The organism is Rossellomorea oryzaecorticis (genome assembly GCF_038405515.1).
In the GTDB taxonomy this organism is placed as follows: domain Bacteria; phylum Bacillota; class Bacilli; order Bacillales; family Bacillaceae_B; genus Rossellomorea; species Rossellomorea oryzaecorticis_A.
In genome coordinates this window covers 1-57,671 of the sequence record NZ_JBBYAF010000018.1, presented here as the reverse complement: position 1 = coordinate 57,671, position 57,671 = coordinate 1, and the positions used below count along the sequence as shown (strand labels likewise).

Sequence of the window (57,671 nt, the reverse complement as noted above, 5' to 3'; positions counted from 1 at the left end):
AAGAGGAGCAGGTGTTTTAAGTGAACGGTGAATTTTTCTTCCCCATACAATTATCTATACTGGTTGCTTGCATGGCGGCAGCTGTTTCATTAATACTTTCTGTTTTGGCAGCCTATCGAACTGTCATGACAGACGGCAGGGGCAGCAGTATTTTGGAGACTGTGTACCTTTTGCCGCTTGTTCTTCCTCCTTCTGTACTTGGTTTTTTGTTACTGTTTATTTTCGGGATGAATAGCCCAGTGGGACGGACGGTCGAACTGCTTTTCGGACAAACCATCCTTTTTTCTAAGTCGGCAGCAGTCATAGCGGCCGTGATAGTGGCGTTTCCGCTTATGTATCAGTCTGTGAAAACAGGGTTTGCAGAAGTGAATGGTGACATTGTCGGTGCATCAAAAGTAGATGGTGCCTCCAATTGGAAAGCATTTTATCACGTAGTTCTTCCGCTGGCCAAAAAATCAATCGTCATGGGGGTCATTCTCGGCTTTACAAGAGCATTGGGGGAGTTCGGGGCCACTCTCATGTTTGCTGGGAATATACCTGGAAAAACGCAGACGATCTCGACGGCCATTTATGTGGCCCTCGAATCAGGGGAAAGTCATTTAGCATGGAAGTATGCGGGAGTAAGCATCAGTTTATCTTTTCTATTATTGTTTCTGATGAAAGGGCTGGATGGACGCAGGGATTGATAGGTCAAAAAACCCCAAAGGAGTTTGAAACAACCTGTGGGGTTTTTTAGATACATCAGGACTCTCTTATGAAGTCACCGCTTTTTCCGCCGGATTTCTCAAGAAGATAGGTTTCACCGATAACCATTCCTTTATCGACAGCTTTGCACATATCGTAGATCGTCAAGGCGGTTACGGACGCAGCCGTTAGAGCTTCCATTTCTACACCTGTACTGCCTTTTGTTTTTACTTCGGTGGTGATCACCAGCTCGCAGTGGGGATTTTTTTCTTTCCAGTCAAAGGAGATATCCACACCGCTGATTGGAATGGGATGGCACATCGGAATGATGGAGGAAGTCTGTTTAGCCCCCATAATGCCAGCAACCTGTGCGACTGCGAGTACATCTCCTTTGGTAAAATCATTGTTTACGATTTTGTCGTAAATCTCTTTCGTTACTGTAATGCTTGATCGTGCTTTTGCATAACGGCTGCTTTCATTTTTAGCGGTGATATCCACCATCTTGGCGCGGCCCTGTCCATTGAAATGTGTAAATTCACTCATATTTGACACCTCTTAAATTTAAATTGATTCTATTTATTCGTTATCGTACCATACATGTTTTTGAAAGGAGTTAACGTACATGAAAGTCATTCAAGTTGTCGGATTTAAAAACAGCGGAAAGACTACTGTTTCTTCAAATGTGATTTCCTATGCGGCAAGTAAAGGAATAAAGACCGGATCGGTAAAGCATCATAGCCACGGAGCCCCGGATGTTGTAGAGGGGACGGATAGTGACCGGCATCTAAGAGCCGGCGCCACTCTTGCCGGAGTGGAAGGGGGCGGTATTTTCAACGTCTCCCTTCAGCTGGAAGATTATGATTTCCATGATATTCTTCGAATCTACGAATTAATCAAGATTGAATTGCTGGTGGTTGAAGGATACAAAGAAAAAGATTATCCCAAAATTGTTTGTATAAGAAATCAAGAAGACTTGTCCCTTCTTGATTCTCTTAAAAACGTCCAAGCGGTCTTTTTACATTCACATCTTTCCTTGCCGCCCGGCTATCACCTTCCCGCCTTTACTGCTGAAAAAATGGATGCTTTCGAACAATGGATCGATTCGTTCATCAAGCCTTGATCATGTAAAGAGAAGCTGTTCCCTGTTGATAGGAAACAGCTTCAATGAAGCTAGTTGATTTTTCTTTTGCTTTCCGAAATATCGCTAAACTGTCCGACATAATATTTTACATCGCCGGCATCGTTACACACTTCTGAAATGGTCAGCCACTCTAAATAGACATCTCCATTTTTTCGTTTATTCCAGATTTCACCTTGCCAATACCCCTGATCTTTTAATTCATTCCACAGAGCTGAGTAAAAATGCTGACCATGCCGTCCGGATTGAAGAATACTTGGTTTTTGTCCAACGGCTTCTTCTTTTTCATAGCCGGTTACTTTAGTGAAAGCCTGATTTACCCTTTCGATGATCCCTTCTTCGTTTGTGACCATCATTCCCTGTGCTGTGTTCTCAAGCACTTTATTTTCCAGCTTTAATTTTTCACGGAATGTCATCCATAATACAATGACAAAACTGAGGAGCGCGAATTCGGATAAAGCCATGAATCCGATTGCATAGTGCCCCGTCAAACTGAAGACGGTTGTTAAAACTAATGGAGGGAAGAAGCCTCCCAGACCTCCCATGGCTGCCACAAGACCATTTACGATACCCGCCTGTTTTGTGAAATAGAGCGGAACAAGTTTGAAAATCGTCCCGTTCCCGATACCCGCGCAGGCCGCGACTGTCAATACACCAGTGGTATATAACTCAATCGTAGGGGAGAAAGATAATAATACCCCTGAAAATGTTAATCCACCGAATACAAACAACAGGATGAAATATGGATTGAATTTATCAGACAGCCATCCCCCGATCGGGCGCATAAATGTTGATAAAGCGATGAAACCCGCCGTCCGTAACCCGGCGTCAACCGGTGTTAAATTAAATTCATTCACCAAGAAGTTTGGTAAATAAATGGTGAACGCGACAAAAGAGCCAAAGGTGATGAAGTAAAATAGACATAATGCCCATAACGTTGAATTACGGTATACTTCCTTTACCTGTTTAACGATAGAAACATTCATTTTCTTTTCTTTGCGGTCACCAAACACAAAGTTTAAAATGGCAAAGGCAAGCAGTAGGACAAGATAGAAGCGGACCGTTGTCACCCATCCAAATGAGCCGGCTAGGACAGGGGCGGCAAATGCGGTAACCGCAGTACCGATATTACCTGATCCATAGATTCCGTTAATGAATCCATGCTTGCTTGAAGGATAATATTTAGGAAGAGAGGTTACACCGATTGAAAAAGTGGCTCCTCCGATCCCGATCAACAGACCTCCAATGACTAAATCCGCCAGTGAGTCAGCTTGACTGATGTAGAATACAGGGAATAATAACGCGATAAAGCTTATCGTGAAAATTAATCTGGCACCGAAACGATTTGTGTAATATCCGATCGGGATGCGAAGCACACTTCCCAAAATGACCGGAATCGCCGTAACTAAGGCAACTTCTCCATTCGTTAAATCAATATCCTGACGAATATTCGGCATAAGTGAAGAAATGAGCACCCATACCATAAACCCGGCGATGAGACTTGATGTTTGAAGAGGGAGCTGGATTATTGTACTCTTCATTGGATGATTCTCCTTTCATTCCTAAAAAAATGAAAATCTATATCCATATCCTAACAACGGTATACATAAAAGGTTGTGAAGTTCATCACACGAATCAAAGAAACTTCACTGGAGATATTCCTCAGCTCATTAATTTCACAATTTCTTCATAAGAGTTTTTCAAATTTTTATGAAAAGATCGTAATAAATTTCTTTGCAGCAATGGATGCTGGTTCGATATACTGTTGATTAATAGAAGGGGGACTTCCAAATATATTGTGTTTTCCCTAACCTCAAGACTAATTGATTCCCCATTCTTATGATAATGAAGAAAGACACTCGGCATAAACATATCATTTGTTGTTAAGGACCCTATTTTATATTGAGAATCCAGGGATTCTTTTATATGAACGTGAAGAGTGCCGGATAATATAATGATCATCGTGTTTTCCTTCTGTAAGTGGATAATGTCACCCTCTTCTTGTTTTATGATGCTTGAAGCATCCACTATCCTTTTGAGTTGATCTTTATGAATGTCTTGAAACAAGCTGAGGCTTTTCAGGTAAAGCAGATAATCCTGCTTATTCATTCTTTCTCCTCCTTCTTCCATCCTTCGATGCATTTTCATCATTATAAAAGAATATCTGAAAAATAACTGTGACACTTTTCACAGTTACTGGAATATAAAAAGGCGGCCTCAACTTTACGTTGAGGCCGCCTCGCATTCTCTTAATCTATATTGCAAATATCAATCGGACAGTTTTCACAACCGATTTCTTTTCTAAGATATTCTAAATCCAGGATGATGATCTTTCCTTCAGAGGTATAATCGATGATATTTTTTTTCTTTAATTCACTCAGCATGCGATTCACACTTTCTCTGGTCGCGGCACAAAATTTGGCCAATTCCTGATTGGTGAGGTGAATATCGAGAAGGATCCCTTTTTCATTTTTAATACCATAAGAGTTTGATATACGGATAATGGTGGAATAAAGAGCGCCTTTTTTTCCGTTCATGACTAAATCCCGGATTTTTGATTGGTTTTTTCTAAGGTGATTTGAAATCCATTTCATAAATTCGAAGGTCAGGGGTGCATCGTTTATTAGATTTTTTTCCAAGGTGTGTCTTTGAATTACGTGAACTTCTCCTTCTTCTAGTGCGTATGCGCTTAACATGTATGTGGCATCATCCGAGAAAAGGGTCAATTCTCCAATAAAGTCATCCTTTTTACATATTCGCATGTTCAATTCTTTGCCTTCAAGACTCAGCTTGCTTATTTGAAAAATCCCGGATTTAATCAGATATAATTCATCTGCTTCTTCCCCTTCTTGAAACAAGAAAGTGCCTTTCTTGATTTTTCGTGGAGTTCCGATTGATTGTAATAAAGAAGCCAAATCCTCAGAAACAGTGGAAAGGTCGCTTTTTCTTTTTTTATTCAATTCCATTAAGGTATCACCACTCCTAAATTTGAGTACCAATAACTCTACGTAATAACATGTATTCTACATGTAACTTTTATCACTGTTTCATTTAAAGTAACATGTTATGCTTACGTTTACAACTATATTCTGGAAAGGAAGATATATACTTTATGAGCCTTAAGAACGTGATGGGTGTGATTCTGGCAGGAGGCAAGTCAAGAAGATTTGGTTCAAATAAAGGATTTGCCCTTTATAAAGGAATTCCTTTTTATGAATGGTCAATTAGAGCGATGAAGAAAGCTGTAGAGAGCTGTGTTCTGGTCACAAGCCGGGAACTGGAGAGTGAGTATAAAGCGATAGCAGGAATGCCTGTCATCGTGGATGATTCTTCATTCAAAGAAAGTGGTCCGCTCGGAGGAGTGTATACCGCTATGTCAGAAATGGCACCGGCTGAATGGTATGTTCTGCTGCCGATTGATGTTCCGTATATCAATTCCTCGATTATTGAGCAGATCATTGAGGTTGATGGAAAAGGATTCAAAGCGATCATTCCCATCATTGAGGGAAAGAAACAGTTTTTGATCGCAGCGTATCATTATTCTCTCAAAGATATGATATACGAGCAATTGCGATCAGGAAACTACAGGATGCAGTCTTTAGTGGAGTCAATAGACGTTCTTTATATAAAGGAAAAAGAGATGGGGAAAAATGCGAATGTATCCTTTAGAAATGTGAATACCGTCCAGGATTTGGGAATGTTTGAAAGTGAGGACTGTGACAAACATCATAATGAACACTGATCCTTCATGATAAGATGAAAATAAATTGGTACAAAAAGTAAGGAGGGCGAGAAAATGAAGAATGTTCTCGATACCCGAAAACGACCGTTACGTGACTTAAGAATTTCAGTAACGGATCGATGTAATTTCAGATGCAGTTACTGCATGCCTAAAGAGATTTTCGGGGCTGATTATCCCTTTATGAAACAAGATGAAATTCTTTCCTTCGAGGAAATTGTCCGCTTGGCGGAATTGTTTGCACAATATGGAGTGGAGAAGATTCGTTTAACAGGAGGGGAACCGCTGCTGAGAAGAGATCTTCCGGTTCTGGTTCAACGTCTTTCGGCGATTGATGGAATTAAATACGTCACGTTAACAACAAATGGAGTATTCCTGGCCAAGCATGCGAAAGCGCTGAAGGATGCGGGCATATGCCGGGTAAATGTCAGTCTTGATTCTCTTGACGATGAAGTATTCAAAAATATTAATAATATGAATACGAGTGTCTCAACTGTATTAAAGGGAATCTTCTCAGCAAGAGATGCGGGGCTTGAAGTCAAGGTGAATATGGTTGTCAAGAAAGGGTTGAATGATCAGGAAGTATTGCCGATGGTTCGTTTCTTCAAGGAAGAAAACATTACACTGCGTTTTATTGAATATATGGATGTTGGCTGTACGAATGGCTGGAATTTCAAAGACGTCATCTCCAAAAAACAGCTGTATGATATGATTCAGGAGCATTATCAGCTCGAACCTGTTAAGCAGGACTTCTTTGGAGAAGTGGCTAAGAGATATCGCCACAAAGGAACCGATACAGAGGTAGGGTTCATCTCTTCAGTCACGGAAACCTTCTGCGGTTCATGTACGAGGGCGCGATTATCCACAGATGGAAAGCTTTATACCTGTCTGTTTGCATCAGAAGGATACGACTTAAGAAATATGCTGCGTTCTGGTGCATCTGATGAAGAGGTTGCTTCGACGATTCAGTCGTTGTGGGAAAAGCGCGATGACCGCTACTCTGAAGTCCGCACCGAAGAAAGCCAGAAGAATCGTAAAATCGAGATGTCCTATATTGGTGGATGAGATAGATAAATATGTTAGTAGATAGAATGTTGATAAATGCTGAACCCATGCGATATAGGGTTCGGCATTTTTTGTTGGGATCAATGAATACAGAAGAACGATATTGTACTAAAAGGAACTGCCCAAAGTCTACTAACCAGCTCCGCAAAAACATATACATATCAAAGACAGCTAACTAAAGGACGGGAGGAATGCGTATGAAAAGGGAAATTGAAGAAACAGCCAATAAAATGGTGGAAGAGCTTCGCGGGAGACAGAATCCTGACGGGAGCTGGTCGTTTTGTTTTGAAAACAGTCTGATGACAGATGCCTATATGATCATCTTGATCCGCTCGTTATTTTTGAAGGAAGATGAGCTTGTCTATCAATTGGTCAAAAGGCTTTTGAACATGCAGACGGCTGAAGGGGCCTGGAAGGTATTCGAGGATGAGGAAGAAGGGAATCTATCGGCTACGATCGAGGCTTATTTTGCGTTGAGATTCAGCGGACTTCTTGATGAAAAAGACACGCGTATGAAAAAAGCGGAACAATTCATTAAGGATAATGGGGGATTGGAGGAGGCTCATACTCTAACCAAGCTGATGCTTGCGATACATGGCCAGTATGAATGGAGGTATCTAATGCCAATTCCGATTGAAGTTCTGCTTATACCAGGGACCTTTCCAATCAGCTTTTGGGATTTCAGCAGCTACGCACGGGGGCATATTATTCCGTTTCTATTGGTAAGGGATGGGCGGTACCATATGAAGACCCCGAGAACGCCAAACATCACGCATCTTTTTCTTCATGCACGACGTGAGCAGGACAGTGAGAGCCGAATTTTTCTTCTGGAAAAATTAAAGGAAGGCGTCAAAGGGCTCGCGGGTCTGCCGGATGCCCTTCGTTCACAGGCGCGGCAATTTGCACATGATTATATGCTGAAGCGGATCGAAGCGGATGGAACGTACTTGAGTTACTTCAGCACTACTTTCTTTATGATTTATGCGTTGAAATCTTTTGGCTATCGGGAAGATTCGTCCGTGATAAGAAATGCACTAAACGGCTTGAAGGCAATGATCTGGCAAACCGATAACGGACCCCATGTTCAAAATTCCCCTTCCCTCGTCTGGGACACTGCACTGATCTGCGACGCCCTTCAAGAGTCGGGTCTTTCCATTGATGATGAGACGATCACACGGTCCATCGGGTATTTAATAAAACAGCAGCATTATAAATTTGGGGATTGGGCCATTGACATTCCCACTGTTTCTCCAGGGGGATGGGGTTTTTCTGAAAGTAATTCAATTCACCCTGACGTGGATGATACGACAGCTTCCTTGCGTGCCATCACCTATTCTGCGAGTGAACAGCCCCATATCCGGCAAGCGTGGGAAAGGGGTGTCGAATGGGTACTTGGTATGCAGAACCGGGATGGGGGCTGGCCGGCTTTTGAAAAGAATAAGACCAAAGGGATTCTTGCTTCATTCCCGTTAGACGGGGCAGAAGCGGCAGCGATCGATCCTTCTACGGCAGACCTGACAGGAAGGACGCTTGAATTTCTGGGCAGCAGGGCAGGGCTGACAAAGGATCATCCGAAAATGAGAAGGGGCATTGGATGGTTAAGGCTGAGTCAGGATGAGAACGGCTCATGGGCCGGCAGGTGGGGGATTCATTATATTTATGGAACATGGGCGGCTGTCACCGGGATGAGGGCTGCGGGGGTTCCGTCAGCGGATAAAAGTATAGAAAGGGCAAGGAAGTGGCTCGAAGATATTCAAAGGAGCGACGGGGGATGGGGAGAGTCGTGTTACAGCGATCAAAAAAACAAATACATTCCACTTTCCTTCAGTACAGCCTCGCAGACTGCGTGGGCACTCGATGCGCTCATCAGTATTTCAGACCGGCCCACTCATGCTATTGAAAAAGGGATGAGAAGGCTCATGGACCTCATTAACGATGAACAGCTTGCCCCTGCAGATTCCTATCCGACAGGTGCAGGTCTTAAAGGGAAATTCTATATTCACTACCACAGCTACAAATGGATATGGCCGCTTCTGACGTTTAGCCATTACCTGAACAAGTACAAATGAGGGAGATAGCAGGTCCTCTCTCCCTGCACTAGCGCTTCACCTCGCTAAAAGCCCGTCCCTCGCTGCACTACCGTACTAAAAGCCCGTCCCTCATCACAGCAGTGCGGTAAAGAGTTAGAATATTCTTTACTTATAAGGCATATCATTTTAAACTGTGGGTGGAAGTAATTTTTTCCAAGAGGCTCTATGATTAAATTAAATGCAGTATTAATTAGTTCCAGCTTTTGATTGGAGTACAAGACGAAGACTCCTGCGGGAGAAGCGAGACAGGTGAGACTTGTCCAGCTCCAAGGCTTAGAGGCACATGTCATTAGTCAACTCGTCCAAGAAGGCAAAGAACGCCTTCGTGGCCGATTCGCCTTATGCCACCCGCCTCTGACCAAAGCCTATCCGCTTTTCTAACCCACAGGAGCATAGCGACGAGGAGGCTTACCGGCCGCCCGCGGAAAGCGAAGTCTTGAACGGAAATCAAAAGCGGCAATAAAAGAGCCTTCCAAAATAAAAAAGGAGGAGATCAGAGATGATTAAAATTTTAGACGGAGTTACGAATGCAGTAAAAAAGTGTGAGGTTCGACATATTAAAACGTAGCGTAGGAGGAAGTTATGAAGACAACGTTGGAGAAAGTTAGAATAGTAGAATATCATGAAGGTCTTGCAAAGGGGATCGCGAAAATGTGGAACGAAAGCCGGGAAAGCTGGGGCGGTGATTGCACTGTAACGACAGAGCAGGACGTCATGGATAAAGAGGCGAACTCTACGAATCTGCATTTATATCTGGCATTACTCGGGGATAAGGTGGTCGGATACTGCGGTTTGTCACAATACCGTGAAGATGAAGGGGCGCTGTACATCCCGCTCTTGAATGTTCATCCGGACTATCACGGATTGAAGATCGGGAAGCAGCTCGTCCTTAAAGCCCTTGAAAAAACAATCGAATTAAAGTGGCCCCGGCTAGACTTGTTTACGTGGCCGGGCAACACCAAAGCCGTTCCGCTCTATAAGAAATGCGGGTTCTTTTGGGAAGAACGGGATGATACGACTCATTTAATGAATTTCATCCCATCTGTATTGCAAATCGACTGGCTGAAGCCGTTCTTTGATAAGCATGACTGGTATAGTACGAGTCAGCGTGTCATTGAGGTGAAACCGGATGGTATCAAGGAGAACGATCATACTTATTATGAATATAAATGGGAAGCCGGGGATGAGTTTGTCCGTGTTCAATTTGAACGGACAGGTCGTGGGATCCGCCTGATTGAAACCCAGGATCTTTTGGTGGAAATGAAGCTTTCGGGCTTTAAGCTGCTGGAAAAAGAAGAGCATCCAGTATCCTATCATGTTGTAAATAAAACGAATAAACCGGTTGAGGTATCTCTCTGGGGGATGTCCACAGAAATCGTGAATCATAGTTTCATAGGGAAAGAATCGGTGGAAAACGAGTGGGTCGGTGAATATCCTGCTGTCCTCACTCTGCCCGACCGCGAGCCAAGTCCATGGAAAACACACCCGGTGGTGACGGCGAACATAGAAGTCGACGGTAATCTATTTCCTTTGAAAATGGGTGTCTTCCCTAAACAGGCGGGCAAACTGAATTTACGCACGGTGAAAAAGTATTGGCGTCCGAATCAGAAAGCGGTTCTTTATGTCGATATCGAAAGCCAGCTTGAAGAAGGTGCCTTATGGACGGTCAAACTGCCGCAAAGTGAGATTCTGAAGTGGGAACAACAAGAAGTTACAGCTGAATTAAAAGAAAAAAGCAGGGTTTCCATACCTATGAAGGCCGAACTTCTTAAGAATGGTTTCTATTCAGAGAAGGTTTCGGTCGAAGTCAAGAAGCAGGACGGGGATTGCTTCGAATTCCAATCAAAGCTGACACTCGCATTCCCGGGACTCGGTGCACGGTTCGGAGGGGAAACCGACGAGCACTGGGCAGCGTTTAACGGTCCTTATTTTGTCGAAATCGAAAAGAGGAATCATTTCGTCAAAATCGGTTCTCTGCATTCCAAACAAAACCCGATGACTCTTTTCACACCTAAACTGGGTAAGCCGTTCAGCGAAGAGTTTTCTAAGAAAGAAGCAACTTCGGTGGAGTACATTGAAACTCCCGAGGCCATTGTCGTGAAGACCACTTTGGAGTCAGAAGCTTTTTCCTCGGTGATTCTGAATACGTACATGAAGATATACGGATCGGGAATCGTGGAAATCAAGCATGAAGTCGTAAATAAATCCGATGAATCGAAAGAGCAGCTCTATCTTATCCAGCCGCTGCCGATCGAGTTCAAGCGGATGGCCGTCCCGCAAAAACAGGGAGTGGTCACAGGCGATGAGGCAATGATGCCATTCATGGATTATATCCGGGATAAGGAAATCTCTGAACGCTGGCTGTTCACCTCTGCAGCGAATGGTGAAACCAAGGGTCTTGCGTGGCCGGAAGAAGCGCTGGGGAGAAAAAATGATTGGCATTTTGCGATTGAGTATAAAGTCGACCATGTCCCTTCTCAGAAGGAAGTATGCCTGGGGCCGATTCAAATCGGAATCAATGCGTCCCCATCCTGGAAAGAGTGGAGAGCATTCGTGCTCGGGGATGATACAGGTAGCATGGAAGAATGCCCGCTTTATTCTCTTGAAGCTACTGAAGGGAACCTTATTTCCAAAGCTCGCGAAAAGGTGAATTATTCATTCCGTTCAATGCTTACACCTTATCTCGAAGGAAAATTGTTCCTTGACGGTGAAGGGGATAGTGTGGAACAAACGGTAACGAAAAAGGATGAAGTCACAGAAGTGAATGTGGAACTTCGCCACCTTACACCGGGAGTGAAGCGTTTAAAAGGAAAATTCCAATCCCGTGGTCAGCTGGCACTCCTCGAAACCGCCGCCCTGGTAACAGGCGATAAAGAAATCGGGATTGTCGAGAATGATGATGGCTGGACCGTAAACAATGGCGTGCTTGCCTTCAAAGCGGCAGCCGGGTACTATCCTGGAATCTATTCATTGATGTATAGAAATAAAGAATTCCTTCACCATCAGTATCCGGAACCGGGACCGAAAGCCTGGTGGAATCCGTGGGGAGGAGGGGTGCGTTATACCTTCATGAATGTAAGTCCCTATTCGATGCTGAAGGAACCGACAACCGTGGAACCTGTCACAAAGCAGGATGAGCACGGAAACAGCTGGAGCGGGCTTTCCGTGACAACGGTGTTCAAAGAGCATGAAATGATGAAGGGGGTCACCCTCCGTCAATACGCCCTGACGCTTCCAGAGGTGCCTGTTCTCGCTTTCTATTGTGAGATCGAACAGGATTCCGGACGTACGTTTGCGGCAGAGTCAGTGGATCTGGAGGCATTTTTCAAGCCGGCTGAAGCTTTATCCTCGTGCTATGTGAAACTGCCGTCCCAAGGGAAATTCGATACGTATTATGCAGGGGTGGAAGAATTTGTCCTGGGCGACAGCCCATTCATTCATGCTGGTTCTGATGAACGGAAAGAAATCGCGATGCTGGTCCATCCGGATACTGCGAAAATGACCGAAGCATATATCAACCAGGAAGTGCTCGTAGCCGCATCCTCAATGGAGTGGTCAGCAGCTTCAGGGGCCTGTGTAAAAGTCAAACCGACTGTGATGGTATTGGGTGAGGAAGACCTGTCCGGATCGTATAAGCAATTTAGAAAAATATCGTTCAAGTAATTGAGTTTGTCCGTTTCGGATAACGAAGCGGGCATTCTTACTTTTATCAGTTCTAAAATAGAGGTAAGGTGCGGCATTCAGACTGCTGCGCTTATTTATAGACAAGTGGAGGAAACAGGCATGTCGTTTAGTCATTACGGAAAGCTTTGCACCGAAGTGTATGATCTGACAAAAGAAGTCGGACAATCATTCAGTGGGGATATTGAGTTTTATCAAGGAAAGTTGAAGGGATGCAAAGGCAGGATCCTGGAAGCGATGGTCGGCTCCGGGAGGGTCATTATCCCGCTGCTGGAAAGTGGTCTTAAGGTGGATGGAGTTGATGATGCACCGGATATGCTGGCATCATGCAGACATCGTTTGGAAGAGAGGGGGCTTCAGACGAAGATTTACGAATCCAACTTACAAAATCTTGATCTGCCTCATCAATATGAAGCAATCATCATCCCGGGCGGTTCCTTTTTATTAATCGATGATCGGGGCGAATCCATTCAGGCTTTAAGGAAGATCCATGATCACCTCGAGAAGGGTGGAAGACTAATCATGGATGTGTTTCTGCCTGACGCTCAATTTGAGACCGGCAAGGTGAATACATCTGTCTTCCCTCTTCCGGGCGGTGACATCATTACCATGGAGAGCAAGCTCATTGAAGCGGATTTCTTTCATCAGCGTAAAGTGACTCACCTGAAATATGAAAAGTGGAGAAACGGAAGTCTCATAGAAACCGAACTTCAACGTTTTGCCCTGCGCTGGTACGGTGTCGAAGAGCTCAAGCTGATTCTGAAGGAAATCGGCTTTTCTAAAATAAACATCTGCGCAGACTTCCAGGAAGACAAGGAGCCGACAAGAAGTAATGAGAAGATTGTTTGTATCGCTGTAAAATAATAGGAATGATTAAACAGTGCGTAGAAGTTAAATGACCGTGCTGCTTTTCGATTTGCAGAAGGCGTATAAACGGCTCCAGACCATTTCATTTGAAAAATAGAAAGCCTGCTTCCGGCTGCCGGGAGCAGGCTTTCCCGCTATTAAGGACGTTTTTAATAATCAGAAGCATTGATAACAATACTTAAAAGCGTTGGAGGGGCGGGACTTGCTTTTCAGCTTGTTCTCAACAGAGAGTTTTTTGTTACTGATTTTTCTTTTTTCTTAATGAAATTAATGCATGTCGTAAATAGCCCCAGTACGATAAGTGTCAGTACAATGCCGAGCAGCCCTGTTTTGTAAAGAAAGGCGAATGTCGAGGCCGCTGTGACAGCAAGTAAAAGAGATACTGCTGCCGAATACGCACCTAAGCTGTTGATTGAACCCTTCCATTCCACCTTGCCGGCATTTTCGATTAAGCTGATAGAAACGATTGTCAGGATATTAATGATCATCCCGATCCACACAGGGTGTATGTTCTGATAGAAATCATTAATCGCCCAGCCTCCCAGGTGATACCAGAGCAGCCCTGAAGATGAACCTGTAAAAAGAGAAATGAGGGCAGCCCGTTTTGTCACGACCGGCCAGAACAAAGCAGCTACAACCGGGGCGAAGGTTGCCGAGTTCCGAGTGACCCACGCAAGCACATTCCACCAGGCGGATTGTTCAGAACGAATTAAGGCGAAACTAATCATCAGTACAGTCAATAACACAAGGGACCACTTTGTATACCGGACCAGCTGCAGCTCTGTAGCTTTAGGATTGATGGCTTTTCCGGTATCTCTCCCAAGACTCGTGGCACCTGAGAATTGACATGGAGCACCCCAGCTTAGGGCAGCAGCCCAGAACCCGAGGAAGAATAATCCGACAAGAGGAGCTGGAAGAGTCTCCATCAGGTAAAGCGGGATCGCGACCAAGCCTTGGGATTGACCCGGAACCACCTGTTGAGCTGCCAGTCCGAATAACACAGCACCTATGATGAGCGGGATGCCCAAAACAGCACCATATAATAATCCTTTTCGGCCCTCCTCAGGAGTTTTACAGGATAACGCCATCTGAAAGGCAGCCTGAGCCAAGATCACATTGAATAAGAAGGTGCCGAACCAAGCAAGTATGGTTTGTATTCCTGCCCCATTCCAAGAAGCATACTGCGGTTTTTCTTTAAATAATGAAGCAATTCCTTCCACTCCGGGGTTGATAAAGAATGCATACGTTCCAATTGCCAGCATGATAAAAAATACGATCACATTACTCAATTGTGTGAAGCCGATCGACCACATTCCCCCAAACTGAAGATAAACGAGGAGAAGGACAGCCGTAATCGTAACGGACCAAATCAATGAGATTCCGGTGAATACTGACATTGCAGATGCAAAAGCAAGTGCTGTGGCGACCGACCACATCGGGAACGTAAACGCCGTAATAGCGCCGGCAATTCCTCTGACCTTTTCACCATAACGGTCTCCTAGCAGTCCTGAAATCGTCACAAGGGCTTTTTTTCTAAATGGGGTAATCAGTACCAGAGCAATGATCAACACGTGAATGGTCTCGGCAACCCCGTACCAAATCGCTGATATACCCGTCAAATAGCTCAGTTCGAGTATCGCAATATAGGAAGACCCGGAGAATAATCCAGTAATGCAAACGGCAACGAAAAAGGAATTGAATCCCCGTCCGCCGACAAAAAAACCATTCCCATCAGCAGCCTTCTTTCTTGAAAACTGACTTACAAAAATAAGAAAGACTGTGTAAAAAAGTGCAAAACCGATAAACCAATAACCAACTTCAGTCATCTTTAACATCCCCTTTTATTGTTTTTATAACGATCTGTTTAGTCAGGAATAAAAGAGGAATTCAATAGAAAAACCTCTCCCAGAGGAAGAGGCATCATCTCTCCCTCATCTTCCAGACTGTGTGTCTGTTGGAATTAGCACCTTACTACTTTCAATTAAGAAAATAACAGGTTGCCGCAGGATCACAGGACCAATTTCCTCCCCTGGCTCTCGATAAGGATTGTGTTCGTTTTAAGTTATGTATTACTGTAACGCATTAATGTGATATCGTCAAATGATTTTGAAAATTAAGATAAAAGCACTAGAAATAGTCTATTTTATTAAATTTCTCAAGGAAGTGGTCTGTTTAGCATATAGATAAATGAGCAAGGACAGGAAAACCGCCACGGTGAATCCGTGACGGTTTATCTTAGCTTGCTTTTCGTTTGGAATAAGCCTGCATTTGGCTTGGCATATATTCATTAAAGTAATGATTCGTTTCTTTTACAATCACTTTATAAAGCAGGAGCAATGCAATCAAGTTAGGAATCATCATGAGTGCATTTGACATATCAGCAAAGGCCCATACAAGTTCAAGGTTCGCAACAGCACCCATTCCGGTTGCCGCGACATAAATCAGTCGGTACGAAGCAATATAGCGGTAGCCGGTCAGGTACTCGAAGCATTTCTCCCCGTACATATACCAGCCAACAATTGTCGAGAATCCGAAGAAAATGACGGAGAATGAAACGATGTATTCTCCTGCAACCCCGAGTGCATGTCCAAATGCGGCACTCGTCAACGCACCGCCGTCAAGGTTAGCGGCATGCTGGACGCCTGAAATCGATCCGCCGGTCGGATCCCAGAAACCGGTGATGATCAATACCAGTCCTGTCATCGTACATACGATGATTGTGACGATGAATGTTCCCGTCATCGCAACCAGAGCCTGTTTTACAGGGTGATCGGTCTTTGCATTTCCGGCAATCAGCGCAGCTGTACCAAGCCCGGCTTCATTTGAGAAAATTCCGCGTGATACACCGCTGCGGATCGCTTCACTAATGACGATTCCGGCGAATCCGCCTGCTGCCGCCACAGGATTGAATGCATAGTGGAAAATCAGCTTGAAGGCTGGAATGATCAAGTCATAATTAAGTCCGATGATCAAAAGTGATCCGCCGATATACAGAAAGGCCATGATCGGCACAAAGAACGAAGCCACCGTACTGATACGCTGAATACCGCCGAAAATGATCAGTGCAGTCAAAACGGCAAGGACAATTCCTGTCACCCAATTATTGATATCGAAGCTCGTCGTCATGACATCTGCAATCGTATTCGACTGCACGCTGTTCCCGATTCCAAGTGCGGCGAATGCCCCGAATAGAGCAAATGCAACAGCGAGCCATTTCCATTTGCTGCCGAGTCCTTTTTCAACGTAATACATCGGTCCGCCTGAGTACTCACCGTTTTTATTCTTCACACGATATTTCATTGCAAGCAATGCTTCTGCATATTTCGTCGCCATCCCCAAGAGGCCGACGATCCACATCCAGAAGATGGCACCTGGTCCGCCGATGGTCAAAGCCGTCGCCACACCGGCGATATTCCCGTTTCCGATTGTTGCGGATAGAGCGGTCATCAACGTTTTAAAGTTGCTGATATCTCCTTCTGACTCTGAAGATTCCGATTTCGGTTCTTTTGTGAATGCAAGCTTAAAAGCATAAAATAATTTCTTGAATTGCAATCCTTTAAGCATAATAGTTAAAAATAAACCTGTCCCGAATAACAGTACTAAACTTGGTGTCCCCCAAAGAAATGAATTGATCTTGTTTAGCACATCTAACATAAAATCCCCCTCATGATGTAAGCGTTTTCTGGTTGTGACCTCTACTATTATATATAGTACCACCCCCAGCCTGTCCAGTAATATGTGAATGTTTGCCAGAGAATGAGTTTTTCGTACTACGCTTTAGTGGAGTGAGGGACGGGCATTTGAGGTGTGGAAATCCTTATGATAGCAGGTGTTATTATCTGCCTTTTTTCGACAAACTCCGCAACTGTTATGTTATACTGACAACTATAAGAATAGTAAACTTACATAATAAAGGAGTAATAGCATGAGTTGGTATTTGAAAGTAATAAAGAACTATGTCAATTTTCGTGACAGAGCAAGACGGAAAGAGTACTGGATGTTCACGCTGGTGAATGCGCTTATTGCACTCGGGATCTTTGTGATTGAAATGCTCGCCGGGATAGATGGATGGTTATATGGACTTTATTCACTATTTGTCTTCCTGCCGTCATTTGCCGTTGCCATCCGGCGCCTGCATGACACTGGAAGAAGCGGCTGGTGGATTCTGATTTCCCTCATCCCGATCGTCGGTGCGATTGTAATCTTAGTATTCATGTGCCTGGAAGGCGAAAGCCAATCCAACAAATGGGGCCAGAACCCTAAATTTGGCGGAGGCTATCTATAATATGAACCACTATTACACCCGGCGTGCCTTTTAAGGCAGGAAGCCGGGTGTTCTTTTATGCTTTAACGCATCGAGGGACGGGCCTTTAGCTGCATAAAGTATAATCCCAGCAATTCCCACACATACTAGAAGTGGGTGATATGATGCGAGCGAAAAGTGATGAAACCGAAAAGTACAGTGATGCGATAGATAAGATGCAAGAAGGTTTAGAGGCGATGATCGAGCTATATAATGATATGGAAGAAGATGCCCCTTTCATTGATCTGGAGGAGGGTGTTCTTGAGGATCTTGAAAAAGCAAAGCGTATTTACGGTGATGAATATGTGAGTAAGAAGGTTAACACGATCCTGAAAGAGGTGTTGACCTGGCTTGATTTAGAGGGAGATAAGAAGAAGTAGGCTGAGGCATAGTTGAAAGATAGGAAGAACCCCTGACACAATGAATGTGTCAGGGGTTTGCCGTTTCCGAGATCCTTGACGGAAAGAAGGATATGCTCCTTATAATCCAACCGAAATATACTTAACCTCCAGATACTCCTCGATGCCATGATGTCCGCCTTCACGTCCGAGTCCGCTCTGCTTGAATCCGCCGAACGGGGCTTGAGGAGTGGAAGGGACACCGTCATTCAGGCCGACGATTCCGTACTCAAGCTGTTCACAGATCTGGATGCCATTCGTGATATTTTCCGTGAATACATAAGCGGCAAGTCCATAGATAGAGTCGTTTGCTCGTTCAATCGCTTCTTCCTGTGTCTTGAACGTCGAAATGGGTGCAAGCGGTCCGAATGTTTCATCGGTCATGCACAGCATATCCTCACTCACATCGGTAAGTACGGTGGGCTCAAAGAATAACCCGCTTCCGGCTTTTCCACCTGTGGCCACTTTCGCTCCTTTACTAACCGCATCGTCGATGTGCTTCTGGACTTTTTCGACTGCATCTTCATCGATGAGGGGTCCGATGTCCACACCTTCTTCAAGGCCGTTCCCGACTTTCAGTTCTTTTACTTTTTCCACTAATGTGTGAGTGAACTCCTCGGCTATATCCTCATGGACATATACACGATTCGAGCACACGCATGTCTGACCTGCGTTACGGAATTTAGAGGAAATGACCCCCTCAACTGCTTTATTGATGTCACAGTCGTTCATCACGATGGAAGGGGCGTGTCCGCCGAGCTCCAGGGAAATTTTCTTGATGGTATCCGCAGACCCTTTCATCAGCTGTCTGCCCACTTCGGTCGAGCCGGTGAACGTCAGCTTGCGCACGCGTGTGTCTTCAAGCCATGCTTCACCGATTGCTTTCGAATCCCCCGTTACGACGTTGATGACACCTTTGGGAATGCCTGCTTTTTCAGCGAGTGCCGCCATTTTCAACGCGGTCAATGGTGTAAGGTTTGCCGGCTTGATGACGACGGTACAGCCGGTCGCCAGTGCCGGGGCCACTTTTCTGGTGATCATTGCGGCAGGGAAATTCCACGGTGTGATGACAGCGACAACACCTACCGGCTGCTTGGAGACAAATAGACGTTTGTTCCGCTGCGTGGCAGGGATCTGTTCACCGTATACACGTTTTCCTTCTTCCGCGTACCAGGAGATAAAGCCGTTTGCATACTGAATTTCTCCAATCGCCTCTTTCAAAGGCTTACCCTGTTCCATAGTCATTGTACGGGCAAGGTCTTCTTTATGTTCATTGATCAAATCGTACCATTTGCGGATGAGCTCGCTTCTTTCGTAAACAGACTGCTGTGACCAGTCACGGAACGCCTGATATGCCGCGTCCACCGCACTGACTGCTTCACTTTTACCGCCTTTGGAAATCGTTGCAACCACCTCTGAAGTAGCAGGGTTCGTTACATCCACCTTTGGTAAATCGCTGCCGATTTCTTCACCGTTAATGAGCATATTGTAGTGTTGCATGTTCATCCTCCTCTTCAATTGTTAAGAAATTCGCTTTATTTCATCTTCTTCTAAATCTTTAGTGAATATTTTATCATTTTCTCCCTTGAAAAACTTCTTTCCATAGATGAGTACACATAGAATGATTCCCACTGCAAAGCCCCAAGTTGCTCCTTTAGTGGCTAACACTGCCCCGATGATACCTGCAATTCCGAGATCTCTATGACTGCGGGCTTCAAGAATACCTACCCGGACGCTGACGTAGCCTTGAATTAATAGGGTAAGGGCCAGTGCAATTCCAAGTATCGGTTCTACTAAACTTACAATCGGAAGCAATAGAAGACCGGTGTTGGTCCCCCATCTGAAAGAGCCTGATCCCCCAAAGAGAGAATGCATCGCTTTTTTTCCTTCTTTGAACCGTTCAATTACGACTACCTGCATGGCTGCCCACAGGGGACCTGCCATCGTAACATCAGGACCAAGGATACTCATGATTGTATTCCGTCCCCCGAAAATCATATGAGCGCGGTTTGGGTTATAGTCGATTTTTTCATCCCGGCGTACATCATCCGCTTCATCAATCAACGCCTTACTTTGAAGGACGTCACCGAATAAAACGATGTATGCAGCAAGCACTGTCGGCAGAGCGGTCACAAATAACTTGGCAGAAGGGAAACCTACCCCAAATACTGTATATTCACTCCAAAGAGTACCGAAATCGGGATTGATCAGACCCCATTCAATCGTCGGCCAAGGTGCTTCACCGAACAAAGGAGCAATGATTACCGCTAAAATAATGATTGGGAAAATGCCGAGTTTCCCGATGAGTCCCCATAGAGCGCTTTTGTTCTTTAGTTGGTTAAAATGCTGCGAGAAAATGATGTAAAATGCAATTCCTACAGCTATCGAGATTGTCCAAGGGAAACTTTCGAAACGGCCCCCAACCTGGAAAACCGAAATGACCGCAGCGAACCCTGCACCCAGTATGACGCCGGATTTAATCGCCGGCGGAACAAACGATACCACTTTCTTTGCAAGTCCCGTCACCCCTAAGAAAATAGAGAAGAGACCGAGTGTGAGCTGGAAGGCGACCAGGGCGTGGACCCGTTCTTCGCCTTCTGGGAACGTTGATACATAAGCCATGATTAACGGAATGGCCGGTGTGATCCACCCCGGGACAACCGGATCGCCGAGTAAATGATGCGTCAAGTACAGCAGACCATTCAATAACACGACAGCCAAAGCAACTTCAAATGGCATCCCGAGTAGTTCGATCATTAATGGAATTGCAGCTAAGTCCACTGCACACATGAGCAGACCCTGGACATAATCCGGCCACTCAAATTTGTAATGGATAAATGGAAGTCTTAATTTGAATGGTCCCATTGGAATGTAAGGTGATTCCTCACCATGTTTACGATTTTTCCACATATTATATACCCCTTTTCCACAGTAGATATGACGCTTTTCTAAGTTTTTTCATCCCATCCTTCGAATAATGTAACTTAGTAAGCAGCCTGATAAATCTGCTCGATTTCTTTTTGAGTGAGTTTACGAGGGTTATTGTTTAAGAGACGTTCAATCTTGCTTGCATCTTCAGCCATCTCCGGAATATCGCTTTCAGGAATGGAGAAGGCCCGTAATCCGGATGGAATATTAACCAGTCTGCACAACTGTTTCATTGCATGAACGGTTTGATCGGCAGCATCAGCGTCAGATAAATGACTAACTTTTTCACCTAAAGCAGATCCAATATCCCGGAAACGCTCCATGCAGGATATCTTGTTCCATTCCATTACGTAAGGAAGGAGCAGGGCATTGCTTACTCCATGTGGAATATGGTAACGTCCTCCGAGTGGATAGGCGAGGGCATGTACAGCACCCACTCCGGCGTTTCCGAAAGCCATCCCTGCCATCAAGCTTGCGGTTGCCATGTTTTCACGTGCTTCCAAATGGGACGGATTGGCGTATGCTTTTGGCAGATTTTCAGCGATCATTTTAATTGCATATATCGCCAGGGCATCAGTAATAGGCGATGCGTGCACTGAAATATAGGCTTCGATTGCATGAACAAGGGCATCAACACCGCTCGCGGCCGTAACTGAAGGCGGCATCGTCAAGGTCATCTCAGGAGCCACAATCGCAACATCCGGAAGCAGGTAATCACTGACGATCCCTTTTTTCAGCTGAGCTTCCTTATCAGAAAGAATGGAGATATTCGTTACCTCAGACCCCGTCCCCGCTGTAGTGGGAAGAGCGATGATCGGCACGCCTTTCTTCGGTACGAGGTCTGTCCCTACTAAATCCGTAAGCTTTCCTTCAAAACCTGCAAAAGCAGATACACTTTTGGCGATATCGATAGCGCTTCCTCCGCCAATGGCAATCAGTCCATCGTGAGCCCCTTCCTGAAACATGTTCGTACAATCATGTACTACTGAAAAGTCCGGTTCAGGCTTAACTCCTGTGAATATTCCACAGGTAAGCCCTTTCAAGAATGGGGTGACCTGATCGACGACGCCCGCTGTCTGTAAAATCTCGTCTGTCACAATTAGGGGGTTTTTCACCTCAAGACGCTGAATTTCATTAGGTAGTGCTTCTAGGGCACCTGTCCCGGTAATGAGTTTGTTTGCAATTTTAAATGTGGATATTGTCATGATGATCTGCTCCTTTCTTATTAGTAAACTCTGAGATATCTTTTTGGAAAATACTCTTTGTAAAAGGTAATGCAAGTTTTGTGCCAACTTTCAGAAAAGTTAAACTAGCAGGTTTTGTATGAGGAATGATAAAGAATAATGATTGGAAAACCAATCAAAAAAGGAGATTTGATTATAATCATAATCAAATCTCCCATTTTTTCATTTTCTGTACGATAGTTGATTGGCTGACTTGTAAAGCCTCGGCTGCTTTACGAGTGGTTTTATATTTCTTCAATGCCCTGGTGATTAAATTTTTTTCTAAGCTGTCTACCGCTTCTTTTAATGGTATGATCTCCATTTCATGTGAGATGTCCTTTTGCTTGTTGCTTGTCTCTGAGAGTTCATAAGGCAAATCCTCTGAAGCTATGGTTTCTATAGGGGATGTGACAACCAAACGTTCAATGCAATTTTTTAATTCCCGAATATTGCCTGGCCATTTATATTCATGAAGGATATTTAAAGCTTCAATACTTAACGTCTTACTCAAACCATACTCTTTATTAAATTCCTCAAGAAATTGCTCTGCCAGTGGGATGATTTCTTCCTGTCGATCACGTAAGGAAGGTATTTCAATTGGCACCACGTTCAATCGATAGTAAAGATCTTCCCGAAACCCTCCATTCTTTACGAGCGCTTTAATGTCCTTGTGTGAGGCGGCAATGATTCTTATATCTATTTGTTTCAGTTTTGATGCCCCGATCGGGATAAAGGCCTGGTCCTCGATGACCTTGAGTAATTTCACTTGAAGCTCCAAAGGCAAATCCCCTATTTCATCAAGGAATAAAGTACCGTTATCAGCGATTTCCAGCAGCCCTTTTTTTCCTTTTGCCAGAGCCCCTGTGAATGCCCCGGGTTCGTACCCGAATAATTCTGCTTCAATTAAACTTGAAGGAAGGGCACTGCAGTTCAGCTCCAGGAAGCTTCCTGCGGTACGGTTTGAGTGCTCGTGAATATACTTTGCGACCATTGTTTTACCTACACCGGTTTCACCTTGAAGGAGTACCTTTGCGTCCGTTTTCGCCACTCGGTCGATGATTTCGAAAGTCTTCTTCATTTTTTCACTATGATGGAATGATGATTGTGTCGAGTCGTTCATGAAGGTTGCTTTTGTGCTCTGTCTGAGATTCTTTAATTCTTGCAGCTCTTCAATCCGGAGCTTGAGTTTCAACAGTTCAGTGATGTCCCTTACGCTGTTGATGACATAAAGAATCTCCTTTTTTTCATTAAAAATAGGGGTTCCCGATACAATGATCTTCCGCCCGTTATGAATGGTCTGCATCAGTGTAACGGGCTTTTTTTCTTTGATTACTTGGATGGAAGCAGATTTCGAAATATAGCCTTCCTTAATGATTTCCTCCATATGATAACCAATCAGCTGCTGGGGTTTCAGGTCTGTAATCCGCTCATACGCCTTATTTATTTTCACCGTAATCCCATATCCGTCTGTAATAAATACACCATCGTAGAGGGAATCGATAATGTCCGTGAAAATATCATTCTCCAGCAGTTCGCTATATTCATTCTTGATTCTTATCCGCCTATGAGGGGGATGCTGACCGGTTGAAAGCTTATGTATGATTTCACCTACAGACTGATGCAATTGAACCTCCTGGAAGAGTTCCTTCATATCATCCAGTGTCAAAATGCCAATCGTATTACCTTCCTCATCCTGTACCTCCAAATACTCCTCTTCCGAACTAGAAAACAATTCCACCGCGCGTTCTAAATCATCTGAAACTCCAATCCGCACAACTCCCACCTCCAGCTGGTAACCGTAATCATTTATTTTATACTATCACACTTTAAAGCACCGAGGGACGGGCGTTTAGCGGATTAAAGCGGTGAGGGACGGGCCTTTAGTATGCTAAAGGCCCGTCCCTCTAAATCAATCCCCGCTGTTGGAAGCAGCGGTTGCCCCGGCGATTGCTGCAACAGAGGCCGACTGCTGTGCCTGAATAAGCACTTCGATAGTGGTTGACAGGTTCGTTTGCAGGAGGGAGGAGTTCTCAATTTGGTCGCTTAGGTGAAGAGTGACGGCCATCATGAAATTCATATCCTTCTGCCAACGGATATCATTGTTCAATGTATCGTGGATCTTCTTCACCGAAACGATGTGGTCTTTTCCGTTCGTGAGAAAAGCAAGCATGGCGATGTGTGGGTAAAACATCGACTTCGACCGGATTCCTTCTTCTTTTAATCTATCGGAAATTTCAGTGCACCGGGTCACCAATTCATCTGGATTGACGTCTTCGACAAGCGATAGAATGTGGCTCATCGTCTGAAGGTCATTCCCTTTGTAGAATCCGTACTGATTCAATCTCTCGTAGAAAAATTCAATATGATCAATCAGCTTATCCACGTCGTGCGTTCGTTGGGCAAGCAGTATTGCAAGCGGATAATCACTTTGCCCGGTCAAGAAAAAGTGCTTCTTTCTCATTTTCTTATACACTTCCATTGCACGGGGGGCGGCTGCTTCGCTGTTGCCGTCTTCATTGATCAACACCATTGCGGATATATACGTATAGGCTCCCATTGAGAAACCTTCATCCACTAACGCTTTGTAGGTCTGAATGAAGTCAGTGACTTTCTCTTCAGGATGTTGAAAGCGGGTGTATAGCATAGCCGCGAATATATAACGCTGATGAGAATGGAGAGTGGTGAAAAATCCGACTTCCTTTTTGATATGGTCTGCCACTTCCTCAAGACGGTCTTCGTCAAAGTCCATATTGTTCATTACATAAAGTGAGGCAATCATCATGAGGGAGCGGGTATCAGTCACCTTCCAGCGCAGTCTCTTCTTTAAATCTGCATAAATGTCTTTATATGTCTCGATCTTATTCACATTATCACGTCCTATTGAGAAGTTATTTAGTATGCATACGAATGAAAATATGGAAAAGTTTCGCTAAATATGAGAATGTTTAAATGTGGAAAACGTTATGGCGGAATGAAAGGCTTAACGGGGTATCTGAGGACTACTATGATGAGTTTATCCTCGACACGGCTAAGAGAATTCTTACTGAAAATAATAATGAGTTCATCAAAGCCGGCAGAGTAATCGGCGAGGTGTTGGGGCATATCGATCAGACAGTAGGAGACGATTTCTTGGAATGGCGATTGCGCATGCTGATTGGAACAGGTGTCTTGGAAGCGAAAGGAACATTCACCTCAATTCGTGATTATCGTGTTCGGTTAGCCGGCAATCGGAAGTGAAATCACCCAAAAAGAAATAAAGATCATGAAAAAAGAAGCTTCGGGAACATCTCCCAAGCTTCTTTCTATACTCACTTCAGCTTTTTGGAATAAATGATCGGGGCTTCCATCGTATCACCATCTTGCGCCACCAATTCAATCAATCCGACTTCCTCGATCCTCCCTTTAGTAAGACCGATTCTTTCCACGCAATAATGGAAGGCTTTTGATAACTGATCTGGTTCTAGTTTGTTGGCAAGTGTGCTGTGAGGAATCCACTGTCCTGGCTCATACAATTTATTTGCCTCCGTATTAAATGTACCAAAGTGTTTATGATGATGCGTATGAAAGTCCAGCAGCTCCTCCGTGACGGTGGGTGACAGGAACAGTGTATTGTAATTCAAGAATGAGCCTATATGATTGAATGTAATATCAAAGCTTTGTTTATCCTCATAAAAAGTCTCCATCTGCCGGATATAGTTTTCCTTGTCGAGCTCCTTATAACTCGCGAGTGTAAGGTGAGGTCTGCCGTCCTGAACCTCATCGATGTAATAAGAAATCGATTCTTCACGTAGTTCTTCCCATATATTATTAATTAAGTTTTCTGTTTCGTTATCAAACAGAGCAATAACCCAGAACATGTTGTAACCACCTTGTCTTCGTATTGCTGAATAGACTCATCAGCTATGTATCTATTTACAAGTTACCCTGAAAAGGAAAGGATAAATCGTAATCATGTTATTTACGTCCAGGAGGGAATAAAGTTTCACTGAATCATCTTGACTAACCAAAAGGTCACATGTTACTATTTAGCCACATATAACACGTGACCTTTTGTTCACATAAGAGAGGATTTACTATTATGAATGAAGAGGAACTTTCAAGGCTGTTTAAAGCACTCGGTCATCCTATCAGAAGAACCATATTGGATATTCTTAAACAATCACCTAAAACCACTGGTGAATTGAACGAACATTTCCCGGAGGTTACACGATATGCCATCATGAAGCACTTGAACATCCTTGAAGAAGGAAAATTGGTGCTGATCAGAAGGGAAGGGAAATACAGAAAAAACTATTTGAATGCCGTTCCGCTTCAGGAAATGCATCACCGCTGGGTGGGAAAATATATGGAAGCAAGCGCAAGCTCATTGCTGAATTTGCGTTCGATTGCAGAGAATAGAAAAGGAGAGGAAGACATGAATACAGAACAAAGCCGTGCTTTCAAAATCGAACAGGAAATAATGATCAAAGCCACACGGGAAGAAGTATTTCACGCATTGACCTCACATGCAGAGGAATGGTGGGAATTCAGGCTCGCTCCAGAAGGTGAGAAATCACAGTTTACCTTTGAGCCGGTTCCAGGAGGCCAATTTATCGAAAAATGGGGAGACAATCAGGGAGCCGTATGGGGAAATGTTTATTATGTCAATGTGCCCAAAGAAATCAGGATTCACGGCCATTTAGGCATGCAGGGAGCTGTCAACAGTTCGTATACCTATCACCTGGAAGAGAAGGAAGGGGGAACGTTGCTTCGGTTATCTCATTCAGCTTCAGGGATCATTCAGGAAGACTGGGAAGAGAAACACGCAGAAGGATGGAAGCACCTCCTCGGCACCCGCTTAAAAAATTACGCAGAGAAAAAGTAACGATATCCGGAGGAAACATATATGGTAGATATTAAAACAGAGATCATTATTCACAGTCCGATTGAAAAGGTGTCCTCGTATGCTTCAGATCCTGATCATGCACCCGAATGGTACGTCAACATCGATTCAGCCGAGTGGCTGACGGACAAACCTTTATCAATTGATTCTCAAATCGCTTTTAAAGCAACGTTTTTGGGAAGAGAGCTGGCTTATGTTTATAAAATTGAAGAGTATCGCCCAGGGGAAAAATTGATCATGAAAACAGCCAATGGTCCATTTCCCATGAAAACTACCTATACGTGGGAAAAGCTTGAGCCAAATCGTACGAAGATGACATTAAGAAACCAAGGAGAACCCAGTGGTTTCTCAAAAATCTTCTCCCCATTCATGTCCCCGCTCATGAAAAAGGCAAATCAGAAAGACTTAAAGAAGATCAAAGATATACTCGAAAACTAGTATATCAAATAGCCCCCCTTTTTCTATTAGAAAAAGGGGGTTTTTACATATTCAGCAGATAGAAAACAGGAAAGATTGTCCCAAGCCCCACAATACTATAAAATCATACATAGGAACGTTGATGAGGTGAGAATTGTTGAATTATAAACGTATTAAACCGCGCAAGATTTATGAGGAAGTGGCCGAGGCCCTGATCGATATGATCAAGTCGGGACAATTGAAGAGCGGGGACAAGCTTGAATCCGTTCAGCAGCTTGCTGAAAACTTTCAAGTCGGGCGTTCCGCTGTTCGTGAAGCGTTGAGTGCGCTTCGTGCGATGGGGTTGGTGGAGATGCACCAGGGTGAAGGGACGTATGTCCGTGAATTTGATAGCAAAATGCTGTCACTTCCCGTTTATATAGCTGTATTGATGAAGAAAGAAGATGTAAAGAATCTTCTGGAAGTACGACGGATCCTTGAAGTGGGAGCAGTCCAGGCGGCTGCCGCAAGAAGGACGGATGAGCAGCTTGCAGAGATTAAAGAGGCGCTTGATCAAATGGAAACTGCTAATGACCAGGAGCTCGGGGAGGAAGCAGATTTCCGTTTTCATATGGCAATCGCGAAGGCTTCTAAGAATGAACTGTTGATCGGGCTGATGAACAATGTTTCCGAAATGATGGTCACGACGATGCGTGAAACACGCAGATTGTGGCTCTACTCAGAGAAGTCGACACTTGACCGGCTTTGGAAAGAGCATCAGCAAATCTATCAGGCCATCGAGGCGCAGGACGGCAGCGAAGCACAGAATCTGATGCTCGACCACCTGCAGAGCGTGGAAGAAGTCCTCATGAAATATTTTGATGAAATGAACGAATAACCTTGAAGGCCCGTCCCGCACCGCTTTAAAGCAGTGCGGGACGGGCCTTTTTTTATGGATGAGACACTATTTTTATAAAATTTAAAAAAATCATTGTTATATGAAAGCGTTTTAATTATACTGTTATTTATGATACAGGTCATCTGATGACCTGTTAACGTGATTTCTTAAAAGATTTGAAGGGAGATGGAGAGTATGAGTATTGGTACGCTTGCATGGATTGCCACTTTACCGATTGTATCAGTATTTTTGTTCTTGGTTATTTTAAGATGGCCGGCCAAAAAGGCGATGCCGGTCTCGTTATTGATTACGATTGTGATGGCGATGTTTGTATGGAAGGTGCCGGGTAATCAAGTAGCGGCAGCCAGTGTGAAGGGGATTGTTACCGCTCTTGAAGTCGGCGTGATTGTATTTGGAGCGATTCTATTACTAAACACGCTGAAAGAAAGCGGAGCGATCTTCACGATCCGTAAGGGGTTTACAAATATTTCACCGGACCGGCGCGTGCAGACGATCATTGTTTGCTGGCTGTTTGGATCATTCCTTGAAGGAGCTGCAGGATGGGGAGCGCCTGCAACCATCGTCGGACCACTTTTGGTGGCAATCGGGTTTCCCGCAATGGGGGCTGTCATGGTCGCGCTTATTCTCCAATCTACACCTGTATCCTACGGGGCGGTGGGAACGCCGATCCTGATAGGGGTGAATTCAGGTTTAAAAGATTCACCTCTTGTTCAGAAATACATAACTGAGCAAGGTACGACGTTTGAAGCTTACATAAACGGGATCGGGGGCCAGGTTGCACTCATTCACGGAGTCATCGGCATCTTCATTCCGCTATTTATGGTGACGATGCTGACGTATTTCTTTGGTAAAAATAAATCGATCTCCGAAGGGCTGGCAATATGGAAGTTTGCTATTTTTGCAGGACTGTCGTTCACGGTCCCTTACGCATTGGTGGCCAATCTGCTCGGACCGGAATTCCCATCCCTCCTCGGCGGATTGATCGGACTTGCCATCGTGGTTCCTGCTGCGAAAAAAGGGCTGTTCATCCCTAAGAAGTCATGGGATTTCGATAAAGAATCTAATTGGGATCCGGCTTGGACAGGTACGCTGCAGGTTGATGATGACGATAAGCCGAAGCAGAATGTTTCTTTTATGAAAGCGTGGCTGCCTTATTTATTGGTAGCCGTATTGTTAGTGGCAACACGTGTAAGCTATCTGCCATATTCAGCATGGCTGCAATCGTGGGTCATTAATCTGGAAACTCTATTCGGCACAGAAATCACGGTAGCTTCAAAACCTTTAAATCTGCCGGGAACCATCTTTATCCTTGTATCACTGCTTTCCGTTTTCATCTATAAAATGAACATGAAAGAATATTCCCGGGCAGTGAAGGATTCAGCGAAAACGATCGTCAGTGCAATGGCAGCATTGATCTTTGCCGTACCAATGGTGCAGGTATTCATCAATTCCGGCATCAATGCAGCAGATTACACGAGCATGCCGCTTGCGCTGGCGGAAGGGATTTCGAACGTATTCGGAAGTTATTGGCCGCTTGCCGCACCAACCATCGGGGCAATCGGAGCTTTTGCAGCGGGCAGCAACACGGTCAGCAATATGATGTTCTCCCTGTTCCAATTTGGCGTGGCGGATAATATTCTTGCAGCCCCGGCTACCATTGTCGCTCTGCAGGCAGTCGGAGGCGCAGCAGGGAACATGATCTGTGTCCATAACGTAGTGGCAGCCTCATCTTCTGCAGGTCTGATCGGAAAGGAAGGGAATCTGATCAGGAAAACTCTGATCCCGATGACGTTCTATGTCATTTTTGCCGGAGCAATTGGATATGTCGCCATTAACGGCCTCGGACTGAATATCGGAACGGTCATCCTTGCCATTGTGGCCGGATTCATCATCACCCTCATTATCAAAGGTGAAAGAAAGAACAGAAGTGATGATAAAAAGTTAAGAAAAACCGCATAAGTGTAAAGCCCGTCCCCGCTGTTTAAAACACATCTAGGGACGGGCTTTTGATTAAATGAAATGTAGTCATCTGATGACCTGTTGACTATTGGTGCGGTAAGCTTTACACTAATACTTAATAGAATAGACAGAAAAGTTTCAAACATGAAAATATAGTATTCTACTATAAAAGAAGAACTCATCAATTCCTTGTTAAGTCAAGCTGGAATCAAGCGGAGCTTCTTCAGAAAGAAATGGGGAACAATCATGAAAGTTTCATTATTTGTAACATGTTTAATCGACATTTTTCAGACGGACGTCGGCAGGGACACTGTTGAATTATTGGAGAGGCTGGGGTGCGAGGTCGATTTTCCCGAGAAGCAGACGTGCTGCGGACAGCCTGCTTATAACAGCGGACATGTAGGGAAAGCCAAGGAATCAATGAAGCATATGATCAGCGTCTTTGAGAAATCGGATTATGTCGTCACTCCATCGGGGTCCTGCGGTGCGATGTTCAGGGAGTATCCGCATGTGTTCAAAGGAGATCCACAATGGGAAGAGCGGGCAAAATCGCTTGCTGAAAAAACGTATGAACTGACTCAATTCATCGTTGAAGTCCTGGGAGTAGAGGATGTCGGCGCAAGAATGGACGGAAATGCCACTTATCATACATCCTGTCATATGACCCGGCTGCTCGGCGTGACGGAAGCACCTATGAAGCTATTGAATAATGTTGACGGTTTAAAAATGAATCCGCTTCCACATAACTATAACTGCTGCGGATTTGGAGGGACGTTCTCGGTGAAAATGTCTCCGATTTCGGAGCAGATGGTAGATGAAAAGGTTACTAGTGTGGAGGAAACAGGAGCAAACATTCTAATCGGAGCGGATTGCGGCTGCTTGATGAACATCGGCGGCCGGATCGACCGTAAAGGCAAGCCAATCAAGGTGATGCACATTGCATCGGTATTGAACAGCCAATAGGAAAAAGCGAAGGGGGAAACAAAATGGCTATGAAAATCGGGGATAAGCCCTTCAATGACAGAGTTTCGAGCGGGATAGCCGATACATTCATGCGGGGTGCAGTGTCTTCCGCGCAGGGACGGTTCCGGAGCGGGCGTCTTAATGCGGCAGAGGAACTCGGCAACTGGGAAGATTGGCGAAAACTAGGAGAAGAAATCAGGTCCCATACGATCGAGAATCTCGATTACTATCTCGAGCTTTTGAGTGAGAACGTGGCAAAGCGCGGAGGACATGTTTTTTTCGCAGAGACAGCTGAAGAAGCAAATGAATATATCACGGAAGTCGTTAAGAAAAAAGAAGGCAAGAAAGTGGTCAAATCGAAATCGATGGTCACCGAAGAAATCAACATGAATGAAGCACTTGAGAAAGCGGGCTGCGACGTCATCGAAACAGACCTTGGCGAATGGATCCTGCAAGTGGATGATCATGACCCGCCTTCCCATATCGTAACGCCTGCCCTTCATAAAAACAAAGAGCAGATCAGGGACGTATTCAGGAATAAAATGGGGTACGACAAAACAGAAAAACCGGAAGAACTTGCACTGTTTGCCCGTGAAAAGTTGAGAGAAGAATTTTTGCAGGCCGATATCGGCATCACCGGCTGTAATTTTGCCATTGCAGAGTCAGGCACGATCTCCCTTGTGACGAATGAAGGAAATGCGCGAATGGTGACGACTGTCCCTAAAACGCAGATCACTGTCATGGGGATGGAACGGATTGTTCCAACCTGGGAAGAAATGGAGGTGCTTGTGAGCCTCCTGACAAGAGCGGCAGTCGGTCAGAAACTGACGAGTTATATCACTGCCCTGACAGGACCTAAGCAGGAAGGGGAAGTGGATGGTCCTGAAGAGTTCCATCTGGTGATTGTCGATAATGGACGTTCGAAAATCCTCGGTACGGCCTTCCAGTCGATCCTTCATTGTATCCGCTGTGCGGCTTGTATCAATGTGTGTCCGGTATACCGGCATGTAGGCGGCCATTCATACGGATCGATTTATCCGGGGCCGGTCGGAGCGGTATTATCGCCGCTGCTTGGCGGATATGAGGAATACAAAGAGCTTCCTTATGCTTCTACTCTATGCGCAGCCTGTACAGAAGCATGCCCGGTGAAAATCCCTCTTCATGAGCATCTGCTTCGCCACCGCCAGGAAATCGTCGAGCGTGAAGGCAAGGCGCCTGTATTTGAAAATCTGTCGATGAAAGCGTTCAGTATGGGAACCGCTTCTCCATCCATGTATAACATCGGTTCGAAGCTCGCTCCTGCGTCGCTGGCTGCTTTTACTAAGGACGGAAGTATTTCAAAAGGACCAGGACCGCTTAAGAACTGGACCGATATCCGTGAGTTCCCGGCTCCTAAAAAAGAACGGTTCAGGGACTGGTATAAGAAGAGAAGCAAAGAAGGTGGACAATAATGGCGACCGGACAAATTCATAATCGAAGTTCTTTTTTAGATAATCTGACAAAAAATCTGGGACGGGAGCGGCCCTCGGAAGTTGTAAAACCTCGTTGGCAGCAAAACCCGCAATGGGAAGTGTATAAGGGATATTCCCAGGATAAACTGGTCGGGGTATTGAAGAAGCAATGCGAGCTGATTCATACGGAAGTGCATGAGACCGTGACGGCCGAACTTTCCACCCTGATTCCACACCTTATCAAGCAATACGGCGGAAAGTCCGTCGTCACATGGGATGACCCGCGTTTTGCGGAGGCGGGACTTTCAGAGATGGATGATGAAGACATCACTCATCACGTATGGGATACAGAAGGCGGAGAGGAAAACCTTACGTTTTCTGCCACCGCCGATGTCGGCATTACGTTCAGCGATACGACGCTTGCAGAATCAGGCACCGTCGTCCTGTACAGCGATAAGGGAAAAGGGCGTGCTGTCAGCCTGCTCCCGGCCGTTTATATCGCCATCATTCCGAAAAGCACGATCGTACCAAGGATGACTCAAGCCGCGAAAAGCATCCACGATAAGATCGAAAGCGGGGAACTTGTTGCATCCTGTGTCAATTTCATTTCAGGCCCCAGCAACTCAGCAGACATCGAAATGAACCTCATCGTCGGAGTGCATGGACCGGTTAAGGCGACTTATGTCATTGTGGATGATTTATAATATGGTGAACACCTGATTTCTTTATGAGACAGGTGTTTTTTTCTGAAATGGTTCTGTATTAGTTTTTTTACTAGTGCCAGCTATTATTAGGAGTGGAAGAGGAAACCCTTTATTGGCTTGGTGTTTTAATTGATTAAAAGGGGGGATGTAGAGGTGCATTCTTGTCGAAAAATCGGTAGTACGCACATATATCCTCGATTTCGCACATATATCGGGAGTACCCGCACATAAAGTCGAAATTCCGCACATAAATCTCCTCCAATACCTAACGTGGTATAAAGTCAAGGGCCTCTACTACCGTCCACCCGCGGAAAGCGAAGTCTTCCACGGAAATCAAATGAAGTGCGCCAATTCTGTTGGTTAAGCTTATTCCTCCCTAAAACACCAAGAATTTGTTACACTAACCTAGTTGCATAAAACACCTCATCTATTTAAATACAATTGAGAATACTAAAGGAAAGGTTTATGGAGGAAGTTATGACGAATCGAAATAAAGGAATCATTCTCTTATTATTATCCGCATTCGGATTTTCGATGATGGCCGCACTAGTGAAGCTTTCCGGGGACGTGCCCACCATTCAAAAGACGTTCTTCAGGAATATTGTTTCTGCCGTCATCGCATTCGGATTTGTTAAATATCATGGGGAGCGGCTGTTTGGTAAAAAGGAAAACCAGAAGCTGCTTCTGCTCCGTTCAAGCCTCGGGGCTGCCGGGATCGTATTGTTTTTCTATGCGATCGATCATCTCGTCCTGTCAGATGCAGATATGCTGAATAAACTCAGCCCATTCTTAACGATTATCTTTGCATCTCTATTTCTTAAAGAGAGAGCGCGGATGTTTCAAATCACGGCGATCATCATCGCATTCATCGGGACCCTGTTCATCATAAAGCCCGCGTTCTCTTATGAAACAATTCCGTATATCGCAGGGCTCCTTTCGGCTGTATTTGCCGCTGGTGCCTATACGGTGCTGAGGGTATTGGGCACGAAAGAAAAATTCTACACCGTCGTGTTTTATTTTTCATTCTTCACCACGATGATCCTGCTGCCGTTCCTGTTCGCTTTTTATGAACCGATGAGCGTGAAGCAATGGGTGTACCTGCTGGGGGCAGGTTTCTTCGCCACCATCGGACAGTTTGGAATCACCATTGCCTATAAGTTCGCCCCGGCTAAAGAAATCTCGATTTTCTTTTACTCGACCGTTGTATATTCCGCCCTGATCAGCATCTTCCTGTTCGGACAGATTCCTGACCTGTGGAGCATCACCGGCTACATCATCATCTTCGGCGCATCACTCTACATGTTCCTGAAAAACAACAAGCAAGTATAAACTGAAGTCCCTTCCCTTACTGCTTAAAAGCGAGGGACGGGACTTGTTTTGTTCGCTATTCGCCATTTTTTGTGGATAACTTTTATTGAGAAATAGACTATAATAACAATAAGAAAACTTTTCCAGAAAAGGAGAGGTATTATGGTCCTTCGTGAAACGAGTTTTTCCAAGTGGGCGGTCTTGCTGCTGGGAATTGTATTGATGAGTAATGTTCTGTTATATCAGCCGTTCATTCAAGAGGCTCTGATGATTGAGCTGGAAAGCGGGATCATCCTTGGTTCCCTGCTGGATATGGTTGTGATTTCGCCCATTTTGCTCTATGCAGCTTTCAAGGTGTCGAAGAAACAGGTTATCGGGTTTATGATTGCCGGACTCGTTCTTGCACGGTTTTTGGTTCCTGAACAATTTTTCGCCCCGTACACGATGCTGCTTTATGCAGGTGTCGGGTTTGAAGCCCTCCTGTTTCTGGCTGAGTTGAGCCTGATCGGTTATCTACTGTGGAAAATTCCCCAGGTACGGGCTGAAATGAAGAAAGAGGGGGAAGGTGCTGTTTTTTCTATGCTGCCTGCAGCCGAAAAAATAGTGGGCAGCCATGCTCTCATAAAAATTCTGATATCAGAAGCTCTGCTGTTTTACTATTTGATCTTTTCGTGGCGCAAACAACCACCCTCTCATGATGGCTGTGTGACGATGCACAAGAAGACGAGCGCACTCGCCATGAATATCATGATCATCCATGCCATCGTCATTGAATCGGTCGGTCTCCACTGGTGGCTGCATTCAAAGTGGCCGATCCTCTCCATTGTTTTACTACTCCTGAATGTTTATGGCGTCTTCCTGTTTATCGCTGAGATTTCCGTGATGAGACTGCATCCCCTCGAAGTGAAGAACGGGAAGCTCTATGTCACTCAAGGCTTGATGCAGCGTATCATCGTCCCAATTGAATATATTAAAAAATGTGAATGGGGAGCTGCACTGGAAGAACAAACGATGACATTTATGTATAATGACCTGGAACAGACAGAGCCGCAAGTAATCCTCCACTTCAAAGAACCTATTGAGGCAACACTTTTCATGGGCAGGAAGAGGTCTGTATCAAGCATCGCTTTGAGAGTCGATGATCCGGAAAAACTCAAGCAGCTTCTTCGATAATAAAAAAGAAAAAACACATTCCGCCAGTATCTTTTTTTTAGTCCTATCCGTTATAAGCATGAGAGGATATAAAGGAGTGAAGGAATATGATTCGTGAATCTTTGAGGAAAAAAAGTGAATCGGAAGGACAGGAACTGAACGAGCTTATGGATAAGCTTCTTCATTACTGTCTGTTTCTGACAAAAAACAAGTGGGACGGGGAGGATTTGTGCCAGGAATCCATCTGCCGGGCGCTTAAGCATTACCCTGACCAGGAGAAATGGAACCCTCCGTTATTGAAAAAGATGGCCTACCATGCCTGGGTTGATAAGGTTCGTAAAGTGAATAAGGAAATGCTCGGCGATGTGCCCGATCAGAGTGAGGGAGAGAATCCAGTAAGTGACCGTGATGTGTTTGAAATGCTGTTGAAAACATTGACACCAAAGCAGCTCATCACGCTCGTCCTGAAAGAAGCTTTTCAATATAAAATTCATGAAGTCGCTGACCTCCTTGGCATGACGGAGACGTCCGTGAAAGCACTGCTCAAACGGACGAGGGCGAGACTTGAAAAACGTTCTGATGGGGAAGAATCACGTTCAACTGTTGAGTACTGGGAAGAGTACTCTCAAGAAGCTGTGATGACACTTCTTCAGAAAAGCATCCTAACTCAAGATCCCTCGCGATTGATTGATCAGCTTCCTGATTTGATTTCCGGCCAGTACGCTCCAAAAATGCTATCGTTCCCGACTGTTACCCGCAGCGTTTCTTCTCCTTCAAGCGTCCTCTCAATGGCAGCTTAACGTTCAAGAGGAGGAATGAAAATGAGTACCATCCCATATGTAATCGAGCAATCAAGCAAAGGTGAACGTTCTTATGATATCTATTCGAGATTGTTGAAAGACAGGATCATCATGGTAAGCGATGAGATCAATGATCATATGGCCAACAGCATTGTGGCACAGCTGCTCTTTCTCGCTGCGGATGATCCGGAAAAGGATATATCCCTCTACATCAACAGCCCGGGCGGCTCTACTTCTGCAGGTTTTGCGATTTTTGACACGATGGAATATATCAGCCCCGATGTCCGGACGATCTGCACCGGTATGGCCGCTTCCTTTGGGGCAATGCTCCTGCTCGCCGGCACGAAAGGAAAAAGGTTCGCACTCCCGAACAGCGAGATCATGATCCATCAGCCGCTCGGAGGCGCCAGGGGTCAGGCGACAGATCTTGAAATATCGGCTAAAAGAATATTAAAACTGAGGGAGCATATCAACGAAATCATCTCGGAAAAAACGGGCCGGAGCATCGAAAAGGTCGCCCTCGATACCGACCGTGATTATTTCATGAGTGCACAGGAAGCGAAGGAATACGGGATCATCGATGCGATCATTGAAAAGAAAAATTAATGATGTATTATTGGGGACAGGTAACTGTCCTTTTTTTAGTTTAATAAATTCAATACTAGAATATGCGGTCTCAATTTATTGAACGGGCAAGGGATTTTATGGTAAGAGGGAGAGGATTATAGTAAAATCAAATTTAGATGTTATCTTAATTAATCTTTTAACACTTAATATGGGTGTGAATACATACGACTGCTAAAATCGATTCAAAAGAAAGGGTGACTTGATATGAGGGACTTTATCGCATTTGATTTTGAGACTGCCAATCGTTCAAGGCACAGTATCTGTTCAGTCGGCATGGTGTTTGTGGAAGATGGGGAAGTTGTTGATTCGCTTTATGAATTAATAGATCCGGAAGAAGATTTTAGTGCGTTTAATATCAACATTCATGGAATCACCCCTCCGGATGTGGAAGGTGCACAGACGTTTGATACTTTCTACCATTCAATTAAAGAAAAAATTGAAAATAAGCTGATGGTTGCACATAATCTCTCCTTTGATGGCTACGCCCTGCGTGATAATCTGGCTCGCTATGATGTAAAGCCTGTATATAATCAATTTCTCTGTACCTATCAGATGTCGAGGAAAATGGTTACCGGTCTTCCTGCATATAAGCTTTCATCAGTATGCTCCCACTTCGGAATAGAATTGGAGAATCATCACCATGCTGCAGATGATGCCGAAGCATGTGCGCATATCATGCTGAAGCTGGCAGAAGAGTATGAGGTTACAGACTTTGATTCTCTTTACAATAAGACAAGAATTACACCCGGTGAAATATCCGAGGGTATCTATCGATCTTCCCTGGTAAAAAAATTTCCGGAAAAACTCGATATGAGAGAGTTTAAAGCTTCAAAGGATGCAGACCCGGCCCATGTTTTTTACGGGAAGAACATCGTATTTACAGGTGAATTAAAATATTTTTCAAGAACAGAAGCAGCAAAGATGGCTGCAGGTTGTGGAGGACAGCCGCAAAATAGTGTTACAACTAAAACTCATTATATCATTCTTGGAAACTACGAAGATGTCGTAACAAAGGGTAAAAAGTCTTCAAAAATAATAAAAGCGGAAAAGCTGATCAACGATGGAAAGAAAGTAGAAATTATCAGTGAAGAGGATTTTCTGAAGAAGGTATACGGCTAAACTATACACAAAAGAAGGGGATGTAACATTGACACTCTCACTCTTACTCCTCATTCCTGGAGTCATTGCTTGGAAAGCATAATCATGGTGCCTGGCTCAACACACCTCATTTGAGCCAGGCACCATTCTTTATTTCTCAAATGCTTTCCATTACCCTAAAAGGAAAATGCTATAAAAAGAGGGACCAGAATGAAAACCATACATAGCGACATCATCCAATTCAGAGGAAATCACTATGATTTTGGATATATGCAGGGAGAACGGATAAAAGACTCCATTACTGTTAGGAACAGGGACAATCAATGGAAAGTGAGGAAGCCTCGTTTTTCCATTGATGTGAACGAAACAAAGGAAGTCATCACCCGTTTTGCTCCTGGTATCTGGGAAGAATTGCTCGGACTGCAGGATGCACTCGGGTGGCCAATCGAGAAGGTGCTGAAGGAGTTCGGCGGCTACCGGGTCGATTATGTACGTTCCGGCTGTTCCATTCTGACCGGTGAAGATTATTTGATCAGGAATTATGATTATCATCCCAAGACGTACGAAGGACGCTACGTTTTTTTCCAGCCGACGGATACAGGATATGCGATGATTGGACCGAGTCAGCGGGTCACTGGACGGATGGACGGTATGAATGAGTTGGGTCTTGCAGTCGGCTACAACTTCATGCACAGAAAGAACCCGGGGGACGGATTCATCTGCTGCATGATCGGCAGACTTGTGCTTGAATCGGCTGCTTCAGTAGAGGAAGCAGTGGATCTTCTGAAGGAAATTCCCCACCGGCACTCATTCAGTTATGTCGTACATGATAAGAGCAGCGAGACCTACATCGTTGAAACCTCGCCGCGCGGGGTTGAGGTGAGGCAGTCTAACACCTGTACCAACCATTTTGAAATCATGAAAGAGGAAAATCGAAATCATCTGGTCGATTCAAAGCGAAGATTAGCCGTAATGGAAAATGAAAGAGAGAAACACGCCGGCATTGAAGATGCATTCCGTCTCATGAATGACAGTGACAGGGGCGTCTTTTCAGACCTTTACGGCAGCTGGGCAGGCACGATTCATACATCTGCCTATCTGCCGAGAGAAATGAAAGCATGGTTCGCTTTGGGAGGAGACCGGGAACCGATTGTGTTTGATTTTGCTGATTGGCTGAAGGGGAAAGACATTAATCTGACTCAAATAAAAGGTGAAGTAGATACCGATATTCCTTTTGTCCATATGGATGAAGGAGCGGACTGGTTTAAAAAATAATCCTGGCTTATACCGGGGTTATTTTTTATGGACATTTTTAACGATAGTGGATAAAAACAGAAAAAACGTTTCCATTTAGAACCTATTTATTACTTTATTATGAAGATTCTCATTACTTTCATCTTAATTTGGTAAACGTGCCAAAATAGGCACATAGCTTTTGAATATGGTGTCAGTATAATAGAACTAGATAGGTTGTTTTGCAGGAGGGTTGCTGATGGGTCAAAAGAAAAGGCTTTGGCTTGAAAAGTTAAGGAAAATAAAAGGATTCAGCCAAGAAGAAATTGCAAATCTGGTTCACATAGACAGGTCCTACTACTCGAAGATTGAAAGCGGGGTCAGGATTCCAAGCCCCACACTTGCAGAAGATCTTGCAGATTGGTTGAACTTTCACGTGTCTATTTTTGAATTGGAGGAAAGTCCGTTTTATTTTGCTTTGCAAGATGCCCCGATGATAGTCGCGCACTTCAACCTCAATTTAGAATATACGTGGATTTTCAATCCTCATCCTGACTTCGATGCAGTTTCAGTGATCGGGATGAACGATGTGGAATTAAAAGATAATCCGGGAACCAGAGAGTTAATGGAATTGAAACGGAATGTTATCGCTGAGTGCAAGCCTCTCAGGAAATCGATACGATTTCCAATGTCTGACGGCTTTTATACCTATGATGTGTCATGCCACCCTTTATTCAATGAAAAAGGGGAATTGATTGGAGGAAGTTCTGCATCCACTGAGCTTAGTAAGGCTGATAGGATAGAAACGTCGAACTGTAATCACTCATCCGAGAACCTCACATTAATAAAAGAATAGGGGGGATGAAGTGTTTGATTCTGTGTTGACGAACTTATTATTGAACTTTTTCTTCATCATAACCGGTCTTTTATTCTTCGCACTTTATTTTGATATAAAGAAGAAAGTTCCTTCCAGGTTACTTGTCATCATCATATCTTCTTTGACGATCTTATTTTGTGTGATATTCAGTTCCAAGCTTGCATCCGGGGTCTATGTTGATCTAAGGCGAATCCCGTTCTTTTTGGCCAGTCTGTATTTCGGCCCGCTGGTGTCGTTTGTACTTATGATGATCATCATTATATTGAGGCTCGCCTTTATCGGGGACGGATTCATCGTACTGGTCATTTTGAATTATTTCAGTACATTCTTGATTTTAGCAATGTTGTCTAAAGGGTTTCTGAGGGCTGAGAAGAAACTGAAATTGATGTATACCGTGGGACTCTGTTCACTCATGACCCTCTATAACGTATTATTCGGCTATATGTCTGGAGTTGCAATCTCATTATATGAATATGTGTGCATCGTACTCATCCCGTTGGCAGCGACGATTATTTCCGTGTTCATTGCTGAAATGCTGCGCAAGCTGATGACGATGAGAAGATTATCTATCCAAAATGAGAAGCTTCAGGTCGTTGGACAATTGGCTGCCAGCATTTCGCATGAGGTGCGTAATCCGTTGACCTCTTCAAAGGGTTATCTTCAGCTGATGAGGGATGAAAAAGATCAGGTCAGCCAAAAAAGGTTTATCGACCTTTCATTGAAAGGCATCGACCAGGCGAATCATGTGATTGAAGATTACCTTACATTTGCGAATTCAACACCGGATAGAGTGGAACAAATTGATGTGAAGGAATCAATTCTTGAGCTTATTCAATTAATGGAGCCGGCAGCTTTTTATCATCAAGTGAAGATGAAGACCGAACTGGTGAACTGTATATTTGTGAAAGGGCAGAAACGGAGCTTCAAGCAATGTATGATGAATATCATGAAAAATTCAATCGAATCGATGCCTGCCGGCGGAGAACTAAATATAAAAATGATCACGGAAAAGCACCTGATCATCTCGATTTCCGATACCGGGCTTGGAATGACGAAAGAGCAAGTCAATCGTTTCGGGGAACCATTCTTTACGACAAAAGATGAAGGGACTGGCCTCGGCATCATGGCTGCGTGCATCATTGTCAATTCCATGAAGGGGAAGATACAAGTAAAGAGTGAAGTCAACCGGGGGACGACAGTCTATATAGAGTTTCACGAAATCACAAAAGAGAAACCAAAACATATTAAAAAAGGAATCTAGGCGTGTGAGCCAGATTCCTTTTTTATTATACGAATTTTACAATATCCTCAAAAGATCTGCGTGTTTTCGGGGCCGGATCATTTACGCGGTATCCGAACGCACACATAACTGAAATGCTGAAATGGCCGTCGTCAAGCAAACCTTCTTCTTCTAACAGAGCATTCATCTTGTCGATATCGAATCCCTCGATCGGACAGGAATCCACCCCGATTTGAGCAGCTGCCGTCATCATGTTTCCAAGAGCGAGATACGTTTGCTTGCCTGCCCAGTCCAAGAGTGGACGTTCACCGTTAAGAAGGTCGAAGTCCACTTTTTGGAACTGCTCGATTTTCTCAAGGTATTTACTTATATGATCTTCAGGCATGTTTTTGACATTTTTGAAATGATCGAGAAGGTAAGCTGAATCATATTGGGTATCCAATTTCGTACGTGCAAGGATGACAACAAAATGGCTTGCTTCCGGTAATTTGCCATAGGCTCCCCATGCGGTATTCTTGATTTTATCACGAAGACCGGGGTCTTGGATGACAAGGAATCTCCATGGCTCAAATCCGAAGGAACTCGGAGACATGCGCCCTGTTTCCATGATGAATTGAAAGTCATCATCCGCTACTTTTTTATTCGGATCAAATTGCTTTGTTGCATGCCTGAATTCATAGGCATCCAGAATTTCCTGCTTGAGTGCTTCTTTATCCCTCATGTAAACAATCGCTCCTTACTTAAAAATAATTGACTCCTTTAAAATATCATAAGTTGTTTGAGTATTCACATCATTTGATCGGGGGAAGGCAATCTTTTGAAACCATTTTCTGTGTTGTGTCGTATATGAGGTATTAGAGTGGAAGGAGAGATGCTCATCATGGGAATCATCTTGGCCATCCTGATCAGTGCAGGAATGCTTTTCCTTTTCAATTGGCTCATGGGCTATAGGAAAGGGCATATTCGTATTGATTTTGATGAACGTTATTTCAAGGAGAAGGAACATATTGAAGCAATCAGGACGGAGCTTGAAAAGCAAGGGAAAGAAGTCCACTATCAAGGTAACGGCCATTTTATCATAGATGGTGAATCGTATCTGTTCATCGAGCGGACCGTCAACATGGGCGGAGTACCCATGCAGAGGACCATACTTCAACCAATCAAAAAGTAAAGGCCCGTCCCTCGCTGCGTTAAAGCAATGAAGGCGGGCCTCGACAGGGAGATTTATATGAAAGAACACTATTTTGATGAGTTGCTGAATATAAAGACCGGGAAGGATCAGATGGGGATGCCGAGGTCAATCCATTATCACCGCTATGAGCCTACCCCATACGGTGCCCTTCAGGAATTGTTTCAGGAGTACGAGCTGAAGAGCAGCGACCGCGTCGTGGATTTTGGCTGCGGGAAGGGAAGGCTTAATTTCTTTATCCATTATCTCTTTCAATCCACCGTCATCGGAATCGAGATGAATGAACAATTTTATCGGGAAGCCTTAGAGAACCGGGACAACTATTTGAACAAGAAGAAGGGCAGAAGGAGCGCGATCGAATTTCATTGCTGTTTGGCCGAAAAGTATGAAATCCATCCCGGCGATAATGTCTTCTATTTCTTTAATCCATTTTCTGTTGAAATCTTTATGAAAATCATCAATAATATCCTGTTCTCTTTAGAATTTTCCCCCCGTGACATTGAAATTGTCTTGTACTACAGCTCGGATGAATATGTTCATTATCTTGAAAATCATCCTTTGTTCGAATTGAAGAAGGAGATCAATCTTTCGGGGGAATACGAGCATAATGTGTATGAGCGGTTTTTGGTTTATGGGCTGGTTTATTAACTCAGCAGCTGATTTTAGAGGAATCGGCTGCTGAGTTTTTTTGTGTCTGAAACCGCTGTTAAACACCGCTGTTGATTTCCGTGCAAGACTTCGCTTTCCGCGGGTGACCCGTGAGCCTCCTCGTCGCTGCGCTCCTGTGGGGTCTCACTTGTCTAGCTACAGGGCTTAGAGGCACATGTCATAAGCCAAACCGCCTCTGAGCAAAGCCCTTCCGCTTTTCTCATTGGCCACTTCTCCCGCAGGAGTCTTCGTCTTGCACTCCAATCAACAGCTAGAATGGGGCTGGAATCAAAAATAAGTTTAAGCCAGCTCATTAATAATAGTCACCCTCAATCGTCTACTTAGATACATACTGAGGCTGAACTGAAGGAACGACCTTATATAACCTCTGTAAGATCACCATCGATACAGCTGTGACCCCAAGATCTAAGGGAAGGTAGGCCGCCATCCAGCCCCAGGCGACTGTGTAGCTGAACCCACTCGGTGCCTCCGCCCAAAATGACAGTGCGGCATACATGAAGTTTGTACCGATTATGTAATTTAACAACAATGCAAGGATTCCCGCTGCAGCATAACCTGCAAAGCTACGCTTTCTTTCCAGCACCATTCCCACTGCAAAAGCTACAGCGATGAAAGAAATCACAAATCCGAATGTTGGACTCAATAAGCTTGAAGGGCCGCCTTTGAACTGCGCAAAGACCGGAGCTCCGACCAGTCCAAGAGCCAAATAGACCGTCATCGCCTTAGCACCAGTCCTTCTGCCTAGCATGCCTCCGGCCAGAATGGCAAACATCAATTGCAGAGTGACGGGAACCCCTCCAATCATCAGAAACGGCGAAACATTCGCCCCGACCGCCATCAGTGCGGCAAAAAGACCGCATAAGACAATTTCTTTCGTTTTACTCATCTCCATTTCACCCTTTCAAAAAATGTGGTATGATACCTATTATTAAATATGTTAACCTAAAAGTAAATATAGTTAACATAAATAAAAAAGGGGGAAACGTTTTGAGTGGTTTTTTTATAACAGGAACTGACACTGAGATCGGCAAGACAATGATCACTGCAGTGTTGACCCGTTATTTTCTGGACAAGGGAGTTGAAGTTTTCCCTTACAAACCTGTACAAAGCGGGGCAGAGTGGAAAGGGGACAGGCTGGTTGCACCCGATACCGTGTTTTATGAAAGGTTCGCGAAACGGCAATTTGGAGAGGAAACAAATACATATCTGCTAAAAACACCAAGCTCTCCTCATTTGGCAGCCGCGATGGAAGGAAAAAAGATCGAGGCCAAGCCGATCATCAATCAAACTCAGAAACTATTAAACTCACATGAGCTTGTTTTCGTAGAAGGAGCAGGTGGGTTGATTGTGCCGCTAAATGAGGAAGAAACGATGATCGATCTGATTGGCCGACTGTCCCTGCCAGTCATTCTAGTAGCAAGAGCGGGGCTTGGAACAATCAATCACACGGTTCTATCGGTGATGGCGCTGAAACAGAGAAATATTCAAATTGCAGGGATCATCCTTAATCGCGTAACACCCCATGAACTGCCTGAAATCGAAGAAGACAATAGAAGGATGCTGGAGAAATTATCGGGCGTTCCTATTGTGGGCACCTTTCCTTACATAAACGAAGATGAAATGGAAGAACTTGATGTGGGACATATTCTAGAAAAATGGAACATCCATGTTTTAGAGGAGGCAATGGAGGATGAATCAAGAAAAGCTTATTGAAAAAAGCAGTCAATATCTATGGCTGCCATTCACACAAATGAAAGACTATGATGCAGATCCATTGGTGATTGAAAGTGGAGAGGGGGTCTACCTCCGTGATATTTATGGAAACGAGTATCTCGATGGGTATTCATCTCTTTGGCTAAATGTTCATGGTCATCGAAATGAAGAAATCAATTCTGCCATTAAAGAACAGCTGGATAAAATCGCCCATTCCACGTTGCTGGGTGCGTCCAACATTCCCTCGATCCTTTTGGCGGAAAAGCTGATTGAACTTTCCCCTGAAAAACTGAAGAGGGTATTCTATTCAGACAGCGGCGCAACTTCTGTTGAAATTGCGATTAAAATGGCTTATCAATATTGGCAGAACATCGGGAAACCCGAAAAGCAGAAATTCATCACTCTCAAAAATGCTTACCATGGGGATACTGTCGGAGCGATCAGTGTTGGGCAGGTGGATATATTCCACCGCGTCTATAAATCTCTTATGTTCCATTCATTGGTTGCCCCGTTTCCTGATGTCTATCATCACGCCGAATTGGATGATGAAGATGAAATCCGGGATACAGCTCTTCTAGAATTGGAGGCAATCTTAGAAGAACATCACCATGAAATTGCCGGTATGACCGTTGAATCGCTCATTCAGGGTGCAGGCGGAATGAATATTATGCCAAAGGGCTATTTCAAAGGAGTAGAGCAGCTGTGCAAAAAATACAATGTCCTACTGATCGTCGATGAAGTAGCGACAGGGTTTGGACGGACAGGAAAAATGTTCGCGGTCGAGCACGAAGACGTTCAGCCGGATATCATGACGGTTGCAAAAGGGATTACAGGCGGATACCTGCCGATAGCGGCAACGCTGACAACGGAGGAAATCTATGAAGCCTTTTACGACGACTATACTTCATTGAAAACATTCTTCCACGGCCACTCCTACACAGGAAATCAGCTTGGCTGTGCAGCAGCTCTTGCCAACCTTGAAATTTATGAAAGAGAAAATTTGATTGAGCAGACTCAAGTAAAAAAGGCCATCATACAAAATCTGCTTGAACCGTTAAAGAGTCATCCACATATAGGAGATATACGTCAGCTTGGAATGATATGCGGCATCGAATTGGTTGCATACAAAGAGTCGAAAAAACCGTTCCTATGGGAAGACAGAGTCGGCTACCGGACCACGCTCAAAATGAGGGAGCTAGGCATGCTTACTCGTCCGATCGGAGATACAATCGTCTTCATGCCGCCGCTTGCAGCAAGTGGAAAGGAACTTGAAAAAATGGTCGAGATTATGAGTGAAGCAATTGAAATCACCACAAGGGAATATGCAGAGAAAACAGTACTTTGATTATTTAGTGCAGTGAGGGACGGGCCTTTGGATTTTGATGGTTTTTGAGGTGTACCAGGTACAAAATCCGCTTAATGTATCAGGTACAGCTTTCCTGGTGCCAGGCACAAAAACGCACATTTGTGCCTGGGACCACCTGAATACAATCCACAAAAAAAGGACCACCCCAAAGGGCAGTCCTCCTCATTCCTCCACAGCTTCCAGCAAAAAGTCCACAATATGAACAGCCCGTATTTTATGGGACAGTCCTTCTCTTTCAATCCCAAGCTTCATTTGCAGCAGGCAGCCGGGATTCGCTGTGACAATCGTTACCGCCCCTGTGGCTGATGCGTTCTCCATCTTGTGATCGAGTATTTTCATGGACATTTCCGATTCCACGATATTGTAGATGCCTGCAGAACCGCAGCAGTGGTCGGCTTGTTTCATTTCCTTGTATTCTGCACCCTCGACTGATTGAAGGAGAAGCCGGGGCTCCAAGAATGTCCTCTGCACATTGCGGAGGTGACATGAATCCTGGTAGGTGATCCGCTGATTTTCCGCACGCAGCTTCACTTTTTTATGAAACTCCAGCTCTACTAAAATAGAGGAGATGTCTTTGATTCTATTTTTAAACCGAACGGCACGTTTTTTCCACTCCGCATCGTCCTTCAGCAGATGATCATAATCGACAAGGAAGGCCCCGCACCCGCCGGCATTGGTAATGATATAGTCGACATCTGCCTTTTCAAATGCCTCGATATTCCTTTTCGCTAATTGTTTGGCTGCATCTTTCTCCCCGCTGTGGCCGTGCAGGGCGCCGCAGCATGTCTGCTGATCAGGGATCACGATGTCGCAGCCGGCCAGCTGCAGGAGTTTCGTGGTGGCATTATTGGTTTCGAGGAACATCGTATCCATCAGGCACCCGGAGAAGAAAGCAACTTTTTTCTTTCTATCACCGATGGAGGATAGGTAAGAAGGGCGATTCTTCATGTCTTTCAATCTCGGAACCTTTGGCAGCACCTTTTCCATTGTCGTCATGCTCTCAGGGAATAGTTTCATCACACCGGTGGCATGGGCAGCTTTCTGCATCCCTGAACGCTGATAGATTCCGAGAAGATGAGTGACCATTTTCATTCTCCCGGGGTGAGGGAATAATCCCTCAAAGACCGTCTTTCTCAGTACCCGTATTGGAAGGGAATGCTTTTTGTTCTGATTGATGATGTCCCGGGCTTCTTCTAAGAGATGGCCATAGTTCACGCCTGAAGGGCAGACCGGTTCACATGCCCTGCATCCCAGACATAAATCCAGCGTTCGCTCGACTTCTTCATCCGGTTCGATTACGCCGTCGACAACGGCCTTCATCAGAGCGATCCGGCCGCGCGGGGAGTGGGATTCCTTCAATCCTGACTCGATATAGGTGGGGCAGGAGGGAAGGCAGAAGCCGCATCTCATACAGTTCAGGAGCTCGTCCTGATCCATGCGCTCCTTGAATTCCTGCTGTATCTGTTGTCTTTCCTTGGTTGTCGTCATCTTGAAATCACCACCCGTTTTCTGGATTCTTTCGCAAACACTTTATTCGGATTCATGATGTTATTCGGGTCGAACGACTGCTTGATCATTTTCATCGCATTGATTCCCTCAGGCCCCAATTTCCACTCGAGATAAGGTGCTTTCATCATCCCGACTCCGTGTTCGCCTGTTATCGTGCCGCCGAGTTCGATGGCATGGGCGAAAATTTCTTCAAAAGCGGCTTCGACGCGTTCCATTTCATCAAGGTCCCTTGCATCCGTTGCAACGGTAGGGTGGAGGTTGCCATCTCCCGCATGGCCGAATGTGCAGATTTTCAAGTCATGACGTTCTGCGATGTCATTGATGGCTTTGACCATTTTGGCGATTTCAGAGCGCGGGACCGTCGCGTCCTCCAGAATAGTTGTCGGCTTCAGGCGTGCAAGGGCTGACAGAGCTGAACGGCGGGCGGTGCGGAGAGCTTCGGCTTCCACTTCTGTCGCTGCCAATTGGACGGATACGGCTTCGTTCTTAAGACAAATTTCTTCCATGTGTTTCATGTCGCGGGCCACCACCTCAGGAGGACCGTCCTGCTCAATCAGGAGCACTGCTTTCACGTCAGTAGGCAGTCCGATTTTTGCAAAATCCTCGACGACTTCCAAGGTAGGCTGATCCAGGAACTCGAGGGTGGCAGGGATGATCCGGTTCGAAATGATGCTTGAAACGCTTTGTGCAGCTGCTTCTATATCTTGATAAAGAGCGAGCATCGTCTGTTTCGTTTCCGGCATGGGAACTAGCTTCAGCGTAGCTTCGGTGATGACACAGAGCGTTCCTTCCGAACCGACGAAAAGACGGGTCAAATCATACCCAGCCACGTCTTTTGCGAGCTTTCCGCCTGTCCGTATGATATCTCCGTTGGGCAGGACAGCTACCAAAGCAAGCACATAATCGCGAGTGACTCCATACTTGAGGCCTCTTAAACCACCGGAATTTTCATTGATGTTGCCGCCGATCGTTGATATTTTCATAGAACTTGGATCAGGAGGGTAAAAGAGCCCCCTCGATTCCACCTCGTGAATCAGGTCGAGCGTCACGACCCCGGGCTGGGCGGTGACCGTCAAGTTCTCTTCATCGACCTCCAAGATGCGGTTCATATGGGTAAAAAGCAGGACGAGTCCGCCTTCTGTCGGACAGGTGCCTGCGCATAAATTGGTTCCGGATCCCCTTGGCACGATGGGCACTTGGTGCTCATTGCATAACTTCACAATCTCAGAGACTTCCCCGGTCGAGCGGGGGACAATGACGCCATCCGGCATCGATTGAAAATTTGGCGTTGCATCATAAGAATAGACGAGTCTCTCAGCAGAGCTGTCCCGATAATTTTCTTCACCGACCAGTTCAATGAATTGTTTTTTTAATGAGGTTGAGATCATGGGTTTACCGCCTTTACAAAAGAATGATTTCTTTGATGATGAAAGAAAGGACGACCCTTATAAAAAGAGGTCCGTCCCATTGGTTTTGATTATTTGGAAGAATGAAAAGCTGAAACGGCATCCCGTAAGTGTCCGGCATGCTTCTCTAGCAGCTGAAGCACTTCATTGCCTTTCAGGCCAGTCATGATTTGGAGGATGGCCGCTTTCGTATTGTTGTGTTGCTCTGCCAGGGCCGTGCCTGCTTCTTCGTCTGATGCTCCGGTGGCTGTCTTGACGATGTTTTCTGCCCGCTTGCGCAGCTTCTCGTTCGTCATTTGTACATCGACCATGAGGTTACCGTAGACTTTTCCGATTTTGATCATGGAAGCGGTGGTCAGCATGTTCAGTACGAGCTTCTGTGCCGTTCCTGCTTTCATGCGTGTGGAACCGGTCACCACTTCAGGCCCTACGATCGGTGCAATCGTATAGGCTGAGATCTTCTCCATTTCGGAGTCTTTGCTGCAGACGACGGATACCGATGCTGCGCCCAATTCATTCGCATATTGTAAGGCTCCGATGGTATAAGGCGTTCTGCCGCTTGCTGCAATCCCGACCACGACATCCTTTTCAGTCAGTCCGATGTCGACTAGATCCTGTTTACCTTGTTCATTGTCATCTTCAGCGCCTTCAATTGCTTCCGTGGTCGCCTCTTTACCGCCGGCTATGATTCCAATCACCATTTCAGGGTCCGTCCCATATGTAGGCGGGCATTCTGAAGCATCGAGTATGCCTAAACGTCCAGACGTTCCTGCGCCGGTATAGATCAATCTGCCGCCCTCTTTGAAGGCTTGTACAATCCGGTCGACCACTGTACTGATCGCAGGGATTTCTTTTGCAATCGCATTTGGTACAAGGAGGTCTTCCTGATTGATGACCGAGATGATTTCCTCTGTCTCCATCAGATCGATGTTCAGTGTTTTCGGGTTCTGCTGCTCTGTGTTCAATTTCGTTAGATTCATATCGTATCCCTCACTAGTAATTGAAATTTTCCTCCTGCTTTTATCTCATGGATGAGAGGGAGGTCTTCGTTTACGACTTTCGCAATGACATTGACTTTCTCATCTTTCGGTAATTCTCTTTTGACTATCTGCATCTCACCCGAGTATCTCCCGTATAACTCATTATCGACCGTAATCATTCCAACTGTGCGCTGAACTTGGTTGGAAGGTTCGATGATCTTGCCGAATTCAGCATATGAACGGGATTCTACTGACCGGATGACGTCTCGTGCTGGATCCATCCGGTTGGTATGTACCCCGGTAAGCAGTGCAGAGTGATCCGCACCGTCAAGTAAATCAATTGTTAAGGGAATGATTTCCTTGTCGATACTGCTTAGTTCGTACAGCGTTTCATCTGTTGCAGAAGGGTCACCTATTAAAATTTTATCCGTATTACCCGAGAATTTTAATTGTGCCGCTGCAAGCGCGGGGGACACGTATCGATGCTGCTCAAGAGTAGGCAGCCCTTCAAAGACCGGTCCGCGCAGCGTTTCATTTCCGGGAATGAATGCCATCGTTGTGATCCCTTTTGATTTCAGCATTGTATTTCTTTCGTTTAAAAAATCAAGGTCCAGCCCAGTTTCAGGGCGGGGATAGAAGTTATGCCAGGCTTCAACGTTTTCCACATTTAATCCTTTTTCAATCCAGCTGTCAAGCTCCGATCCGGAAACGGTGCTGGCATTGATCCCTGTTTTCATAAGCTTCGAAAGGCTCACGATTTCATCCTCGGTAAAACCGTAGTCCACCCTGATCCCTGCCAGTCCCCAGTCCAATAACTGGGGAAGCGAGTCCCAATCAAGCCCCAAATGTTCCAGTGATCTTGGTGATACATCGGCCAGCAGCTCCATGTTATACGTCCGGGCCTGGCCGCCCAGCTCCTGAAGCAATTCTTTATAGGTATCCGGATTATCTTCAGGAATATGAAGAGAAGTGAAGATGGACTGAAAACCGAAAGACGAGGATTTCCTGATCCACTCAGCGTTTCTATCCCTGTTTTCCTCTTTTAGATAAACTGAAATTCCAAGCATATTATTCACACTCCCACTTTTAAAAAACGTAAAGAAGGAGGAAGATCCTCCTTCTTTACAATTATATGAAACTAGTTAAATATCCTTCGCCATTTCTTCTTTGAAGCCGAACATCCATGTAAAGATGAAGCCAAATACGTAGGCTACCAAAAGACCTGCCAGATACAGAAGGATCTGTCCGTCATCCATAAGGAAGGCAAGCGGGATACCCGATACACCGATGGCGATGGTTGCCGTTTTAAATACTGCCTGGAATGCTCCGCCGACGGCTGCACCAAGGCAAGCTGTAAGGAATGGGCGCCCAAGCGGGAGGGTGACACCGAAAATCAACGGTTCGCCGATCCCCAGGATTCCAACAGGAAGTCCACCTTTAATGACTTTTCTTAATCTCTGATTCTTCGTTTTAAAGTAAATTGCAAATGCAGCACCGACTTGACCTGCACCACCCATTGCAAGGATCGGGAGCAGCGGGTCATTACCGATTGTATTAATCAGTTCCATATGAACCGGTGTGAGACCCTGGTGAAGTCCTGTCACAACAAGCGGAAGGAATGTTCCTGCAAGGATAAGCCCTGCAAAGAAACCGCCCATTTCGATCAGACCAAGTAATCCTTTTGTGATTAGATCGGAAATGAAACCTCCGACAGGCTGCAGTATGACTAACGTCGCAAACCCTGTAATCAACAAGGATAATGTCGGGGTAATGATGATATCCAAGGCAGAAGGGACAACTTTACGGATTCTCTTCTCAAGGAATGCAATGAATACGGCTGCAAGCATAACCCCGATCAAACCGCCGCGTCCAGGGACAAGCTCTTCACCAAATAATGTGATGTTGGCAAGACCAGGATTGATGATCAGGATACCAGCCGCACCACCAAGCGCTGGAGAACCGCCGAATTCCTTGGCTGTATTAATACCGACGAATACTCCTAAGTAACCGAATAGGCCCCACCCGATCAAGTTAAGAATTTCGATCAAAGTTGATTCAGGGTTTACACCTGAACGGACAATGACGTTTGTGATCCCTGCAATCAATCCGGAAGCAACGATTGCAGGAATTAATGGAATGAAGATACTTGCGATTTTTCGTAAAAATAACTTGAATGGAGTGGCGTTCTTTTGCTTCAAGTCTGCTTTTGTCCGATCGGCAAGGCCTTCAAATGAAAAGTCCTCGGTTTCATCCTCGTCCACGGATGAAACGGACTTACCGGTTAAATCGGATACTTCAGAAGCAACTTTCGTCACAATGCCAGGTCCCAGAATAATCTGCAGTGTTTCTGCCTCAACGACACCAAGCACCCCATCTATCTTTTTGATGCCCGCCAGATCAACCTTGCTCTCATCGATCGGTTTCACACGCAGACGCGTCATACACGATTCCAGCGCGCCGATATTGCTTGGACCGCCAAGAAGCTCGGTTATTTCTTTGGCCAATCTTTCTTCCTTCCGCATAAAATTCTCCCCTTTTTAATAAAAATGTAGTAATAAAATGAATTCGCTTACAAAGTATCATACCAACTATTAGTATAGATGTCTATACCATTTTAGATAAGAAAAGAACTAGTATTTAAGAATGCGAGAATAAAAAAACTCACCCTGGGATTTTTGTCCCATAGGTGAGTTTTTTATTATTATTGTATTAATTACGGGCTTATAAAAATGACCATTATCTTAGCCGTTCAATATTCATTTTGTACTTATATTTGTCTCCCCGGTATGTTGACTTTACGAGTTCAAATGGGTCACCGTCGTCGAGGAATGTCTCCCGCTGGATGAATAATACCGGTTCGTCGATTTCGAGCTGTAAATGTTTGGCATCTTCTTCTGTTGCCGCCGCCGCCTCGATTGATTGAGACGCATGGCCAAGATTTAATCCGATTTCTTCCTCCACGTACTGATAAAGCGAGTGGGATAATATTTCCTGGCTGAGACCCGGAATCAGTTTCACGGGGATATAAGTTGTTTCGATGGCCATCGGTTCACCGCTTGCAAGGCGGATCCGTTTAATCTTATACACAAGTTCATCTTCCTGCAGGCTGAAATGATTGATCAATTCTTCGTTCGGGCTTGAAAGCTCAAAGTGAATGAGCTTGTTGCCGGGTTCGAGTCCCCGCCTTCTCATGTCCTCACTGAAAGAGGTCAGCCCATGAAGGGATTGTTCGAATTTATGCTGGGAAACATATGTACCGCTGCCTTTTTTACGATAAAGAAGATTTTTGTTCACGAGATTGGTGATGGCTTGACGGACGGTCATCCGGCTAATGGTAAAGGATTCGGCAAGCTCTCGTTCAGAAGGGAGTACATCCCCTGGTTTCAGTTCACCAGATTCGATCATCCCTTTTATATGTTCTTCTATTTGGTAATACAGTGGTAATGGAGACTTTTTATTTACCAATTTCATGTCACCGTCCTAGCTATTTATTTGAATCACGAATTCGTTCTGCATAGTTGTTCTTAATCAAAAACATCTTACCATTCAGAACTATTTGATGTCTATACCAGTACAGAGTGGGCTATCGACATTTTCTTGAAATATATGTCTATTTTCAGTCTATAAATCAATTGGTATAGACAACTATTACGCTAGGTGTTACAGTCACATTAGATAAAGTTTAAGCGGAAGGTGAAGATATATATGAGGAGCCCAGTTAGCTATATCATTCGCAATCAAAAAATATATGCGCAAAATGAAATCATTGAAAATGGATTTATCAAGATAGAAGGCGGGATCATTTCTTCAATCGGCGAAATGGAAAATCTCCAAAGCGATGATGGGTTCGTTGATATTTCCCTGCCCAAAGGTTCATCCGTCATGCCGGGTATGATCGATGTCCACATACACGGGGTCAACGGTGCAGATACAATGGATGCGACGACAGACGCCCTTGACACAATGACGATGACGCTGCCAAAGGAAGGGACGACAAGTTTCCTGGCGACAACGATGACAGAATCAAAAGAAAAGATAGAAAAAGCGTTAATCAATACGGGCGAATATATCGATGCACAGAAAGAAGCAGGTAAAGCAGAAATTCTCGGGATCCATTTGGAAGGTCCATTCATTAACAGCGGGAAAGCAGGTGCACAGCCGCTGGATCACATTGCGGAACCATGTGTGGAGACGTATCAAAAGTGGCAGAAAGCCTCACGGAATCACATCAAGCTCGTTACGCTCGCTCCTGAACTGGATCAAGAACATGAATTAATCCAGCATCTTAAGCAAAATGGCATTGTCGCTTCTGCAGGCCATTCCAATGCAACGTATGATCAAATGTGCGAAGCAATTGACAAAGGTGTGAGGCATGTGACGCATTTATTCAATCAGATGTCAGGCTTTCATCACCGTGAACCGGGGATTGTCGGGGCTGCTTTCAACCGAAAGGAATTGATGGTGGAGCTGATCGCGGACGGCATTCATGTCAGACCGGAGGCAGTGGAGGTCGCGTTTCATCAACTAACGGATGAACGTATGATTCTCATCACTGACTCCATGCGTGCCAAGTGTCTGAAAAACGGTCAGTATGATCTTGGCGGACAGATGGTAACGGTGAGAGACGGTATGGCACTTCTGGATGAGGATACACTCGCTGGAAGTGTACTTGAGATGAATTCCGCCTTTAAGAATATCCAGAAGTTTACCGGCTGTTCCATTCAAGAAGCGATCAAAATCACTTCCGAAAACCCTGCAAGACAGCTGGGCATCTTCGACAGGAAAGGTAGTATAGATTCAGGAAAAGATGCCGATTTGGTGATCATGGATGAACAGATGAATGTGGTTATGACCATCTGTAAAGGGGAAATCGCTTATGTAAGAGGAGATGGTAGTGAATGAGAATCATTAAAGTATCTGACTACAAGCAAATGAGTCAAAGAGCTGCGGAGCATGTCATCGGGAAAGTCAGAAGCTCTGATTGTGTCACGATTGGGCTTGCGACTGGAGGAACACCGGAAGGCCTTTATAAAGAACTCATAGAGGATCACCAAATGAACGGTACATCCTATAGATGTGTAAAAAGCTTTAATCTCGACGAATATATCGGACTTTCAAAAGAAGACACGAATAGTTATTTTCAATATATGTGCTCAAACCTTTTCTCCCATATCGATATTTCACTCGACCACACGTATATCCCATCAGGAATGGCTGACGACATCCAGAAGGAATGCGATCGATATGAAAATCTGATAGAAGAAGCAGGAGGCATCGACCTTCAAATCCTCGGGATCGGGGCAAACGGGCATATTGGTTTTAATGAACCTGGAACTTCTTTTCACTCAGGTACGCATACTGTAGAACTGACGGCTTCAACCAGAGAAGCCAATGCCCGTTATTTTTCCTCTCTTGATGAAGTCCCGAGGCAGGCAGTCACGATGGGCATATCAACCATCATGAAAAGCAGGGAAATTCTCCTGCTTGTTTCAGGAAAATCAAAGCAGGAAGCCATGAAGAAGCTGGTGGAAAATGAAGTGAGCGAACAATTCCCGGCTTCCATTCTTAAAAATCATCCTAACGTGACAATCATTGCCGACTCGGAGGCACTGGAATTGATCTGAAACCTTCACATCTCGTGAAGGTTTTTTATTTCCATGGAAGATAGAAAATACCGATTGAATAGATTACTATAAAAGTAAGCTTATACATATTAACTTTCTTTTAATTTGACCATACTGAAATCAAGAGGTGAGGCACATTGTTCAAAGATATCGCGATCGATGAATTATTAAAATGTGAAAATGATGATTTTGTCTATGTGGATGTCCGTTCTCCTTCAGAATATAAAGAAATGACGATACCCGGCAGCTTCAATATCCCGGTTTTTAATGATGAGGAAAGAGCAGAAGTTGGAACACTTTACAAGCAAGTGAGTAAAGAGGCGGCAACCGATAGAGGCCTTGAACTTTTTTCTGCAAAACTTCCTGTATTCATTAAACAATTTAATGAGCTTCCCGGAAAAAAAGTCGTGTACTGCTGGCGGGGAGGCATGAGAAGTAAAGCTGCCGCGACATTCCTCGATTTGATGGGGGTTGAAACGTACCGGATAAAGGGAGGTATTCGCACCTATCGCCATTGGGTGATGAAACAGCTTGAGTCTATAGAAATGAAGTCGAAAGCTTATGTCCTGAACGGTGGGACTGGTACGGGCAAAACCGAGATTCTTCACCGATTGAATAAGGAAGGCTTTCCAATTCTTGATATCGAGGGGCTGGCAAACCACCGTGGTTCTGTATTCGGCGCCCTGGGTCTCACACCTCACAATCAGAAGACCTTTGATTCCCTCCTTGTCAATGAAGTGAAACGTCTTGAGCATCAACCATTTGTCATGTTCGAAGCCGAAAGTAAGCGAGTCGGCAAAATCCAGCTGCCACCATTCTTATTGAATAAAAAAGAACAGTCCACCCATATCTTCATCGAGCTGCCAATCAAAGAAAGAGTCGCTCATATCATGGAAGAGTACAAGCTTCATGAACATCATGAAGAATTCACCCAAGCATTCAGTCAGATCAAACGCCGCATCCACAGCCCTGTAGCCAATCAAATCGAAGAAGAACTGAAAAGCAGGAATTATGAAACGATATTGGAATTGCTTCTCGAATACTATTATGATCCAAGATACATTCACACAGCAGAAAAATACGGAGAGGATCAGAAAATTATTTTGAGGGTGAATAGTATTGATGAAGCAGTAGAAGAAGTGAAAGGCATTGTGACAGGTGAAAGAGGGCTTGTTTTAAATAAATGAAATAACACCCATCACCCAGCAATCAAAACATTGTCGAAAACAACCAAATATTTCCCGGAAAATGTCGAGAAATCAATAATGAAAAACCTTATCTTTTTTTAAGAAGATAGGTTTTTCATTATTATGTTCAGTTAAAGCTTATTTGATTTTAATTGGTTACAGCTGGTGATTGGAGTGTAAGACGAAGACTCCTGCGGGAGAAGTGGCCAATGTGAGACCTGTCCAGCTCCGGCGGCTAGAGGCTCGAGGTCATAAGTCAAGCAAGCCAAAAAGGCAAAGAACGCCTTTCCGGCTTGCTCGCCT

At 44.8% G+C, this 57,671-nt stretch carries 53 protein-coding genes and 1 riboswitch (1 of these 54 running past the window's edge); of the genes, 33 read left to right on the top strand and 20 right to left on the bottom strand.

The window, feature by feature from the left end; all coding sequences use genetic code 11:
- Together modA and modB are read left to right on the top strand one after the other, a co-directional pair.
- On the top strand, positions 1-2 hold a 2-nt sliver of the coding sequence (modA, locus tag AAEO50_RS10780) for a molybdate ABC transporter substrate-binding protein (RefSeq protein WP_341983392.1). Its footprint begins 763 nt before the window's first position; just 2 of its 765 coding nucleotides fall inside the window; its start codon lies beyond the left edge, outside the window; its stop codon straddles the left edge of the window (only 2 of its three bases are visible, at positions 1-2).
- An 18-nt stretch (positions 3-20) separates the two neighbouring features.
- Positions 21-686: a molybdate ABC transporter permease subunit gene (modB, locus tag AAEO50_RS10775; protein ID WP_341983390.1), complete on the top strand. Its 666-nt coding sequence runs from the start codon at positions 21-23 to the stop codon at positions 684-686.
- 55 nt (positions 687-741) lie between these two features.
- Here the strand turns inward: modB and moaC are convergent, their stop codons facing one another.
- On the bottom strand, positions 742-1,227 hold the full coding sequence (gene moaC, locus AAEO50_RS10770) for a cyclic pyranopterin monophosphate synthase MoaC (protein WP_341983388.1): 486 nt from the start codon (positions 1,225-1,227) through the stop codon (positions 742-744).
- A 79-nt stretch (positions 1,228-1,306) separates the two neighbouring features.
- Here moaC and mobB point away from each other — a divergent pair, with 79 nt between their 5' ends.
- Positions 1,307-1,804: a molybdopterin-guanine dinucleotide biosynthesis protein B gene (gene mobB, locus AAEO50_RS10765; RefSeq protein WP_341983386.1), complete on the top strand. Its 498-nt coding sequence runs from the start codon at positions 1,307-1,309 to the stop codon at positions 1,802-1,804.
- Positions 1,805-1,854: 50 nt separating this feature from the next.
- Here mobB and AAEO50_RS10760 read toward each other — a convergent pair whose 3' ends face one another.
- The 3 genes from AAEO50_RS10760 to AAEO50_RS10750 all read right to left on the bottom strand — a co-directional run bounded on the left by AAEO50_RS10760 (position 1,855) and on the right by AAEO50_RS10750 (position 4,788).
- Positions 1,855-3,363 (bottom strand): nitrate/nitrite transporter, encoded by a 1,509-nt coding sequence (locus AAEO50_RS10760; RefSeq protein WP_341983384.1) that lies wholly within the window; start codon positions 3,361-3,363, stop codon positions 1,855-1,857.
- Positions 3,364-3,484: 121 nt separating this feature from the next.
- Entirely contained in the window at positions 3,485-3,931 is a 447-nt protein-coding gene (locus AAEO50_RS10755; protein WP_341983382.1) for a hypothetical protein, read from the bottom strand.
- Positions 3,932-4,071: 140 nt separating this feature from the next.
- Complete coding sequence (locus tag AAEO50_RS10750; RefSeq protein ID WP_341983380.1) at positions 4,072-4,788, bottom strand: Crp/Fnr family transcriptional regulator; 717 nt, start codon at positions 4,786-4,788, stop codon at positions 4,072-4,074.
- 146 nt (positions 4,789-4,934) lie between these two features.
- Here AAEO50_RS10750 and AAEO50_RS10745 point away from each other — a divergent pair, with 146 nt between their 5' ends.
- The 5 genes from AAEO50_RS10745 to AAEO50_RS10725 all read left to right on the top strand — a co-directional run bounded on the left by AAEO50_RS10745 (position 4,935) and on the right by AAEO50_RS10725 (position 13,261).
- Positions 4,935-5,564 (top strand): molybdenum cofactor guanylyltransferase, encoded by a 630-nt coding sequence (locus AAEO50_RS10745; RefSeq protein WP_341983378.1) that lies wholly within the window; start codon positions 4,935-4,937, stop codon positions 5,562-5,564.
- Between the two features lie 54 nt (positions 5,565-5,618).
- Positions 5,619-6,626 carry a GTP 3',8-cyclase MoaA gene (gene moaA / locus AAEO50_RS10740; RefSeq protein WP_341983376.1) on the top strand — a complete coding sequence of 336 codons (1,008 nt, stop codon included), beginning with the start codon at positions 5,619-5,621 and terminating at the stop codon, positions 6,624-6,626.
- A gap of 197 nt (positions 6,627-6,823) precedes the next feature.
- Positions 6,824-8,695, top strand: coding sequence for a squalene--hopene cyclase (gene shc / locus AAEO50_RS10735; RefSeq protein WP_341983373.1), 1,872 nt, complete (start codon positions 6,824-6,826; stop codon positions 8,693-8,695).
- 603 nt (positions 8,696-9,298) lie between these two features.
- The gene (locus tag AAEO50_RS10730; protein ID WP_341983372.1) at positions 9,299-12,379 is read left to right on the top strand and encodes a GNAT family N-acetyltransferase; all 3,081 of its coding nucleotides are present in this window, start codon (positions 9,299-9,301) and stop codon (positions 12,377-12,379) included.
- A gap of 120 nt (positions 12,380-12,499) precedes the next feature.
- Positions 12,500-13,261, top strand: a complete 762-nt coding sequence (locus AAEO50_RS10725) for a class I SAM-dependent methyltransferase (protein ID WP_341983441.1) — start codon at positions 12,500-12,502, stop codon at positions 13,259-13,261.
- Between the two features lie 212 nt (positions 13,262-13,473).
- On the opposite strand, the gene AAEO50_RS10720 is transcribed toward AAEO50_RS10725, so the two are convergent.
- The gene (locus tag AAEO50_RS10720) at positions 13,474-15,090 is read right to left on the bottom strand and encodes a sodium:solute symporter family protein (protein WP_341983370.1); all 1,617 of its coding nucleotides are present in this window, start codon (positions 15,088-15,090) and stop codon (positions 13,474-13,476) included.
- A 102-nt stretch (positions 15,091-15,192) separates the two neighbouring features.
- Positions 15,193-15,310: riboswitch (SAM riboswitch) on the bottom strand.
- 189 nt (positions 15,311-15,499) lie between these two features.
- Positions 15,500-16,918 (bottom strand): sodium:alanine symporter family protein, encoded by a 1,419-nt coding sequence (locus AAEO50_RS10715; protein WP_341983368.1) that lies wholly within the window; start codon positions 16,916-16,918, stop codon positions 15,500-15,502.
- Between the two features lie 271 nt (positions 16,919-17,189).
- Here AAEO50_RS10715 and AAEO50_RS10710 point away from each other — a divergent pair, with 271 nt between their 5' ends.
- Positions 17,190-17,549, top strand: a complete 360-nt coding sequence (locus AAEO50_RS10710; protein WP_341983366.1) for a DUF805 domain-containing protein — start codon at positions 17,190-17,192, stop codon at positions 17,547-17,549.
- A 140-nt stretch (positions 17,550-17,689) separates the two neighbouring features.
- Positions 17,690-17,947, top strand: a complete 258-nt coding sequence (locus tag AAEO50_RS10705) for a protein mistic (RefSeq protein WP_341983364.1) — start codon at positions 17,690-17,692, stop codon at positions 17,945-17,947.
- A 99-nt stretch (positions 17,948-18,046) separates the two neighbouring features.
- Here AAEO50_RS10705 and AAEO50_RS10700 read toward each other — a convergent pair whose 3' ends face one another.
- From AAEO50_RS10700 to AAEO50_RS10680, 5 genes are all read right to left on the bottom strand, one after another.
- Positions 18,047-19,465 carry an NAD-dependent succinate-semialdehyde dehydrogenase gene (locus AAEO50_RS10700; RefSeq protein WP_341983362.1) on the bottom strand — a complete coding sequence of 473 codons (1,419 nt, stop codon included), beginning with the start codon at positions 19,463-19,465 and terminating at the stop codon, positions 18,047-18,049.
- Between the two features lie 21 nt (positions 19,466-19,486).
- Positions 19,487-20,875, bottom strand: coding sequence for a hypothetical protein (locus AAEO50_RS10695; RefSeq protein ID WP_341983360.1), 1,389 nt, complete (start codon positions 20,873-20,875; stop codon positions 19,487-19,489).
- A 74-nt stretch (positions 20,876-20,949) separates the two neighbouring features.
- Entirely contained in the window at positions 20,950-22,098 is a 1,149-nt protein-coding gene (locus AAEO50_RS10690) for an iron-containing alcohol dehydrogenase (protein ID WP_341983358.1), read from the bottom strand.
- A 184-nt stretch (positions 22,099-22,282) separates the two neighbouring features.
- Positions 22,283-23,890: a sigma-54 interaction domain-containing protein gene (locus AAEO50_RS10685; protein ID WP_341983356.1), complete on the bottom strand. Its 1,608-nt coding sequence runs from the start codon at positions 23,888-23,890 to the stop codon at positions 22,283-22,285.
- A 135-nt stretch (positions 23,891-24,025) separates the two neighbouring features.
- Positions 24,026-24,982: a DUF4003 family protein gene (locus AAEO50_RS10680; protein ID WP_341983354.1), complete on the bottom strand. Its 957-nt coding sequence runs from the start codon at positions 24,980-24,982 to the stop codon at positions 24,026-24,028.
- Positions 24,983-25,065: 83 nt separating this feature from the next.
- On the opposite strand from AAEO50_RS10680, the gene AAEO50_RS10675 reads away from it, so the two are divergent.
- A complete protein-coding gene (locus tag AAEO50_RS10675) occupies positions 25,066-25,353 on the top strand; it encodes a DUF3658 domain-containing protein (RefSeq protein WP_341983352.1) in 288 nt (95 codons plus the stop codon).
- Between the two features lie 71 nt (positions 25,354-25,424).
- On the opposite strand, the gene AAEO50_RS10670 is transcribed toward AAEO50_RS10675, so the two are convergent.
- On the bottom strand, positions 25,425-25,973 hold the full coding sequence (locus AAEO50_RS10670) for a 2'-5' RNA ligase family protein (RefSeq protein ID WP_341983350.1): 549 nt from the start codon (positions 25,971-25,973) through the stop codon (positions 25,425-25,427).
- 221 nt (positions 25,974-26,194) lie between these two features.
- Here AAEO50_RS10670 and AAEO50_RS10665 point away from each other — a divergent pair, with 221 nt between their 5' ends.
- From AAEO50_RS10665 to AAEO50_RS10595, 15 genes are all read left to right on the top strand, one after another.
- On the top strand, positions 26,195-26,980 hold the full coding sequence (locus tag AAEO50_RS10665) for an SRPBCC domain-containing protein (RefSeq protein WP_341983348.1): 786 nt from the start codon (positions 26,195-26,197) through the stop codon (positions 26,978-26,980).
- A 21-nt stretch (positions 26,981-27,001) separates the two neighbouring features.
- Positions 27,002-27,436 (top strand): SRPBCC family protein, encoded by a 435-nt coding sequence (locus AAEO50_RS10660; protein WP_341983346.1) that lies wholly within the window; start codon positions 27,002-27,004, stop codon positions 27,434-27,436.
- Positions 27,437-27,572: 136 nt separating this feature from the next.
- Positions 27,573-28,292 (top strand): FadR/GntR family transcriptional regulator, encoded by a 720-nt coding sequence (locus AAEO50_RS10655; RefSeq protein ID WP_341983344.1) that lies wholly within the window; start codon positions 27,573-27,575, stop codon positions 28,290-28,292.
- A 195-nt stretch (positions 28,293-28,487) separates the two neighbouring features.
- Positions 28,488-30,272 carry an L-lactate permease gene (locus AAEO50_RS10650; protein WP_341983343.1) on the top strand — a complete coding sequence of 595 codons (1,785 nt, stop codon included), beginning with the start codon at positions 28,488-28,490 and terminating at the stop codon, positions 30,270-30,272.
- 246 nt (positions 30,273-30,518) lie between these two features.
- Entirely contained in the window at positions 30,519-31,235 is a 717-nt protein-coding gene (locus AAEO50_RS10645; protein WP_341983341.1) for a (Fe-S)-binding protein, read from the top strand.
- A 23-nt stretch (positions 31,236-31,258) separates the two neighbouring features.
- The gene (locus AAEO50_RS10640; protein WP_341983339.1) at positions 31,259-32,686 is read left to right on the top strand and encodes a LutB/LldF family L-lactate oxidation iron-sulfur protein; all 1,428 of its coding nucleotides are present in this window, start codon (positions 31,259-31,261) and stop codon (positions 32,684-32,686) included.
- Positions 32,686-33,390 (top strand): lactate utilization protein C, encoded by a 705-nt coding sequence (locus tag AAEO50_RS10635; RefSeq protein WP_341983337.1) that lies wholly within the window; start codon positions 32,686-32,688, stop codon positions 33,388-33,390. Before AAEO50_RS10640 ends, AAEO50_RS10635 begins: the two co-directional genes overlap by 1 nt.
- A 477-nt stretch (positions 33,391-33,867) precedes the next feature.
- Positions 33,868-34,719 carry a DMT family transporter gene (locus tag AAEO50_RS10630; protein ID WP_341983335.1) on the top strand — a complete coding sequence of 284 codons (852 nt, stop codon included), beginning with the start codon at positions 33,868-33,870 and terminating at the stop codon, positions 34,717-34,719.
- 141 nt (positions 34,720-34,860) lie between these two features.
- Positions 34,861-35,871: a hypothetical protein gene (locus tag AAEO50_RS10625; RefSeq protein ID WP_341983333.1), complete on the top strand. Its 1,011-nt coding sequence runs from the start codon at positions 34,861-34,863 to the stop codon at positions 35,869-35,871.
- A gap of 86 nt (positions 35,872-35,957) precedes the next feature.
- Entirely contained in the window at positions 35,958-36,650 is a 693-nt protein-coding gene (locus AAEO50_RS10620; RefSeq protein ID WP_341983331.1) for a sigma factor-like helix-turn-helix DNA-binding protein, read from the top strand.
- A gap of 21 nt (positions 36,651-36,671) precedes the next feature.
- On the top strand, positions 36,672-37,256 hold the full coding sequence (gene clpP, locus AAEO50_RS10615) for an ATP-dependent Clp endopeptidase proteolytic subunit ClpP (RefSeq protein WP_341983329.1): 585 nt from the start codon (positions 36,672-36,674) through the stop codon (positions 37,254-37,256).
- Between the two features lie 225 nt (positions 37,257-37,481).
- A complete protein-coding gene (locus AAEO50_RS10610; RefSeq protein ID WP_341983327.1) occupies positions 37,482-38,396 on the top strand; it encodes an exonuclease domain-containing protein in 915 nt (304 codons plus the stop codon).
- Between the two features lie 189 nt (positions 38,397-38,585).
- On the top strand, positions 38,586-39,650 hold the full coding sequence (locus tag AAEO50_RS10605; RefSeq protein ID WP_341983325.1) for a C45 family peptidase: 1,065 nt from the start codon (positions 38,586-38,588) through the stop codon (positions 39,648-39,650).
- 217 nt (positions 39,651-39,867) lie between these two features.
- On the top strand, positions 39,868-40,464 hold the full coding sequence (locus tag AAEO50_RS10600; protein WP_341983323.1) for a helix-turn-helix domain-containing protein: 597 nt from the start codon (positions 39,868-39,870) through the stop codon (positions 40,462-40,464).
- 10 nt (positions 40,465-40,474) lie between these two features.
- Positions 40,475-41,746, top strand: coding sequence for an ATP-binding protein (locus AAEO50_RS10595; RefSeq protein ID WP_341983321.1), 1,272 nt, complete (start codon positions 40,475-40,477; stop codon positions 41,744-41,746).
- A gap of 25 nt (positions 41,747-41,771) precedes the next feature.
- Here the strand turns inward: AAEO50_RS10595 and AAEO50_RS10590 are convergent, their stop codons facing one another.
- Complete coding sequence (locus AAEO50_RS10590) at positions 41,772-42,446, bottom strand: NAD(P)H-dependent oxidoreductase (RefSeq protein WP_341983319.1); 675 nt, start codon at positions 42,444-42,446, stop codon at positions 41,772-41,774.
- A gap of 138 nt (positions 42,447-42,584) precedes the next feature.
- Between AAEO50_RS10590 and AAEO50_RS10585 the strand changes: the two genes are divergently transcribed.
- On the top strand, positions 42,585-42,896 hold the full coding sequence (locus AAEO50_RS10585; RefSeq protein WP_341983318.1) for a hypothetical protein: 312 nt from the start codon (positions 42,585-42,587) through the stop codon (positions 42,894-42,896).
- A gap of 57 nt (positions 42,897-42,953) precedes the next feature.
- Complete coding sequence (locus AAEO50_RS10580; protein ID WP_341983316.1) at positions 42,954-43,562, top strand: methyltransferase; 609 nt, start codon at positions 42,954-42,956, stop codon at positions 43,560-43,562.
- 337 nt (positions 43,563-43,899) lie between these two features.
- Here the strand turns inward: AAEO50_RS10580 and AAEO50_RS10575 are convergent, their stop codons facing one another.
- Complete coding sequence (locus AAEO50_RS10575; RefSeq protein WP_341983314.1) at positions 43,900-44,475, bottom strand: biotin transporter BioY; 576 nt, start codon at positions 44,473-44,475, stop codon at positions 43,900-43,902.
- A gap of 95 nt (positions 44,476-44,570) precedes the next feature.
- On the opposite strand from AAEO50_RS10575, the gene bioD reads away from it, so the two are divergent.
- Both bioD and bioA read left to right on the top strand, forming a co-directional pair.
- Positions 44,571-45,296, top strand: a complete 726-nt coding sequence (gene bioD / locus AAEO50_RS10570; RefSeq protein WP_341983313.1) for a dethiobiotin synthase — start codon at positions 44,571-44,573, stop codon at positions 45,294-45,296.
- The gene (gene bioA / locus AAEO50_RS10565; protein WP_341983311.1) at positions 45,274-46,641 is read left to right on the top strand and encodes an adenosylmethionine--8-amino-7-oxononanoate transaminase; all 1,368 of its coding nucleotides are present in this window, start codon (positions 45,274-45,276) and stop codon (positions 46,639-46,641) included. The genes bioD and bioA overlap by 23 nt, the downstream gene beginning before the upstream one ends.
- A 183-nt stretch (positions 46,642-46,824) precedes the next feature.
- On the opposite strand, the gene AAEO50_RS10560 is transcribed toward bioA, so the two are convergent.
- The 6 genes from AAEO50_RS10560 to AAEO50_RS10535 all read right to left on the bottom strand — a co-directional run bounded on the left by AAEO50_RS10560 (position 46,825) and on the right by AAEO50_RS10535 (position 54,022).
- Positions 46,825-48,150 (bottom strand): (Fe-S)-binding protein, encoded by a 1,326-nt coding sequence (locus AAEO50_RS10560; protein ID WP_341983309.1) that lies wholly within the window; start codon positions 48,148-48,150, stop codon positions 46,825-46,827.
- On the bottom strand, positions 48,147-49,559 hold the full coding sequence (gene glcD / locus AAEO50_RS10555; RefSeq protein WP_341983306.1) for a glycolate oxidase subunit GlcD: 1,413 nt from the start codon (positions 49,557-49,559) through the stop codon (positions 48,147-48,149). Before glcD ends, AAEO50_RS10560 begins: the two co-directional genes overlap by 4 nt.
- A gap of 89 nt (positions 49,560-49,648) precedes the next feature.
- Entirely contained in the window at positions 49,649-50,557 is a 909-nt protein-coding gene (gene murQ / locus AAEO50_RS10550; protein WP_341983304.1) for an N-acetylmuramic acid 6-phosphate etherase, read from the bottom strand.
- Positions 50,554-51,624, bottom strand: coding sequence for a DUF871 domain-containing protein (locus AAEO50_RS10545; RefSeq protein ID WP_341983302.1), 1,071 nt, complete (start codon positions 51,622-51,624; stop codon positions 50,554-50,556). Before AAEO50_RS10545 ends, murQ begins: the two co-directional genes overlap by 4 nt.
- Before the next feature lie 75 nt (positions 51,625-51,699).
- On the bottom strand, positions 51,700-53,079 hold the full coding sequence (locus tag AAEO50_RS10540) for a PTS transporter subunit EIIC (protein WP_341983300.1): 1,380 nt from the start codon (positions 53,077-53,079) through the stop codon (positions 51,700-51,702).
- A 214-nt stretch (positions 53,080-53,293) separates the two neighbouring features.
- Positions 53,294-54,022, bottom strand: a complete 729-nt coding sequence (locus AAEO50_RS10535; RefSeq protein WP_341983439.1) for a GntR family transcriptional regulator — start codon at positions 54,020-54,022, stop codon at positions 53,294-53,296.
- A 240-nt stretch (positions 54,023-54,262) separates the two neighbouring features.
- Between AAEO50_RS10535 and nagA the strand changes: the two genes are divergently transcribed.
- From nagA to mnmH, 3 genes are all read left to right on the top strand, one after another.
- Positions 54,263-55,459: an N-acetylglucosamine-6-phosphate deacetylase gene (nagA, locus tag AAEO50_RS10530; protein ID WP_341983298.1), complete on the top strand. Its 1,197-nt coding sequence runs from the start codon at positions 54,263-54,265 to the stop codon at positions 55,457-55,459.
- On the top strand, positions 55,456-56,181 hold the full coding sequence (nagB, locus tag AAEO50_RS10525; RefSeq protein WP_341983296.1) for a glucosamine-6-phosphate deaminase: 726 nt from the start codon (positions 55,456-55,458) through the stop codon (positions 56,179-56,181). Before nagA ends, nagB begins: the two co-directional genes overlap by 4 nt.
- 137 nt (positions 56,182-56,318) lie before the next feature.
- Entirely contained in the window at positions 56,319-57,368 is a 1,050-nt protein-coding gene (mnmH, locus tag AAEO50_RS10520) for a tRNA 2-selenouridine(34) synthase MnmH (RefSeq protein WP_341983294.1), read from the top strand.
- Positions 57,369-57,671: the final 303 nt, after the last annotated feature.

Bases quoted from the DNA above. Each gene is read 5' to 3' on its own strand.
- moaC (WP_341983388.1), bottom strand. From the start codon at position 1,227: ATGAGTGAATTTACACATTTCAATGGACAGGGCCGCGCCAAGATGGTG.
- mobB (WP_341983386.1), top strand. From the start codon at position 1,307: ATGAAAGTCATTCAAGTTGTCGGATTTAAAAACAGCGGAAAGACTACT.
- AAEO50_RS10760 (WP_341983384.1), bottom strand. From the start codon at position 3,363: ATGAAGAGTACAATAATCCAGCTCCCTCTTCAAACATCAAGTCTCATC.
- AAEO50_RS10755 (WP_341983382.1), bottom strand. From the start codon at position 3,931: ATGAATAAGCAGGATTATCTGCTTTACCTGAAAAGCCTCAGCTTGTTT.
- AAEO50_RS10750 (WP_341983380.1), bottom strand. From the start codon at position 4,788: ATGGAATTGAATAAAAAAAGAAAAAGCGACCTTTCCACTGTTTCTGAG.
- AAEO50_RS10745 (WP_341983378.1), top strand. From the start codon at position 4,935: ATGAGCCTTAAGAACGTGATGGGTGTGATTCTGGCAGGAGGCAAGTCA.
- moaA (WP_341983376.1), top strand. From the start codon at position 5,619: ATGAAGAATGTTCTCGATACCCGAAAACGACCGTTACGTGACTTAAGA.
- shc (WP_341983373.1), top strand. From the start codon at position 6,824: ATGAAAAGGGAAATTGAAGAAACAGCCAATAAAATGGTGGAAGAGCTT.
- AAEO50_RS10730 (WP_341983372.1), top strand. From the start codon at position 9,299: ATGAAGACAACGTTGGAGAAAGTTAGAATAGTAGAATATCATGAAGGT.
- AAEO50_RS10725 (WP_341983441.1), top strand. From the start codon at position 12,500: ATGTCGTTTAGTCATTACGGAAAGCTTTGCACCGAAGTGTATGATCTG.
- AAEO50_RS10720 (WP_341983370.1), bottom strand. From the start codon at position 15,090: ATGACTGAAGTTGGTTATTGGTTTATCGGTTTTGCACTTTTTTACACA.
- AAEO50_RS10715 (WP_341983368.1), bottom strand. From the start codon at position 16,918: ATGTTAGATGTGCTAAACAAGATCAATTCATTTCTTTGGGGGACACCA.
- AAEO50_RS10710 (WP_341983366.1), top strand. From the start codon at position 17,190: ATGAGTTGGTATTTGAAAGTAATAAAGAACTATGTCAATTTTCGTGAC.
- AAEO50_RS10705 (WP_341983364.1), top strand. From the start codon at position 17,690: ATGATGCGAGCGAAAAGTGATGAAACCGAAAAGTACAGTGATGCGATA.
- AAEO50_RS10700 (WP_341983362.1), bottom strand. From the start codon at position 19,465: ATGCAACACTACAATATGCTCATTAACGGTGAAGAAATCGGCAGCGAT.
- AAEO50_RS10695 (WP_341983360.1), bottom strand. From the start codon at position 20,875: ATGTGGAAAAATCGTAAACATGGTGAGGAATCACCTTACATTCCAATG.
- AAEO50_RS10690 (WP_341983358.1), bottom strand. From the start codon at position 22,098: ATGACAATATCCACATTTAAAATTGCAAACAAACTCATTACCGGGACA.
- AAEO50_RS10675 (WP_341983352.1), top strand. From the start codon at position 25,066: ATGTGGAAAACGTTATGGCGGAATGAAAGGCTTAACGGGGTATCTGAG.
- AAEO50_RS10670 (WP_341983350.1), bottom strand. From the start codon at position 25,973: ATGTTCTGGGTTATTGCTCTGTTTGATAACGAAACAGAAAACTTAATT.
- AAEO50_RS10665 (WP_341983348.1), top strand. From the start codon at position 26,195: ATGAATGAAGAGGAACTTTCAAGGCTGTTTAAAGCACTCGGTCATCCT.
- AAEO50_RS10660 (WP_341983346.1), top strand. From the start codon at position 27,002: ATGGTAGATATTAAAACAGAGATCATTATTCACAGTCCGATTGAAAAG.
- AAEO50_RS10650 (WP_341983343.1), top strand. From the start codon at position 28,488: ATGAGTATTGGTACGCTTGCATGGATTGCCACTTTACCGATTGTATCA.
- AAEO50_RS10645 (WP_341983341.1), top strand. From the start codon at position 30,519: ATGAAAGTTTCATTATTTGTAACATGTTTAATCGACATTTTTCAGACG.
- AAEO50_RS10640 (WP_341983339.1), top strand. From the start codon at position 31,259: ATGGCTATGAAAATCGGGGATAAGCCCTTCAATGACAGAGTTTCGAGC.
- AAEO50_RS10635 (WP_341983337.1), top strand. From the start codon at position 32,686: ATGGCGACCGGACAAATTCATAATCGAAGTTCTTTTTTAGATAATCTG.
- AAEO50_RS10630 (WP_341983335.1), top strand. From the start codon at position 33,868: ATGACGAATCGAAATAAAGGAATCATTCTCTTATTATTATCCGCATTC.
- AAEO50_RS10625 (WP_341983333.1), top strand. From the start codon at position 34,861: ATGGTCCTTCGTGAAACGAGTTTTTCCAAGTGGGCGGTCTTGCTGCTG.
- AAEO50_RS10620 (WP_341983331.1), top strand. From the start codon at position 35,958: ATGATTCGTGAATCTTTGAGGAAAAAAAGTGAATCGGAAGGACAGGAA.
- clpP (WP_341983329.1), top strand. From the start codon at position 36,672: ATGAGTACCATCCCATATGTAATCGAGCAATCAAGCAAAGGTGAACGT.
- AAEO50_RS10610 (WP_341983327.1), top strand. From the start codon at position 37,482: ATGAGGGACTTTATCGCATTTGATTTTGAGACTGCCAATCGTTCAAGG.
- AAEO50_RS10605 (WP_341983325.1), top strand. From the start codon at position 38,586: ATGAAAACCATACATAGCGACATCATCCAATTCAGAGGAAATCACTAT.
- AAEO50_RS10600 (WP_341983323.1), top strand. From the start codon at position 39,868: ATGGGTCAAAAGAAAAGGCTTTGGCTTGAAAAGTTAAGGAAAATAAAA.
- AAEO50_RS10590 (WP_341983319.1), bottom strand. From the start codon at position 42,446: ATGAGGGATAAAGAAGCACTCAAGCAGGAAATTCTGGATGCCTATGAA.
- AAEO50_RS10580 (WP_341983316.1), top strand. From the start codon at position 42,954: ATGAAAGAACACTATTTTGATGAGTTGCTGAATATAAAGACCGGGAAG.
- AAEO50_RS10575 (WP_341983314.1), bottom strand. From the start codon at position 44,475: ATGGAGATGAGTAAAACGAAAGAAATTGTCTTATGCGGTCTTTTTGCC.
- bioA (WP_341983311.1), top strand. From the start codon at position 45,274: ATGAATCAAGAAAAGCTTATTGAAAAAAGCAGTCAATATCTATGGCTG.
- AAEO50_RS10560 (WP_341983309.1), bottom strand. From the start codon at position 48,150: ATGACGACAACCAAGGAAAGACAACAGATACAGCAGGAATTCAAGGAG.
- glcD (WP_341983306.1), bottom strand. From the start codon at position 49,559: ATGATCTCAACCTCATTAAAAAAACAATTCATTGAACTGGTCGGTGAA.
- murQ (WP_341983304.1), bottom strand. From the start codon at position 50,557: ATGAATCTAACGAAATTGAACACAGAGCAGCAGAACCCGAAAACACTG.
- AAEO50_RS10545 (WP_341983302.1), bottom strand. From the start codon at position 51,624: ATGCTTGGAATTTCAGTTTATCTAAAAGAGGAAAACAGGGATAGAAAC.
- AAEO50_RS10540 (WP_341983300.1), bottom strand. From the start codon at position 53,079: ATGCGGAAGGAAGAAAGATTGGCCAAAGAAATAACCGAGCTTCTTGGC.
- nagA (WP_341983298.1), top strand. From the start codon at position 54,263: ATGAGGAGCCCAGTTAGCTATATCATTCGCAATCAAAAAATATATGCG.
- nagB (WP_341983296.1), top strand. From the start codon at position 55,456: ATGAGAATCATTAAAGTATCTGACTACAAGCAAATGAGTCAAAGAGCT.